Source organism: Lysobacter sp. HA18, assembly GCF_054057595.1.
Genome location: NZ_JBSRZL010000001.1, coordinates 2,109,085 through 2,165,631, shown reverse-complemented (window position 1 = coordinate 2,165,631; position 56,547 = coordinate 2,109,085). Strand labels below are relative to the sequence as shown.

The window sequence follows — 56,547 nt, the reverse complement described above, 5'->3', positions numbered from 1 at the left end:
GCATCGGCCAGCCCGACGCGAAGGGTGATCGCATCTATAACGGCGCGGTCGACAACGCGACCGGCATCGCGTCGCTGCTCGAACTCGGCCGCGCGTTCGCGAAGGCGCCGCCTACCGACCGTTCGGTCGTATTCCTCGCCGTCACCGCGGAAGAGAAGGGCCTGCTCGGTTCGGAGTACTACGCGTCGAAGCCGCTGTACCCGCTGTCGAAGACGGTCGGCGTCATCAACATGGACGCGCTCGATCCGAACGGCCTTTCGAAGAACTTCACGACGTCCGGCAGTGCGAAGGTCGACCTGCTCGACGAACTCACGGCGACGGCGAAGACGTGGGGCCTGAGCTACAGCGCCGATCCACATCCGGAAGCCGGCCACTTCTTCCGCTCCGATCACTTCCCGTTCGCCAAGCGCGGCGTGCCGGCGATCTCGTACGGCTCGGGTAACGACTGGGTGCAGGGCGGTGTTGCAGCGGCTGAAGCCGATCAGGCGAAGTACACGGCCGAGCGTTATCACCAGCCGGCCGACCAGTGGGAAGCCAGCTGGACGTTCGCCGGCATGGCGCACGACCTGCAGATGCTTTACACGCTGGGTCACGACCTCGCCAATTCCGACCGCTGGCCGAACTGGAGCCAGGATTCGGAGTTCCGCGCGGCACGTGATGCGACGGCGAACGATCGTCACTGATCGGTTCGAACGTTGCGTATGAAACGGGGCCTTCGGGCCCCGTTTTTGTTTTGGCGCTGACCGGCGGAGCTCGGTGGTGCAGCGTACGGCCGCTCGAACTGAGCGTACGGGCACGCCCTGTAGCCGAACAACGCCGCTGTGATCGACAATCGCCTGCCAATCCTCCGCTCCCGTACGGACCCCAACGATGCATGTCTTCAAGCTCTCGATGATTGCGGGCCCCACCTGCACTGCGGTGCCGAACGGTTCGGTCGTCAACGGCGCATGCCTGGTCGCAAACGATGACGCATCGCGCGCGAGAGATGCCGCTCTGCTCGCTCTTAACGCGCTGGGGTTCCAGTCGTGCACGTTCCTCGACGTCGTGCAGCTGCCGTCGTCGCCCGACCTGTCCCGATACAGTGGTCCGATGCGGGCTGCCTTCGATGAGGCGCAGCGCGATGGCGTGTCGGTGATGTTGTACCCGTCGGGCAGCGTCAGCTGATTCATGCACTGCGGTGCTGCGCATGCGGCGATTGATTGCGTGTCGTCTGCGACAATTGATGGGTGCAAGCACTGGTTGGATCTAAACGCTGCCTATGGAGTCGTCGATGCTTAAAAGAAGCATGAAGTCGCTAGCAACGGGGATGATGTGTCTTGCGGTGTTCAGCGCGTTTGCCGCCGATCCGATTCGGATCGATGGAAGCACGGACGTAAGAGCCAAGGCGAGTTTCAACCACATGGTCGACGCCGCAAGCCCTGAAAGGGCGCGCGAGTTGCAGGTCGCCGTGCTGTTGACCGTCATGGATGGCGTCGGCAGTGCACGAGAAATGTTGTCACGACCGGAATTGCGCAGCCCCTCGATTGCATTGATCAAGGATCGCGTAAATGGCATGACAGCCGATGAACTCATCGCACTGTCCAAGACGAGTACAATGAAGGCAGCGCCAAGTCGCCCATGAGGGCGAGCAATCCATCCAAGCCGACACCGCTCCGTCATTTCGCTTGGCTCAGCCATTCGTATGAAGTCGCACGGCTGCACAGGGATGCCAGCGAAGGGAAGTGTGGGTCAATAGAGTCGCCGCCCCAGAGGCGGCGACGCTCCTTACTGGTCGTGTTACGTACGGCCGGCCTGACCAGTCTGTCGGAACCAATACCCTTTGCCTGGTGCCTCGACACGCTAGCGCCGTTGACACATCGGGTACGCGTTCTTCGGAAGGATCGGCACGCCGCTCGCGCGTCGGGCACTGCCGCTGCGGACTCGCGCTGCGTCCATCCATGCTCATGCAGATCCTCGAGTTCCTCCTCGGCCTGGCGCTCGTCATCGCGACGTTCCGCGATCTTGTCGAAACTGTCGTCGTACCCGGCGGTGCGCATAACTCCTTACGCGTATCGCGACGGCTCGTGTCGATCACGCTGCCGCTGTGGACACGGGGAGCACGTCGGCAGATCGGTGTCAGCTTCGCGCCGGCGATCCTGATTGCATCGTTCGCCGTGTGGATCCTGCTGCTGATCGTGGGATTCGCGCTGATGGCGCACGGCGCGCGCTCGCAGTTCACGCCGCCGCTGGAGGGATTCGACGCGGCGTTGTTCATGGCGGGCAGCGCGTTGACCACGATCGGAACCGGCCCGTCGCATCCGCATGGACTTGCTGCCGTCGTCGCGGTGGCCTGCGGGCTGACCGGCCTGGCCAGCATGACGATGGCGGTCACCTACGTGCTCGAGGTGCAGGCCACCGTGCACGAGCGCGACCGCGGCGTGCTGAAGATCTCGACGTCGGCGGGCGAGCCGCCATGTGCACTGACGTTGCTCGAGCGCTACGCGGAACTCGGCTGCCGCAGCGAGCTGGCGGTCATCCTGCGCAACGCGCGCGAATGGTGCGCGGCGGTGCTACAGAGCCATGCCTCGCATCCGTGGCTGATCTATTTCCGCAGCCCGAGCGTCGCGACCGCATGGCCGACGTCACTCGGCGCGGTGATGGACCTCGGGCTCATCTTCGAGCGGCTGCTGGACGAGCAGGAGCATTGCGGCCTCGGTGCGCTCGTGCGGCAGCAGGCCGAGTGCTTGTCCACGCAGCTCGTCGAACTGGTGCGTCTCGAGCCGGAAGCCACCGATGCGTCGACAGACGACGTTGGAACATTGATGACGCGACTCGAAGCGGCGGGCTATCGGCTGCGATCGGGCATCGATGCTGCGGCGTTCGCACGCGAGCGTGCCGACTGCACATCGCGGATCGAAGCGTTGTGTCGGCACCTTGGTGCGGGTGGGGCACCGTTGGTGGCGGAACAGCCTTCGCGGCGTTGACCGACGTTTTGGCGCGTCGACGATGATCAGGTCAGTCCGAGCCGTCGTGGTTGATCACATCGCCCGACCAGAGCGTCGATCAACGCCGACGCGCGCACTAGCCGGACGTCTTACCCGCATCGCCTTCCGCAAATACCTTGCGGGCGACTTCCACCGCCGTATTCGCAGTCGGCCATCCCGCGTAGAAGGCGAGATGCGTGATGAGTTCGATGAGTTCGTCGCGCGTCACGCCGTTCTGCTGCGCGAACTTGAGGTGGAACGGCAGCTCGTTCATGCGGTAACCGGCGACTAGAGCGGCGACGGTGATGAGGCTGCGGTCGCGCTTGCTGAGCTCGGTGCGCTCCCAGACATCACCGAACAGCACGCTGCGCGTGTAGTGATCGAGCGGCGGTGCGATATCGGCGTACGGCGTAGGCTTCGAATTGTTGGTGTCGGACATGGACGTTCCTCCGGTGGTGATGCGTTGCGCCGGTCGGCGAGGGCGCGCAAACAAGCTCAGACGCCGATGCGTTCGCCGGCGAGATATTCCTCGTCGGTGACCTTCTCCATCCATTCGACCGCCTTGCCATCCAGCGACTCCTGCACGGCGATGTGCGTCATCGCGGTCGTCGACGTCGCGCCATGCCAATGCCGATGTCCTGGCGGGCATACGATCACGTCGCCCGCGCGGATCACTTCGATCGAGCCGCCGTCGCATTGCGTCCAGCCGCAACCGGCGGTGACGATCAGGATCTGGCCGAGCGGATGCGTATGCCATGCGCTGCGTGCCCCGGGCTCGAACGTCACAGATGCGCAGGACACGCGAGCGGGCTCGGAGGGCGACACCATCTGGTCGAGACGCACGCGCCCGGTGAATGTTTCGGCCGGCCCTTCTTTCGACGGCTGCGCGCCGATGCGATGAATCTTCATGTGCGGCTCCTTGGTGCTTATTGAGAGTGCGATCAATCGACCACGACGGGACGTCGCGTTGAATTGCCTGCGGCGGCGATCGTCGGCGTGACGCCGGCAGTCGACACGGCGCGGCCCGCGAGTACCGCGAGCCCTGCAGCGACCAGCAGGATCGCGGCGCTCGCGCCGAACGTCGCCTGATAGCCGACGGCGTCGAACAGAACACCGCCCACGCCTGCGCCCAGCCCGATCGCAAGCTGCACGACTGCCACCATCAGCCCGCCACCGGCTTCTGCATCGCGCGGGAGCGTGCGCGCGAGCCACGTCCACCAACCGACCGGCGCCGCGGTGCCGACAAGGCCCCACACCGCGAGCAGCAGCGCCGTCGCGATTACCGAACCGCCGAGGATAGGCAGCGCGACCGCGATCACAGCCATCAACAACGGAATCACCGTCAGCGTGCGGTAGATACGCGTGTCGAGAAACCTACCAATCAACGTGGTGCCGACGAAGCCGGCGACGCCAATGACGAGCAGCAGCAGCGACAGCGTCGACGCCTGCAAACGCGTGACGGCTTCGAGGAACGGACGCAGGTAGGTGAACAGTGCGAACTGGCCCATGAAGAACAGGCTGACCGCAGCCATGCCGAGCACGACGGGCCGGCGCTTCAGCAGTCCGAAAACACTGGCCTGCCTGGCGTGTTGTTCCGGTTGCATGCGCGGAAGCGTCAGCAGCTTCCAGCACAGCGCGATGGCAGCGACCGGCACCACGCTGAAGAACGCCCATCGCCAACCGACTAGTGCCGCAACGTAGCTGCCGGCGGGCGCCGCAATGACCGTCGCCAACGCATTGCCGCCGTTGACGATCGCGAGTGCGCGCGGCACCTGCGCGTCGGGTACGAGACGCATCGCTGTAGCGGCCGACATCGACCAGAAGCCGCCGATCGCCACGCCGATCAGCGCGCGTCCGATCATGAAGATCGTGTAGTTCGGTGCGAACGCGGCGATCGACCCGGATGCGATCATCAAAAGCGTCAGACCGGCCAGCAGTAGTTTGCGATCGAGCTTTCCGGCGGCCTTGGCGATGACCAGGCTTGTGACCAGTGCGAACGCACCGGACACCGAAATCGCCTGACCGGCCTGTCCTTCGCTGACGTGCAGGTCGTGCGCGATCGGCGTCAACAGGCTGACCGGCATGAACTCGGACGCCACGAGTGCGAACGCGCCCAGTGCCAGCGCGAAAACACCGCCCCAGGCCGCACGCTCCGGGTGCATGGTTACGGTCGATATGGAAGTTGCAGTCATGGTGTTCCTTCTTGGAGACTTTGTTGCGCAGCGTCTCGCCTCAAGGAGAGCGAGCTACCGTCGCTCAGCGCTTATTTGAGGTTCGCGCGGAAGAACGTCGTCAGCTGCTCGAATGGGATCAGGTCAGTGCGGTCGTAGAGATCGACGTGCCCAGCGCCCGGGATCACAACGAGCTGCTTGGGCTGGCCTGCCAGGCGATAGGCGTCTTCGCTGAATTCGCGCGAGTGCGCTTCCGAGCCGGTGATGAAGAGCATCGGACGCGGCGAGATCGTGTCGATGTCGTTGAACGGATAGAAGTTCATGAACTTCACGTTGCTGGTCAGCGTCGGGTGCGTCGTCAGCAACGGTGACGAGCTGGGCGGCGTGTATTCGCCGCGCGGCGTGCGATAGAAGTCGTAGAACTCGCGCTGGACGGGATCCGTATTGGCATCGAGCCGGTGCACGCTGCCGCTGGTGTACTTCGTCTCGCCGCCGCTGAATTCGACATAGCGTTGCTCGGCCGCCGCGGCGATCGACTGCTTGCGCTGTTCCAGCGTCTGCGAATGTCGCAGGCCGTTGCGATTGGCCGCGCCCATGTCGTACATGCTGACCGTCGCGATCGCCTTGATACGGGGGTCGATCTTCGCAGCGCTTATGACGAAGCTGCCGCTTCCGCAGACACCGATCACGCCGATGCGTTCGCGGTCGACGAACGCCTGCGTCCCGAGGAAATCGACGGCCGCGCTGAAGTCTTCGGCGTAGACGTCAGGCGACACCGCGTTGCGCGGCTCGCCTTCGCTCTCGCCCCAGAACGACAGGTCAAGCGACAGCGTCACGAAGCCCTGTTCCGCCATCTTCGTCGCGTAGAGGTTCGCGCTCTGTTCCTTCACCGCGCCCATCGGATGCCCGACGATGATCGCCGCGCTCCTGCGGCTGCGGTCCAGGTTCTTCGGCGTGAACAGATTGGCCGATACCGTCATGCGGTACTGGTTCTTGAACGTGATCTTCTGCACGACCACCTGGTCGCTCGTATAGAAGTTGTTGGCTCCGTGCGACATGTCGGCTCCGATAGCGATGGGCGAGCTGAGCAGCAGTGCGGCTGCGAGCATCAGTGGGCGCAGCAAGCGGCTTGGTGTCATGCGGCGGGCGGCCGAACTCACTTCGCGGCCTGGACGGTGGTCAGCGTCGTGCGGGCCGGGTGCGTCGGCGGCGTGCTCGCCGAAGGCATTCACAGGCATGGGTGTCGGCCTCTCCAGTGTTCCGCGCTGCTGTCGTTGGTTCCATCGCAGCGCGGGAGTGGCGGCCAGTCTGGCGCGCGTGCATCCTTTTGATTAGCCACTTGGTGCTTAAATGCCCTAGTAGCTCTGCTAATCAATCGGTGTGGGAGGCTGGGCCATGGCACGACGCAACCTCGACGACCTGCTGGCCTTCATCACCGTCGCTCGCGAAGGCAGCTTTACGCGCGCGGCGAAGGTGCTCGGCGTAACCCAGTCGGCGCTGAGCCAGACCGTGCGCGCACTCGAGGATCGGCTCGACATCCGCCTGCTGACGCGTACCACGCGCAGCGTTTCGAAGACTGCAGCCGGCGAACGGCTGCTCAATGCCATCGCGCATCGCTTCGACGAGATCGAAGCCGAACTGGACGCGCTAACCGCGCTGCGCGACAAGCCTGCAGGGACGGTGCGTATCACCTGCGCGGACCACGTCTTGCGCGCAACGATCTGGCCGAAGCTCGCGCCGTTGCTCGTCGAATATCCCGACATCAACATCGAGTTCGACGTGAGTTATGGCCTGCGCGACATCGTCGCCGACCGCTTCGACGCAGGCGTGCGGCTGGGCGAAGCGGTGCAGAAGGACATGATTGCCGTGCCGATCGGACCAAAGGTGCGCATGGCGGCCGCGGCGTCACCCGAATACTTCGCGAAGCGCCCGCCGCCGAAGACGCCGGACGACCTCACGCATCATCGCTGCATCAACCAGCGCCAGGGCAGCGGTGGACTGTATGCATGGGAGTTCGAACGTCGCGGACGCGAACTCGAAGTGCGCGTCGAAGGGCAGCTCATCTTCAACACGTCGCCGCACATCGTCGCGGCTGCGCTCGATGGACTTGGCATCGCCTATCTGCCCGAGGACGAGTTCACGCCGCACATCGGGGAAGGGCGGCTCGTTCGCGTGCTCGAAGACTGGTGCCCGCCGTTTCCCGGCTTCCATCTGTATTACCCGAGCCGACGTCACCCGTCGCCCGCGTTTTCTCTGGTGCTGGATGCGTTGCGGTACCGGCCGAATGCGTGATGTACGCCGCCTTCGGTGATTTTCGCGACAGGCATCGACGCTGAGCGCAGCCGACGTCGACCAGGTTGTGCCTCGAACAGCCACAACCCGTCGTATCGATTGCGTGCGCTGAGCGCGTCTAGCCGACGCTACTTCGGCGTCATCGCGACATCGATGTGGTCGATGTGCCAGTGGCGTTGCGCCTCGGTGGAGCCGGGGACGTCGTTCACGCGACGCAGCACGACTTCGCCGTTGCGCGGGCGCGAGTTGGCGGGCGCGGACGTCGGCTGGAAGCGCACGGGAACGGTGACGTAGCTGGAGCCCGCTGCGCCTTGCATACCGCCCGGTGCGTCGACTTCGACATGCGGCGTGCCGAGGCTCGCGAGCTTCGCGCGGAATTCGGCGGCGTGGCCGGCATCGGTCCACAGCGCATCGGCGTCCTGCGTGCGCTTTTCGTCGACGAGTGCGAAGTAGGTTTCGACGACGGTTGCCGCGGCTTGCGGACTTGCCGCGTCAGGCGGTGTGCTCGGTTCGGGGAGTGATGCGTTCGATGCGTCGGGCGTGGCCGTCGACGTGGCCGCAGGCGGTGCGGTCGGCGTCGCGTCTGCAGGGGGCGTCGTGTCGTTAGTCGCTGAAGGAGACGTGCTCGCGCTCGTGTCGGTTGCGGTCGACGCATCGGTCGCGGTAGATGCGGAGCTTGCCGCGGGTTCCGTTGTCGACGTGGATGCCGGTGCAGCGGGATGACACGCGGATGCGGCCCACAGTGTCACAGCCAGCGCGAGCACGTTGCGTGCGAGGCGAACATCGGTACGCGAGCGTTGCAGTGTCATGGCGTGTCTCCGTGGCGTCCGGCGAAGGCTGCACCAGCCGGTGATGGCGTCGGGTGATGGTGTCGTCGGTTCGTGATCTTTCGCGTTTACGGTGCGTTTCCCGAAGCGCGAATTCGCGTATGTTGGCCGCGCCCAAAGATCTACCAACCACGCAAAAAAAAACCGCCCGGATTTCGCCGGGCGGTTTCATTACTCATCTTGCCGACGATTACTTCTTCGTCGGCGCCGCGCTCGCAGGCGTCGAAGCCGACGGCGCCTTGCTGTCATCGGTCGAGCTGTCGAGGCCACGACGCTTCAGCAGCGGCTCGATCCACGGGTCGCGACCCGTGTAGTTGCGGAACAGCACCATCGCGTCTTCCGAACCGCCGTGCGAGAGCAGGGTGTCGCGGAAATGCTGGCCGTTCTTGCGGCTCAGGCCACCGTTCTGCTTGAACCATTCCACGCTGTCGGCGTCGAGCACTTCCGACCAGATGTACGCGTAGTAGCCGGCTGCGTAGCCGCCCATGATGTGGCTGAAGTACGGCGTGCGGTAGCGCGGCGGCACGGCGTAGAAGTCGACGCCGTCGTCGTGCAGGGCCTTGGCTTCGAAATCCATTACGCCGGACGCGGCGGGGATCTTGTCGGCCGGCAGCTGGTGCCAGTTCTGGTCGAGCATCGCAGCGCCGAGGTATTCGGTCGTGGTGAAGCCCTGGTTGAACTTGCTGCTGGCGAGCACCTTGTCGAGCAGCGCCTTCGGCATCGGCGCGCCGGTCTGGTAGTGCTTGGCGTAGTTCGACAGGATCTCCGGCCAGTCGGCCCACATCTCGTTGACCTGCGACGGGTATTCCACGAAGTCGCGCGGCACGCTGGTGCCCGAGAAGTACGGGTACTTCACGTCCGAGAACATGCCGTGCAGCGCATGGCCGAACTCGTGGAACATCGTGGTCACTTCATCCCACGTCAGCAGCGTCGGCTGGCCGGCCGTCGGCTTCGGGATGTTCAGGTGGTTCGCGACGACGGGCAGGTAACCCGTCAGCGCCGACTGGTCGACGTACGAGTTCATCCACGCGCCGCCGTTCTTCGACGGACGCGCGTACATGTCGGAGATGAAGATCGCGAGCTGCTTGCCGTCCTTGTCGAACACGTCGAACACGCGCACGTCGGGCTCGTAGACGGGCAGATCCTTGCGCTCCTTGAACGTCAGGCCATAGAGCTGGTTGGCCGCGTAGAAGACGCCGTTCTGCTGGACGTTGTTGAGCTCGAGGTAGGGCTTGAGCTGCGACTCGTCGAAGTTGTACTTCGCCTGGCGCACCTTCTCGGCGTAGTACGCCCAGTCCCACGGCTCGAGCTTGAACGTCGGCTGGCCCTTGGACTTCTGCTCGCGATCGATCATTGCCTGCAGGTCGGCGGCTTCGCGCTTGGCGTTGGCCACGGCCGGAGGTGCGAGCTTGGACAGCATCGCGTTGACGGCTTCGGGCGTCTTCGCGGTCTGGTCTTCCAGCGCGTAGGCGGCGTAGGTCGGGTAGCCGAGCAGCGCGGCCTTCTCGGCGCGCAGCTTGGCGACCTGCGACACGATGCCGGTGTTGTCGAACTTGCCACCGCGGCTGCCGCGCGCGATCGACGCCTTGTAGATCTTCTCGCGCAGCGCGCGGTTGTCGAGGAAGGTCAGCGGCGGCTGGATCGTGGTGTTCACCAGCTCGATGACGTACTTGCCCGGCATCTTGTGATCGGTCGCGGCCTTGGACGCGGCGCCGATCTGCTCGTCGGACAGGCCTGCGAGGTCGGCCTTGTTGTCGACGATGATCGCCATGTCGTTACGCTCGGCCAGCACGTTCTGGCTGAACTGCGTGCCGAGCTTCGCCATCTGGCCGTTGATCGACTTCAGGTGCGCCTTCTGCGCGTCGTTGAGCTTGGCGCCCGAACGCACGAAGTCCTGGTAGTACTTCTCGACCAGGCGCTTGCTCTCCGCGTCGAGGCCCAGCGAATCGCGCTGGTTGTACAGCGTCTCGATGCGCGCGAAGAGCTTCGGGTTGAGGTTGATCGCGTCCGAATGCGCGGCGAACTTCGGCGAGTAGGTGCTGTCGAGCTTGTCGCGCGCCGGGTTGGTGTCCGCGCCGACAAGGTTGTAGAAGACGGTGGTGGCGCGGCGCAGGGTCTGGCCGCTCTTTTCCATCGCGACGATGGTGTTGTCGAAGGTCGGCGCGGCCTTGTTGTTGGCGATCGCGTCGACTTCCTTCAGCTGCTCGGCCATGCCGCGATCGAAGGCCGGCGCGAAGTCCGTATCCTTGATCTTGTCGAACTGCGGGTAGTGCAGCGGCAGGGTGCTTACGGAGAAGAAGGGATTCACGGCGGACTTCTGCGTCGACTTGGACGTGGCGGGCTTGGCGGTCGCAGCATGCGAAACGGCCGGGACGGTCGTCGCCGCGAGGGCCATTGCCAGCGCGAGGGCGAGAGGATGCTTCATGGGGGAGCCTCGACGGGTGAATGCCCCAGCGTACCCGACCGCCGCTTCACGGGCGTATGACGAAAGGCATATCGCCTGAACCCGTCGGTTTCACGCACACCCGACCCGCGTTCCCGCAGCGTTCCCGCTTTCCACGAACCGAGGAGGATCCATGGACATCCGCAGCGTCATGACGCCCGATCCCGCCACCTGCCAGGCCGAAGCGCCGGTGCGCGACGTCGCCCGCCTGATGCTCGAGAACGACATCGGCCTGGTGCCGGTGATCGACGCCTCGGGCCGCGCCGTCGGCACGGTGACCGATCGCGACATCGCGCTCCGCGTCGTCGCCGAAGGCCGCGACCCGCAGCAGTGCACCGCGCAGGACTGCATGACCAGCCCGGTCACCAGCGTCACCATCGACAGCAGCCTGACCGACGCGATGGAGCTGATGGAGTCGCGCCAGATCCGCCGCCTGCTGGTGGTCGATGGCGATGGCCGCCTTTGCGGCGTGATCGCGCAGGCCGACATCGCGCTCAGCGGCCGCGATCGCAAGACCGCCGAACTGCTTCGCGGGGTTTCCGAACCCAAGCACTGATCGACGCCCGCATCGCTTCGAGACATGCCGCCTCCGGGCGGCATGTTTTTTTGCGGCGCGTCATGACCATCGGTGGGCGTATGCGAGCGACGGTCGCGCTAGGCTCGGCGGGCGCCACTGCCGGCGCGACGCGAGGTTCCTCCGATGAAGCCGCTGGCCCGAAGCCTTCTGATCGCGATGTGCATGCTGCCCGCCGTCCCCGCATGGAGCGCCACGACACAGCGCTGGGTGGTGCTCGTCGACAACGGAAAGAAGGCCGGCGAGCAGGTGGTGACCACCGGCGACGACGGCGTCGTGCGTACGTCGTTCGTGTTCAAGGACAACGGCCGCGGGCCGGAGATGCAGGAGGAATACCAGCTCGCGCCCGACGGCACGTTCAGCCGATTCCACGTGACCGGCACCTCGACCTTCGGCGCGAAGCTCGACGAGACCTACAGCCGTACCGGCGATCGCGCGCAGTGGAAGACGACCGCCGACCACGGCGATCGCAGCGTTACGGGCACCGCCGAATACGCGCCGCTGGCAGGTACGCCGCAGTCCGCCGCCGCAACCGTCGCAGCGCTCGCCAAGCGCGCGGACGGCAAGTTGCCGCTGGTGCCGGGCGGCACGCTGACGATGCGCGAGCTCGCGCGCGAACAGGTGTCGAGCGGGAAAGAGACGAAGACCGTTCGCCTGCTCGCGCTCACCGGCCAGGGCCTGACGCCCAACTTCGGCTGGTTCACCGACGACGCGACGCCACAGATGTTCGGCTTCATCGCACCGGGCTTCATGCAGATGGTGCCGGTGGGTTGGGAAAGCGTGGGCAAGCAACTCGAGGAACGCCAGAAGAAGGCCGAAGGCGAACTGCTGGTCGCGATGCAGAAGCAACTCGCGCAACCGCTGCCGGGCAGCACGCTGATCCGCAACGTGCGCGTGTTCGACAGCGTGCACGCCAAGCTCGGCGCCGCGAGCGACGTGCTGATCAGCGACGGCAAGATCGTCTCGGTGAAGCCGACCGGGAAGGCCGCGAAGGCCGATCGCACCATCGACGGCGGCGGACGCGTGATGATTCCCGGCCTGTGGGACATGCATGCGCACGTCGGCCGTTGGGACGGCGGGCTGAACATCGCGTCGGGCGTCACCAGCGTGCGCGACATGGGCAACGACAACGACACGCTGCAGCAGATCATCGCCGAGGAAAAAGCCGGCACGCTGCTGATGCCGCATATCACGCCGGCCGGTTTCATCGAAGGCGAAAGCCCGATGTCCGCGCGCAACGGCTTCGTGATCAAGAACCTCGACGAAGCGAAGAAGGCGGTCGACTGGTACCACGCGCACGACTACCCGCAGATCAAGATCTACAACTCGTTTCCGAAGGCGATCCTGAAGGACACCGTCGCGTATGCGCACAGCAAGGGCATGCGGGTGAGCGGCCACGTGCCGGCGTTCCTGCGCGCGCAGGACGTCATCGACGACGGCTTCGACGAGATCCAGCACATCAACCAGTTGATGCTGAACTTCCTTGTCGACGACAAGACCGATACGCGCACGCTGGAGCGTTTCTACCTGCCGGCGCGCAAGGTCGCCGACCTCGACTTCGACAGCAAGCCGGTGCAGGACTTCATCCACGAGATGGCGGCGAAGAAGATCGCGAGCGATCCGACGCTGGCGACGTTCGAGTTCGTGCACCAGCGCGACGGCACGATGTCGCCGATCGTCGCGTCCGTCGCCGATCACCTGCCGCCGGATGTCACGCGCGGTCGCATGGCCGCGGAGATGGATATCCCGGATGACGCGACGTACCAGCAGTTCGACAAGTCGTACAAGAAGATGGTCGAGTTCGTGGGCCGCATGTACAAGGCGGGCGTGCCGATCCTCGCCGGCACCGACGAGATGCCAGGCTTCACGCTGCAGCGCGAACTCGAGCTCTACGTGGAGGCCGGGTTGACGCCCGCGCAGGTGCTGCAGGTGGCGACACTCAATGGGGCGACCGTCGCGCGCGCGACCGATCGTGGCGTGATCGCACCGGGCAAGGTGTCCGACCTCGTGCTGCTCGACGGCTACCCGCTCAACAACATTTCCGACGTCCGCAAGGTCGCGCTGGTGATCAAGGGTGCGACGGCGTATTCGCCGGCCGACATCGACCAGGCGCTGGGCATCGCGCCGTTCACCACGCCGGTGCGCGTCGCGACGTCGAAGTAAACGACGGGCGCCCGGTCGATGCCGGGCGCCCGTTTCCTTCGTGGGACTCAGGCGACGTCATTCGCCGGTTCGATCGAGCGCAGCGCCCGCGACGTCTCGACGGCACGCGGCCGCAGCTTCATCCCGAACAGCGGTCGCAGCAGCGGCACGCGCCGGACGATCGCGAAGCCCATCCAGCATCCGCCGACGGTGCCGACCAGCACGGCCGGTGCCTCGATCCACGCCGATAGGTGCAGTGGCACCAGCCAGTACGCGATCAGCACGATGAAGCTCTGGTGCAGCACGTACCAAGGGAAGACCGCTTCGTTCGCCCAGCCAAGCCAGGGGAACGGGCGGTCCAGGAACGCCTTCGACCAGCCCAGTACCGCGGCGATCGCGAGCCAGATGTAGAGGCTGCGCAGCGCCCAGATCAGTGCCTGCGCGCCGGCCATGGTGTCGGGCAGCGTCTTGCCGAGCCACAGGTAGGGAACGAACAGCAGCAGGGCGCAGGTGAGCGAGCGGCGACGCAGGCGGGCGAGTTCGTCCCAGACGCCGTCGGCACGGGCCAGCCAGAAGCCGTAGAGGAACATCGTGAAGTAGAGGACGTCGCGGTAGCCGTCGTGCACCAGGTCGCCGGTGTCCTCGAAATGGCCCTGCAGCGCGATGGTCTCGATCGCGATCGGAATCGCCGGGATCAGCAGCAATGCCCAGCCTCGAAGTCCGGTGACCGCGTCACGCAGGCGCAGTCCGGCGCGCGAGTCCAGCAGCGGTCGCACCAGCACCAGCGCGACGGTGAACGCCCACAGGTAGGCGAGGTACCAGAGGTGGTTCCAGGTGATGCCGTTGGTGTCGCCGTCGAACGCGCCCTCCGGCCACGGTTTGAACTCGTAGTAGCGCAGCAGGAAGTCGACGAAGCCCGGCTTCACGAAGCCGGTCTGGATGCCCTGCACGTAGGGCTGCACCGGCACGATCACCAGCATGCCGAACACCAGCGGCAGCAGCAGACGCCAGGTGCGCTGGCCGAGGAAGGACAGACTGCCGTTGCGTCCCAGCAGGAAGGCCGACGACACGCCGGAGATCACGAAGATCAGCGACATGCGCCAGCGGTTGACCAGCAGCATGGGCAGCTGCAGCCACTCGCTGGTGTGGGTGCTCTTGATGTGCCAGCCCCAGTCGCCGACGTAGAGCATCCCCCAGTGGTAGAGGGATGAGCAGGGCGAAGGCGAGGGCGCGCAGGGCATCGATGTGGTGGCGTCGCGTCATGTCGGCGGTCCGGTTGGAGTGGGGCCGACCCTGGCGACATGACAGTGCTTGGCGAGGCGCTTGGGGACGCAACGGCGCCGCGCAGGGACGAGCGGTGGACCGTTGGGACGGACGCATCGCGCCCCGGCGGGCCGAACGGTGACAATGCGCGAATGAACGAAGCCGCCCGACCCGCCGCCGACTCCGACTGGGCCCGTTTCCAACCCTGGCGGCCGTGGCTGGAGTACGGCTTCTGGATCGGCCTGTTCGTGATCAATGCGGTCGCCAACAGCATCACGTCCAACCTCGACCTGCACCGGGCGCATGTCGACGTCCGCGACTGGGAGCCCGTGATCTGGGAGCTCAGCAGCAACTTCATGATCCTGCTGCTGGTCCCGACCATCGTCGCCTTCACCCGCTGGCGGCCGATGGAGTTCGCCAGCTGGCGTCGCCGGCTCGGCGAGTATTTCGTCGCAAGCCTCGTCTGGTCCGCGCTGCACATCGTCGGCATGGTCGCGCTGCGCAAGGTCGCCTACGCCGCGCTCGGTGGCCACTACGACTTCGGCAACTGGCTGGTCGAAAGCGGCTACGAGTACCTGAAGGACGTGCGCGGCTTCGCCACCATCGTGCTGACGATCGAGGCCTACCGGCTTTTCCTGCGCCGCCTGCAGGGCGAGGCCAGCCTGCTGGGCACGCCCGATGACGCGACCCCCGCGGAGACCGTCGCCCGTCCCGAACGCTTCCTGGTGCGCAAGCTCGGCAAGGAGTTCCTGGTGCCGGCCGCCGACATCGAATGGCTGCAGGCCTCCGGCAACTACGTGAACCTCCGCGTCCGCGGCCGCGACTACCCGCTGCGCAGCACGATGGCGCAGATCGAAGAGTGCCTCGACCCCGCGACCTTCCGCCGCGTGCACCGCAGCTACATGGTCAACCTCGACCGCATCGAACGCATCGAGCCGGTGGACTCCGGCGACGCGCGCATCGTGATGCAGGACGGCGCGTCGGTACCGTGCAGTCGTCGCTATCGCGCGGCGTTGCGTGGGGATGGGGTGGTGTCGGCGGCGGCGTGAGTTAGCCGCCTCCCATTGCAGCGGTACCAGCGAGCGCTACGTCGCGGGCTCGCTTACGGACCACACGCGGCAACGTCGATCGCCCTGTTCAGCCGGCTGCTGACGGCCGCGTCGCTCAAGCGCGTGGCTATCCCGGCCGATAGCGACGACATGCGATTCCCGGTCGTCCCTCTACTGCTGCTCGCCCTCGTCCCGTCCGTGGCGTTCGCCACGGGCCGGGTCGACGACATCCTGCGCGAGCAGCACCGCCACGGCTTCCGGTCGGCGGCTGCTGCGATCGAGCAACTGCAGGCCGCGGACGATCGCCCGACGCCGACGTCCGCGCAGGCGTCGCGCATGCGCTACTACGCGGCGGTGATGCATCTCGCGGTCACATCGCGTCGTCCGCGGATGGTCGCCGCGGCGCGCGAAGCGATGGCCGAACTGGAACGCATGAGCGCCGAGGGCTGCACGCGTTGCGCGGACGAACTGCGAATCGCGCGCGCCTCCGATGCATTGACGCGTCGCGACACCGACGGTGCCGAACGCTACCTGCGCGGCCTCGACGCACGCGTGCCGGACGAAAGCGACCTCGCGTATCGCCTGCACTACGCACGCGCACGGCTCTACAACCTGCGCGGCAATTACGTCGGGGGCGTCGCCGAAGCTTTGCGTGCGTCGGAGCTCGCGGAGCGCGCGGGCGACACCGCCGCCGCGTTGATGAGCCAGGCATTGATGGTGTCGATGAGCACCGCGCTCGCCGACTACCCGCGCGCGGAAGCGATCGGTCGCCATGCGTATGCGCAGGCGCGCGAGATCGGCTTCGGCTTCGCGATGGCGTCGCTGCGACTCAACATGGCGTACACGTATGGCCGCAGCGGTCGTACCGACGACCAGCTGCGCGCGCTCGAAGAAGCGATCGCGCTGTCGCACGACCAGGAAGGCATGGAGGAGTTCGAGGCGATCAGCCTGTCGAACCTCGCCGATCACTGGCTGATCGTGAAGGACTACGGCAAGGCGCTCGACGCCGCGCGCAAGGGCGATGCGCTCGCGCGACACACGGACGACCCGCGCAGCCTGTCGTATGCATTGACGAACGAAGGCGTCGCTATGGCGCATCTCGGCGACCCCGAGGGCGGCCTGCGTCGCGTGCACGAAGCGGTCGCGATCGCCGAGCGCACCGGAGCGCGTGGCGACGTCATCGGCATCAATGGAGAGCTGGTCGGCATCCTCAAGATGCAGGGCCGTTATCGCGAAGCTCTGGAAGCGATGGAGCAGGTGGCGTCGCTGCAGGCGGACCTCACGCGCCAGGAACGTGACAAGACACTGCTGGAAATGCAGGAGCGCTACGCCGCGCAGAGCCGACAGCGCGACATCGATCGCCTCGCCGCTGCGAACCAGATCAAGCAGGCGGAACTCGCCGCGCGCACGTGGCAGCAACGGCTCTGGGCGGCGCTCGCGCTGGTGCTGGCGCTCGCTGCGGTGCCTCTGGTGCGGCTGACCAAGCGCGTGCGCAACGACAACCAGCGCCTGTCGGGTGACGTCGCCATCCTGTCGGAGCAATCGCTGCACGATCCGCTCACCGGCGTCGCCAACCGTCGCCAGTGCCATGCGCTGATGACGCGCTACGCCGCCGCCGACGCGATGATGCCCGTCGGCCTGCTGCTGCTCGACGTCGACTTCTTCAAGAAGGTCAACGATGCGCTGGGCCATGCAGCCGGCGATCGTGTGCTCATCGAGATCGCCATGCGCCTGCGCACACTGGTACGCCAGGACGACGCCGTGGTGCGCTGGGGCGGCGAAGAGTTCGCACTGCTTCTGCCGGGCATCGGCGATGACGCGCTCGCCGCGCTCGCATCGCGCGTGTTGCAGGCGATCGCGTCGGCACCGTTCGACCTCGGCGGCCACCGCGTCGATGTCACCGTGTCGATCGGTGCGGTCGTGCATCCGATCGGGCCGCGCGGTGAATGGGAAGAGGCGATGCACGTCGCCGATCTCGCGCTCTATCTGTCGAAGTCGGGCGGACGCAATCGCGCGACGATGGTGCTCGACGTCGCCGCGGATGCCGACATGGCGTCGCTCGCCAGCGATCTCGCCTCCGCGCAGGCACGCGGCGATGTGCGCCTCGATTCCGTGACCGGCCCGGCGACATCGTCATCGAGCGTGACCGCCGTCGCGAGCGCGATGCCGGCGTAGTCACAACGCGCGACCCGATTGCTGACTCGCTCAGCAATCCCATCGCCGTGTTCATCAAGCGCTGGCCGTGCAGGGCCGATAAACGGGCGAATGACCCGGATCCGACTCGCACTCGCGCTTCTACTGGTGTCCGCCGTTGCACGCGCGGAGACCGTCGACGCGATTCTTCAGGACGTGCACGTCCACGGATTCGTGCGTCCGCAGAACGTGCTGCAACGCCTCTACACCGCGGACGACAAGCCGGGCGACAAGGCGCCGCTCGCGGCTCGCGCGACCTACCTGATCGCGGTCGAGGGCCTGGAACGACAACAGGACGCGTTCGATCGCGCGGACCCGCTACTGGCGCGCATCGACGCCATGGCCGCGAACGAACATTGCGTGCCCTGTGATCTCGCGGCGCGGCTTTCGCGCGCGCAACGTGCGATCGGGGTCGGGCATACGTCGGAAGCGCAGGCGATCATCGCGAGTGCGGAGCCGCTGTCGCTGCAGTCCGGCGATGTGATGCGGTTGGAATACCTGCTGACGCGTACGCGAGTAAGTGACCTGCGCACCGAGATGGCTTCAGGCATTGCGGATGCGGTGCAGGCACGGTCGCTGGCGGCGCGTCACGGTTGGCCGGCGGACGAGGTGCGCGCAATGAGCCCGATGATCGGCATGAATGCCGACCTTGGCGATTTCGCGCGTGCCGATGCATTGGGCCGAGAGGCGTACCTGCTCGCCGACCGCATCGGCTTCGTCTACATGGAGCCCTACCTGCGCGCGCAGCAGGCGTACACCTACAGCATGCGGGGCGAGGGCGAGGCGCAACACCAGGCGCTGCTCGATGTTCTGCGGCTCGCCGGCGACGACCCGTCGATGCGCGAGCTCGTCGCGATCAGCCTCGGGAATCTCTCCGACTACTACCTGCAATCCAACGAGCCGGCGAAGGCGCTGGTCGTCGCCGAACGTGCGCGTGCGATATCGGCGTCGGAGCACGACGACAACGGTGTCGCCGTCGCGGGCGCGAATCGCGGCATCGCGCTGGTGCGGCTCGGTCGTTTCGACGAAGGCATCCACGAACTGCGTGATGCGAAGACGCTCGCCGAACGCATCGGCGCACGCACCTACCTGATGCCCATCCTCGACGAGCTGGTGACCGCGTACGAAAAAGCCGGCCGCCTGATCGAAGCGGTGGCGACGATGCGCGAGCAGCTGCACCTCAGCCAGGAAATGGTGAAGCAGGAACGCGACAAGGCGGTGCTCGAGCTGCAGGAGAAATACGCATCGGAGCGTCGCGGTCGCGAGATCGAACGCCTGTCGATCGCCAATCGCGCGCAGGCCGCGGAGATGGACGCGCATCGCTGGCAGCAGCGGCTGTGGTCGACCGTCGCGGTGCTGGCGCTGCTCGCACTCGCTGCGTTGCTGACGTATCTCTCGCGCGCACGCAACGACAACCGCAAGCTGTCGGGCGACGTCGCGGTGCTGTCGGAGCAGTCGATGATCGATGCGCTCACCGGCGTCGCGAATCGCCGCTGGTGCGAGGCGGAAATGCGGCGTCGCGATGGTGCGCCTGTCGGCCTGATGTTGCTCGACGTCGACTTCTTCAAGCGCGTCAACGACACCTGGGGCCATGCCGCCGGCGATCGCGTGCTGGTCGAGATCGCGCGTCGCCTGCGCACCCTGGTGCGACAGAACGACGCCGTGGTGCGTTGGGGCGGCGAGGAGTTCGTGTTGGTATTGCCAGATGCCGCAGGCGAACGACTCGCACAACTCGCAGAACGCGTGATGCAGAACGTCGCCGGCGAGCCTATCGACATCGGTGGCCAGTCGGTGACGGTGACCGTCTCGATCGGCGCGGTGATGTCGCCGCTGCAAGAAGGCGTGGACTGGCAGCACGCGATGCACGTGGCCGACCTTGCGCTCTACATGTCGAAGGCGGGCGGCCGCAATTGCGCGACCTGCGTCGCCGAGGTCGCGCCCGATGCAGACGTGAGTCAGATTGCCGGCGATCTCGCCGGCGCGGCCGCACGTGGCGATGTCACCTTGCAGATGGTGGACGGCCCGTCACCTGCGCGACCGCAGGCCGTGCGCACCGTCTGATCACTTCTCGACGAATGCGCGCTCGAAGACGTATTGGCCGGGCGTGCCGATGCGCGGCGCGGCGGTGAAGCCGCGCGAATCCAGCAGCGAACGGAAATCGGCCAGCATCTGCGGGCTGCCGCAGATCATCGCCCGATCGTGTTCCGCGTCGAGCGGCTCGATGCCGAGCTGATCCATCATCGCGCCGCTGGCCATGAGGTCGGTGAGACGGCCGCGATGGTCGTTGCCGTTGAATTCGAACGGTTCGCGCGACACGGCGGGGTAGTAGAGCAACTTCCGCGCGATCTGCTCGCCGAGGAATTCATGGCGCGGCAGCTCGTTGACGATGTAGTCGCGATACGCGAGGTCCGCCGCCGAGCGCACGCCGTGGCAGAGGATCACGCGTTCGAAGCGCTCGTACGTCTCGGGGTCCTTGACGATCGACAGCCACGGCGCGAAGCCGGTGCCGGTGCCCAGCAGGTAGAGATTGCGTCCGGCATGCAGGTCGCTGATGAGCAGCGTGCCGGTGGGCTTGCGACCGATGAGCACACTGTCGCCCGGCTTGATGTGCTGAAGGCGCGAGGTCAGCGGGCCGTTCTGCACCTTGATGCTGAAGAACTCGAGCTGCTCTTCCCAGTTGGCGCTGGCGATGGAGTACGCGCGCATCAACGGACGCCCGTCCACCTCCAGCCCGATCATTACGAACTGGCCGTTGTCGAAACGGAAGCCGTCATCGCGCGTGGTGGTGAAGCTGAAGTAGGCGTCGGTCCAGTGGCGGACGTCGAGCACGGTTTCGGTGCCGAAAGGCGAGGACATCGGCGGGCAGGCTGCGGTGGGGCGCGAATTTTAGCCGACCGGCGCGCCCGGGCCGTCGTCGCCCTGCGTTCCCTCGATCGCGGCGGTGGCCGCCGCTTCGCCCAGCGTGGGGCGAGCGGCGTCGCGCGCGACCTCGCAGGCGATGGGATCGAGCGTTTCCGGGCGGATCAGCCCGATCGACGCCGCGTGCTCGGCGATTGCCCGGCTGTCGCGTGCGCGGATCATCGGGACGCGCGTGCCGGCGACGCGGCCGATGTGCGCATCGACGGCGATGTCGCGCGGCGATTCGAGGTCCGGGTCCACATCGCGAATGTAGATCGCGGCGATGCGGTCGCCGAATTCCTGCGCCGCCTCGGCGTACAGGCCGGCGTCGGCCTGGCCCGAATCGCCGAGCAGCACCCAGCGCAGCCGCGGAAAGCGCGCGACGAGTTCGCGCACGCGGTCGAGCTTGTGGCCGTGGCCGGCGGACTTCAGCAGCTTGGTCGGATCGAGCCCGAAATCGCGCAGGAACATCGGCCCAGAGGGCAACGCGTTGAGCCGCATGAATTCGTCGAGCAGGTCGTAGAGATTCCACGGCGAGCTCGAGACGTAGAACAGCGGCACGCGACCGCGGCCGTCGATGCCGGACTGCAGCGCCTGGTAGAGCAGCGCCGCGCCCTTCAGCGGCTTTCGCGTGCGCGCGTTGTGCAGGAAGGTGAGCTGCGCGGCGGTCGTCCAGTCGGTGATCGAACTGTCGAGCACGGTGTCGTCGATGTCGGAAATGACGCCGACCTGCACGTCGTCATGCACGTAGAGCACCGGCTGCGACGTGGGGATGCGGCCGTCGGCGAGGCTCGCGGTCGCTTCGGACCATAGGCCGACAGGCGCGTCCGGTGCGGGCACGGTCGCCGCGTAGTAGCCCTCGTCATCGGTCACCGCATCGACGCTGTAGGGCCCTGCGCGCAGCACCAATGGCACGCCCGGCACTTCGGAGGTGAGAAAGCGGCCGACCGAATGCTGCAGGTTGCGCCAGCGCGACTCGTTCTCGGTGGGGCCACCTTCCGGTGCGTCGGCTAAGACGCGGCCGCGCAGCTCGATGCCATTGGCGTCGCCCCAGCCGCGATACGCGGCGATATGAGCGGGCACGCGCGGCGCGATGCGGCGTCGCAGACCGTCAACGGCATCCTCCATTGCCGAAAGCGCGGCGAGGACGGGATTCGGGGCAGGGCGGTCGGGTGTCGTCATGACCGCAAAAGATAACGGCCGGACCCGTGAGGATCCGGCCGCCATGTTTTCAACCGACTGCGATCAGCGCGTGGCGACGATCGTGCGGGTCGGACGGTTCGGGCACGCCAGGTAGCGTGATTCGTGCAGCCACTTGCTGTCCGGGTAGTACGAGAACACGAACTGGCCGCCCTTGAGCGTGTCGATGATCTCGTGCGCGACCTGCGCGCGCACCGCAGGGCAACCCTGCGAGCGGCCGAGCCGGCCTACCTTCTGCACCATCGACGGATCCACGTACCACGCGCCGTGCATCACGATCGCGCGCGAGCGCGCGTTGTCGTTGAAGCCGCGGTCGAGCCCGTCCATGCGCAGCGAATAACCGTTGTGGCCTTCGTACGTTTCCGCGGTGCGGAACAGGCCGAGGCTGGTCTGGTGCGTGCCGTCGAGGTTGGAGAACGAACGCGCATAGTTCTCGCCACTGCCGGCACCGTGCGCCACGTACTCGTTGTAGAGAACGCGCGTGTTGTGCAGGTCGAACACCCAGAGGCGCTTCTGCGACGACGGCATCGAGTAGTCGATGACCGCGAGCTTCTCGCCGGAACCCGTGGCTTCGCCGGTGCTCATCGCGCATTCGCGCGCTTCGAGCGCCATCTCGATGACCTTCGGGTTCGCACCGGGCGCCAGCGATGCCAGGCGCGAGGCCAACGACATCGACGGCGCGGTCTGCACGGGCGCGGTCATCGGCGCGAGCGGCGCCGACGGCTGCAGTGCAGGCGTGGTGGTCGGGTTCGGTTCCGCCGGAGACAGGGCCGGCAGAAGGCAGCAGGCGATGGCCGAAGCCAAGGCGAGGGAGGTACGCATTCACAGACCCCTTCAACAGACGCTTCAGGGAGGTGCATTCCCGGTGAAGCTTTCCGCCTAGGTTAGGCCCGTGAGCGCTGCGTGCAAGCGGCCGGATTCAGGCTGGTTCAGCCTGCCTGTTCAGTGAAGGCCGCGCTCCTCTTTCGGACGTGCGCGATGATCGGTGAGCAACACACTGACCACCACGAAAAGCCCGAGGAATGCTGCGATCAGGAACAGGATGATCGCGATGGCGGGATAGCCGAAGAGCCGCGACCCGTTGTCGACCCGCATCATCAGCGCGGACGAAACGAGCAGCGCCGCGATGATCAACCCGACGGTGATCCTGTTCGCGATCTTCTGCATGTTCTCCATGAGCTTCGAATCGTCGAGCCCGTCCAGCCGCACCTGCAGCCGGTTGTCCGACAGCAGCGTCAGCAGGTTGTTCAGCTTGCGCGGCGCCTCACGCACGAGGCCTTCGACTTCGATCAGTTCACCCGCGAGCCCGGCCGGCGACAACGAGCGACGCAGGCGCTTTCGCATCACGTCCTCGAGGTGGTCGCGCACCACGTCCTTCGCGTCGAAGTCGGGATCGAGCGCGTCGCAGATCGATTCGAGGTTGAGCAGCGTCTTGCCCAGCAGGCTCAGCTCGGGCGGCGTGCGAAGGCCGCATGCGGTCGCGATGCGCGTGAGGTCGAGCACGAGCCGGCCTTCCGACACCGTGCGTCCACCGGAACGCGCGGCGTAAGACGCGACGAGCTGGCCGACCTCGCGCATGTAGCGCTCCTCGTCGAAATCCTCGAGGCGCGTGGAGATCGAGATGCCTTCAATCGCGACGTCCTCGCCGCGTCCATCCACCGATGCGAACAGCAGCTTCAGCAGGCGGTCGCGACGCTTCGGCGGCACGTGCGCGATCATTCCGAGGTCGAAGATGGCGAGGCGTCCGTCCTCCATCAGCAACAGGTTGCCCGGATGCGGATCGGCGTGGATTTCACCGTAGACGAACGCCTGGTCGAGGTAGGCGCGCAGCAGAGCGCCAGCGAGGTCGCCGAGCCGCTCCTCGGTGCGACGCAGGCCGCTGATGTCGGTGACCTTCTGGCCACGCACCAGGTCCATCGTGAGCACGCGCTTGCCCGAAAGGCTCCACACGGGCGTCGGCACGACGAGCTGCGGATACTGCTCTAGCCGTTCACCGAAGCGCTGCAGGTTCTCGGCTTCGAGGCGATAGTCGAGCTCGGCGAGCAGTGCGCGGCCGAACTCGTTGACCCAGTCGCCGAACTTCAGGCGGCGGCCCATGTCGGTGCCGCGGTCGATCTTGCCGGCGATCGAGCGCAGCGCTTCGAGGTCGTTGCGCACGCTGGTGATGGCATCCGGGCGCTGCACCTTCACCGCGACTTCGCGGCCGTCGCGCAGCACCGCGCGGTGTACCTGCGCCAGCGATGCGCTGCCGAGCGGCTCGTCGTCGAACTCCGCGAACAGCTTGTTCGGCCGCACGCCAAGTTCTTCCTCGATCACCTGCCGCACCACGTCGGCGGGCAACGGATCGACGTTGTCCTGCATGCGCTCCAGCGCGGCGAGGTAATCGGGCGGCACCATGTCCGGGCGCGTCGACAGCGCTTGGCCGAGCTTGATGAAGGTCGGGCCCAGGGCTTCGAGATCGTCGACGAACTGCTCGGGCTTGCCCGGTTCGCCTGCCGACTCGTCGACGCTGGCCTCGACGTCCTGCAGCACGGCGTCCTGGTCCAGCCCGCTGAAGATTCCGGCGCTGCGGTACTTGAGCAGGAACTTCAGGATCTGGGCCGTACGCGCAATGCCGGTGGTCTGCTCGGACATGAAAGGTCTCCGTGGGTCACGCAGCCTAAGCGGCGCGCCGTCAACGCTGTTTCATGTCGGCCGCGCGAACCTGTACGGATGGAAACGTCAGGCACGCTCTGGACCATCGGCCATTCCACGCATCCGTGGGAGGCGTTCGTCGACATCCTGCAAAAAGCGGAGATCGAGGCGGTGGCGGACGTGCGCCGCTTCGCGGGGTCGCGACGGCATCCGCAGTTCGGTAGCGACGCGATGGCGGCCGCGCTGCCAAAAGCGGGTATCGAGTACGTGCCGTTTCCGGACCTCGGCGGACGCCGTGCGGCGCGGCCGGATTCGCCGAACACCGCGTGGCGCAATGCCGCGTTTCGCGGTTATGCGGATTACATGGAGACGCCGGCCTACGAGCGTGCGCGCGAGCGGTTGGCTGCGCTTGCGACATCGAAGCGGACGGCGGTGATGTGCGCTGAAGCGGTGTGGTGGCAGTGCCACCGATCGCTGATCTCCGACGACTTCAAGTCACGCGGGTGGACCGTGCTGCATCTGCAGGCCGGTGGGCGGGTGCAGGAGCATCCGTATACGGGCGCGGCGAGGGTGGTGGAGGGGAGGTTGGATTATTCGGGGGATGAGGGAATTCAGCAGGGTTTGTTTTGAGCTCGCTGGGACACGTCATGTAGGAGCCGAAGCGTTTCGTCCGCTCACGCGGCCGAGTCACTTTTCTTTGGTCGTGCAAATAAAAGTAACCAAAAGAAAGCACTTTTCCCCGACGGATCTACAGCTCGCGATCGGGTCGGTATGTCGCGATCGCCACACTCGGCATCCTGCCTCGGGTGGCGACGGCCGACGTCCTGTCGGCCGCCCCTTCGGGGTCTTTACGATTTGAGCGGCTGTTGCGGTGATAACTGAGGAGCTGCGTCTTCGACGGCATGCTTGCTCGGGACGCGCGAAGTCAAAGCAGCAAAGCTGCACACAACGCGAGAAGTCGAGAACGATCAGGCATAGGGCTGCAGAGGCATCAGGGCAGGCGTCAGCGGGCGCAACAGCGACTTCGAGCCGCAAACCCAACCGTGGGACCCGAAGGGCGGCGGCCATGGATGGCCGCCGTCCGCACCCGAGCCAGGATGGCGAGTGTGCGGATCGTGGAAAACTCACACGATCGCGCGCTGTAGATCTGATCGGGGAAGGTGCTTTCTTTTGGTTACCTTTTCTTTGCACCAGCAAAGAAAAGTAACTCGGGCGCGCCAGCGCACGAAACGCTTTTGCAGTTTGCGGATAACGAAGCACCGCGCCGCGTTACTTCCCCTTAGCCTTAGCAAACGCATCCGCCAACGCACTATTCACCACCGCCGCCTGCGGCTTGCCCTGCGGTTTAGGCGCCGGCCCACGCCCACGTTCCTGTGTCCCTCGCGTTGCGCCCGGCTGCGGCCGCCCCGCATCACGATCATTCCGCGGCGCACGCGGTGCCGCATCGTCCAAACGACACGTCAACGCAATCCGCTTGCGCGCGACATCCACCTCCTGCACGCGCACCTTGACGATGTCGCCGACCTTCACCACGTCGCGCGGATCTTTCACATACGTGTCCGACAGCGCGGAAATGTGCACGAGCCCGTCCTGGTGCACGCCGATGTCGACGAACGCACCGAACGCCGCGACATTCGTGACAACGCCTTCAAGAACCATTCCCGGTTTCAGATCCTTCAGCTCTTCGACGCCATCAGCAAAACGCGCGGCCTTGAACTCAGGGCGCGGGTCGCGGCCCGGCTTCTCTAGTTCTTTGAGGATGTCGCGCACCGTCGGCACGCCGAAACGGTCGTCGACGAACTGTTCGGCGCGCAGGCCGCGCAGGAACGCGGCATCGCCGATCAGGCCACGGATCGGCTTGCCAGTGGACGACACGATGCGTTCGACGACGGGATACGCCTCGGGATGCACTGAACTCGAATCCAGCGGCTCGTCACCGTCGGCGATGCGCAGGAAGCCAGCGCACTGCTCGAACGTCTTGTCGCCCAGGCGCGGCACCTTCAGCAGCTCCTTGCGCGACTTGAACGGGCCGTTCGAGTCGCGGTGACGCACGATGTTGTCCGCCACCGTCGAACTCAGGCCGGACACTCGCGCGAGCAACGCAGCGGACGCCGTGTTCACATGCACGCCGACCGCATTCACGCAGTCCTCGACGCGCGCATCGAGCGCGCGCGCCAGCTTGTACTGGTCGACATCGTGCTGGTACTGGCCGACGCCGATCGCTTTCGGTTCGATCTTCACCAGCTCGGCGAGTGGATCCTGCAGCCGACGTGCGATCGACACCGCGCCGCGCAACGAAACGTCCACGTCAGGGAATTCGCGCGACGCGAGTTCCGACGCCGAATACACCGACGCACCGGCTTCACTCACGACGATCTTGGTGAGCTTGAGTTCCGGCGCGAGCTTGATGAGATCCGCCGCGAGTTTGTCGGTCTCGCGCGATGCGGTGCCATTGCCGATCGCGATCAACTCGACGTTGTGCTGCGTGCAGAGCCGCCGCAACGAAGCGAGCGACTGGTCCCACTGGCGCTTGGGTTCGTGCGGATAGATCGTGTCGGTCGCGACCAGCTTGCCGGTGCGGTCGACCACGGCGACTTTGACGCCAGTACGCAGACCCGGATCGAGACCCAGCACCGTGCGTGCGCCGGCGGGCGCTGCGAGCAGCAGATCCTTGAGGTTGTCGCCGAACACGTTGATCGCTTCCAGCTCGGCGCGTTCGCGTGCCTGCGCGGTCAGGTCGAGCATCAGGTGCAGGTGCAGCTTGGCCTTCCACGTCAGCCGTGCGCAGTCCATCAGCCATTGATCTGCGGGGCGGCCGTCGTTGCGGATGCCGGCGTGCTTCGCAACGCGACCGGTCGCGAGCAGATGGCCCGCGTCCGCATCGACGCCCGGATCGAGATCGAACTGCAGGAACTCCTCGCGACGGCCGCGCAACAGCGCGAGCATGCGGTGCGACGGAATCTTCGAGATCGGTTCGGCGTGATCGAAGTAGTCGCGGTATTTCGCGCCTTCGTTCTCCTTGCCTTCGATCACCTTCGAACGCACGACGCCGACCTGCGACAGCCATTCGCGCAATTCACCAACGAGTGCCGCGTCTTCGCCCCAGCGTTCCATCAGGATCGCGCGCGCGCCATCGAGGGCGGCCTTCGCATCGGCGATGCCTTTGTCAGCGTCGACATATGTCGTGGCAACTGCTTCGGGTGATTGCGTCGGATCGCCGAGCAGCGTGTCGGCCAGCGGTTCCAACCCGGCTTCGCGCGCGATCTGCGCACGCGTGCGGCGTTTCGTTTTGTACGGCAGGTAGAGATCTTCGAGGCGCGCCTTGCTGTCGGCGGCGAGCAGGTCGTTGCGCAGCTCGTTGGTGAGCTTGCCCTGTTCGTCGATGCTCGCGATGACCAGCACGCGGCGGTCTTCGAGCTCGCGCAGGTAGCCCAGGCGCGTTTCGAGTTCGCGCAGCTGGATGTCGTCGAGGCCGCCGGTCACTTCCTTTCGATAGCGCGCGATGAAGGGCACGGTCGCGCCTTCGTCGAGCAGCGCGACGGCCGCTTCCACCTGTCGGGCCTGCGCGCCGATTTCCTCGGCGATACGGCGGGCGATGTGCTGGGCGGTGCTGCGGTCCTGCATGAGTGCGTCGACATCCGGATGGGCCGGCGATTGTGGGCGCGCGCGCAGGGGCCGTCGACGTTGACAGCACTGCGGTCGTGTGGGACCGAAGCGCCACTCGCCGTGTTCAGGCAGGCGGATCGATGCGCAGCAGCTCGCCGTTTTCGTCGTCGGTCAGCACATAGACGGCACCATCGGCGGCGACGCGCACGTCGCGGATGCGCGCTTTGCGATCCTCGAGCAGTCGTTCCTCGCGGACGATGCGATCGCCGTCGAGCTGGAGCCGGATCAGGCAGCGGTCGGCGAGCGCACCGAGAACCACGCTGTCGTTCCATGGCGAACCCGGGTGGCCGGTGTAGAACGCCATGCCGGACAGCCCCGGGGATTTCAGCCACACGTGGTATGGCGATTCCATGCCCGGCACGTCGGTGCCCTTGGTTTCCGGATACGGGAACGGCGTGGCGTAATCCTTGCCGTGGCTGGCGATCGGCCAGCCGTAATTCTTGCCGGCCTGCGGCAGGTTGATCTCGTCGCCCCCGCGCGGGCCGTGCTCGGCTTCCCACAGGCGGCCCGTGCGTGGATCGACCGCGAGCGACTGCACGTTGCGATGCCCGTAACTCCAGATCTGCGGGCGTGCATCGCTGCGGCCTACGAACGGGTTGTCCGGCGGCACCGCGCCGTCGAGCGTCAATCGCACGAGCTTGCCCTGCAGCACGCCGAGATCCTGCGCGCGCATGCGCTGGAAGCGCTCGCCCTGGCTGATGAAGACGTGGCTGTCGCGATCGAACGCGATGCGCGAACCGAAGTGGTTCGGGCCTTGGAGCTTGGGTTCCTGTCGATAGATGACGCGGAAGCCGGTCAGCGCCATACCGTCGAGCACGCCGTAGCCGGCGGCGGTTCCGGCCGTGCCATCGGGGCCGGGTTCGGCGTACGCAAGGTAGACGCGGTGGCTGCTCGTGAAATCCGTCGCCAGCTCGACGTCGAGCAGCCCGCCCTGGCCCTGTGCCCATACCGTCGGCACGCCGGTGATCGGTGCAGACACGCGACCGTCGCGCTCGACGTAGCGCAGGCGGCCCGGGCGTTCGGTCACGAGGAAGCGGCCGTCGGGAAGGAACGCCAGCGCCCAGGGGTTTGCCAGCCCGCCGGCGATTCGGGTGACGCGAATTTGGTCCGGCCGCGCGGCGGTCTCCGCGGGCGCGGACGGCCGTGCAGAAGGCCCATCGCCGGCGCGACAGCCGCTTGCGGCGGCTGGAAGCAGGAGGACTGCGACAAGGGCTGCGTAGCGCATGACGGCACCGTCGAACCGTGAAGGCTGTGACCGTATCGCCACTCCATGCGATGACGGCGTCGCGGCAGGTGGCGAGCTGTAATCCGCTGCACAGTTTCTTGCTGCGGTCCGTTCGCAGAATGCCGTTATCGACAGAGAAGTGACGTTTTTCGTCTCACCGGCCGGAACTTGATGGATTCCCAGAGCGCGTCCCGCGAACGATCGGCTCCCGTGGCGGAGGCCCGGCGACGGGCGCTCGCGTCCGCGCGGCTGCTGCGTGCGCCGGTTGCGTTCGCCGCCGTTGCCGGACTGCTGTGCGCCGCCGCCGCGCGCGTGTTGTCGCCGGCGCTCGCTGCAGGTGCGATCGGCGCGGTGGTCGGCGCGTGGACCGGGCTCTGGCTTGCGCGACCGCTGGCGGGGCGCGCCGACGCGCGATGGTTGATGCCCGTACTCGGCATCGCAGCCGGGTTGTTCGCTGCGCATGTCGTGCCGGTCACTGTCATCGTTATCACCGCGGTGATGACTGCCGCGGTCGTCGCGACACGCGCACTGGTTCGACAACTGCATCCCCAAGTCGAGTGGGACGACCCGGCGCCGGCCGCAATCGCGATCGCATCGCTCGGCGCCGTCACGCTCGCACTCGCGTGGGTGAGCGCGCAGGCTGTTCCGTTCCTGCATGGCGCGTGGTTTGCGGCATGGCCCGCGCTCGCCGCTGCGGCCGTCGCCGGATTCGCTGCATCGGTGACGCTCGCCGCGATCGATCCGCCGGATCCGTTCGCCGAGGATCCGCGTCGCGTCACGCTCGTTCTTTCACTTGCGTTGGTCATAGGCGCGGCCGTGTTGTCCGCGATCTCGCCGCGCCTCGTTCCGTTGCTCGCGATCGGCCTGCTCGCACTCGCGGCATCGGGCCGGCCGCGCACGCTGGGTGCGTTGTCGCTGGTGCTGGCGATCGCAGCGCTCATCGCGGCCGACCACGCATCCGCGACGCTGTCGCGCATCGCCGGCGGCTGGTCGACCGCGGCCGCACTCGGCCTCGTCGCGACGATGCTCGCCATCGCGCTGCTCGGCAGCCTGCTCGCGCACCAGCGTGATCGCGTGCGTGCACGGCTGCGCGCCGCGAGCGGACATCTGCTCACGCTCGCCGAAAAAAGCCCGGGCCTCGTCGCGACATTCGATCGCGACATGCGCCACCGCCACGTCAACGATGCCTACGTGCGGTGGACTGCCCTGACGCGTGAGCGTGTCGAAGGCGCCACGCTGGGCGACGTGCTCGGCATGGAGTTCGCGGGCAAGCTGCAGACCAGCGCCGCACGCGCGATGGCCGGTGCATCGCAACAGCTGCAGGCCGACCGCGGCGATCGCGCGCTCGACATCCGGCTCGAACCGTACTTCGGCCTCGACGGTGCGATTGCCGGTTTCCATCTGCTCGCCGAGGATGTCACGTGGCGCAAGCAGAGCGAGCGCGACCTGCGCACGCTGGTCAATGCATCGCCCGAGCCGACGCTGGTGCTCGACGAGGACGGCCGCATCCAGCTTCATAACGATGCCGCCGCGACGTTGTTCGACGCCGCGAACGCCGATCTCGTCGGCACGCTTCTGCCGACCTGGCTCACCGCGTCGGACGGGACTACTCCGGTCGCGAGCACCGATGCCGGTCTGCGCGCGCGTCGTCGCGACGGCACGACATTCCCCGTCGACCTCAAGCTTGGCTCGATGCCGGGCGAGCACGGCGGACGTTCGGTGGTCACGTTGCGCGATCTGAGTCGCGATCTCGCGCTTGAACACGCGGCACGTGCCGCACGCGAGCAGGCGCAGGCGACGCTCGATTCGATCAGCGATGCGATGGTCGTCGTGGATCCGAGCGGCACCGTGATCGCATTCAATCCGGCCGCGACCGAACTCACCGGCTGGGCGCGCGAAGACGCGCTTGGGCACGTCGTGGAAGAAGTCATCAAGCTCGTCGAGCCCATCCGCGGCGTGCCGCAGGTGTCGGTGCTTCGCGAGGCGTTGAAGACCGGCAAGGCGGCGCGACTGGAGGGTGAGCGCGAACTCGTGCGTCGCGACGGTGCGCAGCGCGTGGTCGAGGAATCCGCGTCGCCATTGCGCGATGCGCAGGGCAGGGCGATCGGCGGCGTGCTGCTGCTGCGCGATGTCAGCCATGCGCGCGAACAGGCGCAGGTGCTCGCGCATATGGCGCAGCACGATTCGCTCACCGGCCTGCCGAATCGCGTTCTGTTCCAGGACCGTCTGGGCCAGGCACTCGCGCAGCTCGGCCGTGGCAATCGAGGTGCGGTGCTCTACATCGATCTCGACAAGTTCAAGCCGATCAACGACACGCTCGGCCATCCGGTCGGCGACAAGGTGCTGCAGGAAGTCGCGCAGCGCCTGCGCGAGTGCGTGCGCGAGGACGACACCGTCAGCCGACAGGGCGGTGACGAATTCGTGCTGCTGCTGCAGCGCCTCGCCGACCCGCGCGATGCCGCGCGCGTCGCGGAAAAACTCATCCGCTCTGTCGAACAGCCGATCATCGTCGACGGCCACGAGCTGCGCGTCGGCGCGAGCGTCGGTATCTCGCTGTTCCCGCAGGATGCGCGCGACGCCCGCTCGCTGATGAAGCAGGCGGACACCGCGCTGTATCACGTCAAGGACACGGGTCGCGGTCGCTACAGCTACTTCACCGACCTTATGGGCGAACGTGCGGAAGCGCGCATGCGCACCGAGAACGACCTGCGCCTCGCACTCGCGGCGGAAGACTTCGTGCTGGACTACCAGCCGGTGGTCAACACGCGCACCGGCAAGTTCACGTCGGTCGAAGCGCTGCTGCGCTGGCGTCGCGCCGACGGCACCGTGTTGCTGCCGGAAACGTTCCTGTCGGTGGCCGAAGAAACCGGGCTGATCATCCAGATCGACGAATGGGTGCTCGGCAAGGCCTGCCTGCAGAACGCCGCCTGGCAGCAGGCCGGGCTGCCGCCGTTGCCGCTGTCGGTGAACGTGTCGTTGGCGCGCTTCGATCCCGATCGCTTGCTCGCGCAGATCGATGCCGCGCTGGCTGCGGCGACGCTCGATCCGCAATGGTTGGAAGTCGAGTTCCGCGGCGAGCAGCTGTTCGCGCTCGGCGAGCCGGGGCGTAGCCTCGTCGCCGACCTGCGCGCGATGGGCGTCAAGGTCGCGGTGGACGACATCGCGACCAGCCAAGCCAGCGTGTCGCAGCTGGTCGACGTCGGTTTCGACGCGCTGAAGCTGGATGTCGCGGTGGTGGACGCACTGATCGACCACGAGCGTGCGCGTCGAGTCGCCGAGGCGATCTGCCGCACCGGTCTCGCGCTGCAATGCGAGGTGGTCGCCAAGGGCGTCGAGAGCGAGGCGCATCGCGACCTTCTGGCGCGTTGGGGCTGCGGCAGCCTGCAGGGCACGCTGTTCAGCCCGCCGCTGTCGTCCACCGCGCTCGCGCGCCTGCTGCAACGCTCGGATCCGCCGACCATCGCGCGCACTGCCTGAGCGCCGGGTGCGCAGCGGGCGGTAAAATGGCGGCTTCCCTCCCGTCGTGCCCGCCGTGTCCTCCCAGACCGCTCCTTTCGCTCCGTCCGCGCCCGTCGTCATCCGCCAGGACGACCTGATCCAGTCCGTCGCCGACGCGCTGCAGTACATCAGCTACTACCACCCGGTCGATTACATCAAGGCGCTGACCGCCGCGTACGAGCGGGAGCAGTCGCCCGCCGCGCGCGACGCGATGGCTCAGATCCTCATCAACTCGCGCATGTGCGCCGAGGGCCGCCGGCCGATCTGCCAGGACACCGGCATCGTCACGGTGTTCCTCGATGTCGGCATGGACGTGCGCTGGGACGGCGCGACGATGTCGGTCGAGGACATGGTCAACGAAGGCGTGCGTCGCGCGTATCTCGATCCGGACAACGTGCTGCGCGCAAGCGTGCTCGCCGATCCTGCGGGCAAGCGCACGAACACGCGCGACAACACACCGGCGGTGATCCACACCAAGCTCGTACCGGGCAACACCGTGCACGTCACCGTTGCGGCCAAGGGCGGTGGTTCGGAAGCGAAGTCGAAGTTCGCGATGCTCAACCCGTCCGACTCCATCGTCGACTGGGTGCTCAAGACCGTGCCGACCATGGGCGCGGGCTGGTGCCCGCCGGGCATGCTCGGCATCGGCATCGGCGGCACCGCCGAGAAGGCGATGCAGCTGGCGAAGGAAGTGCTGATGGAGCCGGTGGACATCCAGGATCTCGTCGCGCGCGGCCCGAGCAACCGCATCGAAGAACTGCGCCTGGAGCTCTACGACAAGGTCAACGCGCTCGGCATCGGTGCGCAGGGCCTCGGCGGTCTGACAACGGTGCTCGACGTCAAGATCAAGGATTACCCGACGCATGCAGCGAACCTGCCGGTCGCGATCATTCCGAACTGCGCGGCCACCCGGCACGCGCATTTGGTGCTCGACGGCAGCGGCGCGGTGCAGCTCGATCCGCCGTCGCTCGAGGATTGGCCGAAGCTCACGTACGACGCGAGCGCCGGGCGTCGCGTGAACCTCGACACCATCACGCGGGACGAAGTCGCGAGCTGGAATCCGGGAGAAGTGCTGCTGCTCAACGGCAAGCTGCTCACCGGCCGCGATGCCGCGCATAAGCGCATGGTCGACATGCTCAATCGCGGCGAGACGTTGCCGGTCGATCTGTCGGGCCGTTTCATCTATTACGTCGGCCCGGTCGATCCGGTGCGCGATGAAGTTGTCGGCCCCGCAGGCCCGACCACCGCGACGCGCATGGACAAGTTCACCGACCAGGTGCTCGAACAGACCGGCCTGCTCGGCATGGTCGGCAAGGCCGAGCGCGGCCCGATCGCGATCGATGCCATCCGCAAGCACAAGTCGGCCTACCTGATGGCGGTCGGCGGCGCGGCGTATCTGGTGTCGAAGGCGATCAAGGCCTCGCGCGTTGTCGCGTTCGAAGATCTCGGCATGGAAGCGATCTACGAGTTCACCGTGCAGGACATGCCGGTGACCGTCGCGGTCGATTCGAACGGCACGTCGGTGCACCAGACCGGCCCGCGCGAATGGCAGGCGCGTATCGGAAAGATTCCGGTGGTGGTCGAACCGGCCTGATGCGAACTTCGATGCCCGGCCTGTCCGGGCATCGTCGTATTGGCGTGACGCGATGCCTCAGAGGCGATGGGCGAGGGCGGTCAGCGTCTGCTGTGTCGTGGGCTGCGCGAGATAACCCTTCGCCAGCACTTCCAGCGCGTTGATGTTGGTATCGCTCACGTCGTCGAGATCGTCGAGCCCGATCGTCAGCGGCGTCTGCAGTCGGTAGTACGCGTCGCCGACGATGTGCTGCGCGATGTAGTCGACCGACTCGGCGTTGCCGTCGAACAGCACGTCGATAATCGGGATCGCCCATTCCAGCGCGCCCCATTCGCGTGCCGAGCGCAGGTCGATGGTGCGTGTTCGTTCGCCGGTGCCGACCGATACGACGATGAGGTCGCGGCAGTTGTCGACCGTGTCGTCCTTGCGCAGCGCTTCGGCGATGGCGCAGGCGGTGGGATTGTTGGCGACGATGCCGCCGTCGATCAGTGCGCAGTCGCGCCCTTCGACACGCAACGGATGCGCGGGGAAATACGTCGGCGCGGCGGTGGTGGCGCGGCAGACGTCGCGAACGCGCAGGTCCGCGTGCTCGGGCTTGAAGCTTTTGAAGATCACCGGCTTGCGGTTGATGGTGTCGTAGCTGGTCACCATCGTCTTGACGCTGCAGTCGCCCAGGCGCGCATCGCCGAACACGTCGGCCAGCACCTTCTCCATGCCGCGACCGTCGTAGCGCGGCGCGGACGGGCCGTCCACCAGCAGACGCGATGCACGCGACCACAAGCGGCTCGCGATGCCCGGAAAGATTTCATGCCGACGCCCGCGATACAGCTCCGCGAGCATGTCGGGCGAGCGTCCGAGTGCGAGCCCGCAGGCGATCAGGCCGCCTGTCGAGCTGCCTGCAAGAAGATCGAAGCTGCCGGGAATATGCGGCTTGCCTGCGGCCGCGAGCGCGGCGTCGACGCCGGCCAGCCATCGGCAACTGACGAGACCGCGGATGCCGCCACCGTCGAGCGAAAGGATGCGTCGCAGCTGCATGGAGTCCTCCTTGACGCCAGTGTCGATCCCACCTGTCGCACAGACTGCACTTGGCGCCGACGCCGCGCGTGAAAACGCAACGTGCGCCGACGCGCGGTCAGATCAGGTTTTCGTCGTCGTGGGCGGCGCGCTGGGCGTCCACCTGCGCATCGATGTCGTGGTTCACCGAGGTGTCCCCGCAGCCTTCCGGTTCCGTCTGCGGCGTCGCCACCACTTCCATGCCGATACGGTGCGCGACCGCCGGTGGCAGCGGCGCGGTGAACATGTACTGCACTGGGCGCGGCCCATCGATCTGGGCCTTCTCGAAGGCCGACTTCACCGCGCGGACCGCCTCGCTGCGCACCTTGCCCAGGTCGCTCTCGCGCTGGTTCACCCAGCCCTGGAACTTGAGCTGGATGCCGCCGTTGAGATAGCCGTCGACGGCCCATGAAGGCGACGGATCGTCGAGCACGCCGGCGACCTTTTTGATCTCGCCGATTGCCGTTTCCTGCGCTTCGCGGATGGATTCGGCGGTGTCGATCACCATCAGGAATTCGAAACGGCGCTTCGGGTTCTGCGTGAAGTTGGTGACGACCGACTTGAAGACGATGCCGTTCGGCACAGCGACCTGCACGCCGTCGAACGTCATCAGCAACGTCGAGCGCGACGTCAGCGCGACCACCTTGCCTTCGTATTTGTCGACGAGGATGTGGTCCCCGGGCGAAAAGCCGCGACGCAGGCTGAGCAGGATGCCGGCGACATAGTTCTCGGCGATGTCCCGGAACGCGAAGCCGATCGCGATGCCGACCACGCCGGCCGAACCCAGCAACGCGCCGACGATAGCGGTCGCTTCCAGCAGGTCGAGCGCGATCAGTAGGCCGACCAGCAGGATCACCCAGTTCACCAGCCGCGCGACGAGCGAATCGATGTACGGGTTCTTCGCGCTGAAACGCGAGAGGTGGATGCGGCGGCTCACCGATCGCCCGATCCACCATGCGATCAGCACGATCAATGCAGCGACCAGGAGCAGCGGCAGTCGCGCGACCAGCCCGATCAGCTTGCCGCCGACCTGCTGCAGCGCGAGCTTCAGGCGGGTGACGATGCTTCCGGCGATCTGCAACCGGTTGTCGACGCTCGCGACGCCCGGCTGCTGCCCCGCGATCTGCTCGGCGTGCGCGCGTTCCTCGTCGCCCGAAACCGAGCCGTCGAGACGTACCACGCCGCCCGCAGCCGTCACCGTGATGTTCGAATAGCCCGGCACGGCACGCAGGCGCGCGGCGACCGTGCGCGACAGTTGCTCGTCGGCCGATGTCGGCGTCGCGGACGCGACCTTGACGCCAGCCGCCTGCGCGATCCACGCCTCGGACTGCGCACCGGATACCGCGGGGACAAAGATCAGACAGACCGCCAGCAACAGGCCGGCGAAACGGCGCATCGACACCCGGAAACCTCGATCGTTAGAGCTGTGACTTGATCGGGACGATGAAGCGCTCGGACATCTTTTCCTTCCAGGGCCGCGTCTGCCACATCTGGTACGTGTACGGCTTGGTCAGTTTGAGGTCGCGCTCGAAGACCTGCGTCATCGTCTCGGCGAAGCCCGCATCGTAGACGTTCAGGCTGGCCTCGTCGTTCAATTGGAATGAACGCTGGTCGAGGTTCGTCGAGCCGACCGACACCATGTAGTGGTCGATGATCATCAGCTTCACGTGCAGCATCGTGGGCTGGTAGAGGTGGATCTCCGCACCGGCGGCCAGCAGCGGGCCCCATTCCTTCTTGGTCGCGATGCGCACCGTTTCCGAGTCGATGTACGGGCCCGGCAGCAGCAGCCGCACGCGAACGCCGCGCTTTCGGGCAGCCATCAGCGCGTCGCGAAGCAGCGGGTCCGGAATGAAATACGCCGCCTCGACGTCGATGCTCTTTTCCGCCGCAGCAATCGCCATCAGGAACATCAGGTGCATGCTCTCCGCGCCGCCTGCAGGCGAGGCGATGAACATGTGCGCCGGCATGTCGCCCGCCGGCTGCACGGCCGGGAAGTACTTGGCGCCGTTGAGGACGTGGCCGGTCGTCTTGATCCAGTTGTCGTTGAAGGCGGCCTGCACCTGCGACACCACCGGGCCTTCGATGCGGAAGTGCAGGTCGTGCCAGTGATCGGGGTCCTGCGCGTGGCCCAGCCACGGGTCGCCGATGCCGACGCCGCCGGTGAACGCAACGCTGCCATCGACCACGAGCAGCTTTCGATGCGTGCGGTTGTTGAGGCGGCCGAGGTTGTACCAGTGCAGCGGGCGATACCGCTCGATGCGCACGCCGCAGTCCTGCATGTTCTTCAGCATCGAGCTGTCCATCTTGATGCTGCCGGCCCAGTCGACCGTCACGTTCACTTCGATGCCGGCCTTCGCGCGCTCGCACAGCGCCTGGCTGAAGTCGGCGGCGATCCTGCCCTCCCACCAGATGTAGGTCTCGAACGTGATCGTGGTCTTCGCGCCGCGAATCGCATCGAGCATCGCGGGGAAGATCTCGTCGCCGTTCTGCAGCACCGTGATCTTGTTGCCGGGCACGATCGACGGCCCGAGCAGCACGCCCATTTCGCGGATGAACTGCGGGTCGGTGCTCGCGTACTGGTGGATGACGCGGTTCTCGAGCTTCTTCTCGGGCGTCGCGAAGTTCATCGCGATGACCACGATCAGCACGGTCACAAGAGCCGTCAGGGCGATCGTCCAGAACATGCGGCGGCGGCTCCAGTTCAGTCGGAATTTCATGGTGCCGACTCTGAACGGCCGCTTCGCAAGCGGGTGTGAAACTGCCGCTAGTTGTGGGCGAGCCAGACCACCGCAAACAGGCCGAGCATCCCGAACGCGATGACCAGCTTGAGGATCGTCCCCAGCAGGAGCCCGACCCAGGTGCCGACGCCGACCTTCGCCGCGTGGCCCATGTCCTGCAATTTGCGACGGTGGATCAGCTCACCCGCGACGGCGCCCACGAACGGCCCGATGAAGATCCCGATGAAGCCGAGGAACAGGCCGGCGAAGGTGCCGATGGTGGCGCCCAGCAAGGCGAGACGACTCGCGCCGACACGCTTCGCGCCCATCGCCGTCGCAAGCAGGTCGACCGCGAACGACGCGAGCGTCAGTACCACCAGCACACCCAGCGTCCAACCGCCGACGCGATGAAAGCCGTCGGCCCAAGCCGCGAGCAGGAGCCCGCCGAAGACCAATGGAATGCCGGGAAGCGCGGGCAACACCGTGCCGGCGATGCCGACGATGACCAGCACGACGGCGATAACGAACCACAGCGTGGACAGGTCGGACACGGGCATCTCCATCGGCAGTCGCGGCATTCTGCGGCACGCGTCGTCATTGCCGCTGCACGAGGGGCGTCCAGCGCCGTCGACAAAAAGAAAGCCCGGCCGAAGCCGGGCTTTCCGCGTCCCTCTTGGGGGAGGTGACTTACTTCTGCGACGGGTTGTTCTCGGCGAAGTACTCGTGGTTGTCGGCGTTGTCGAGCGCCTGGTCCGGGTTCGAGGCCGCGAGGTTCTTCGCACCGCTCTGGCCATAGACGTGGTCGTCGGTGGCCGCGGTGACGTTGAAGTGGCTCATCTCGTGGATCAGCGTGCCGCCCTTCGAATCGGTGCCGGTCAGCGGCGCCGACCAGAACGCCTTGCACACGAAGATCTCGTACGGGCGGGTCGGGTAGACGTAGGCGTAGTAGCTCTGGTTGCAACCGCAGTTGATCGTGACCTGGCCACCGCTCTGGTCGATCGCGCTGTCGATGTTGACGAAGTGCTGGCGCGCCGTCGAATAACGCGACGACGTGTACGAGCCGAACCACGTGGTGTAGCGCGCACCGACGGTGCCGCCGTTGAGGTAGCCCTTCGCGTTCTCCGAATAGGTGCGCGCCGCGTTGACCGCACTGCCCGCGGTGCTGATCTGCGTGGTCGAGCAGCTCTTGTACGACACGCCGTTGACGACGGTCGCGCCCGCGCTCGGCTTCGCCTGCGCCTTGAGCGTGCGGCTACCGCCCAGCTGGTCGGTGCCGTCGACCCACAGCTTCAGCGACGCGCTCTGCGCGACCATCGGCAGGCCATTCGACGCGATCAGCATCTGCCCGCCCGACAGCGACGCGTGCTGAAGCGGCGACTTGTACGTCACCGTGTATTCGCCGGTGTTCGACAGGTCGTAGAACGCCGAAAGGTCGACGCTGGTGCGGATCGTCTCGCCCGGGCGCAGCACGGTGAAGTCGCTCGCCTGCGGCAGGCCGCGCTTGATCATCGGGCCTTCGTACGGAACCTCGCGGCCGTCGTGGGTCACGCTGAACACGTCGGACTGCAGGTACTGCGACGGCAGCTGCCAGCCCGGCATGCGCACGGCGCGATTGCTGGTGTTGGTCACCTCTACGTCCACCGCGCCCAGGAACGACGACTGGCCCGTCGACGCGACCACGGCGATCCGCAGCGGGTTGAACGTGGCGGTCTGCACCGAGGCGTCGGCGGCGTTCAGGGCGAAACCGGCGAGCAGGACGCTACCGGCGGCGGCAAGCAGGGGCAGGCGATTCATTCGACACCTCGGGGGAAGGGAGTCCGTCATGGACGCCCCGACGTTAACCCCGCGATCAGCCCCATGCATGCCGCGCCGCAACAAACGCAATCCGCAATCAGGACCGGACACGAAAACGGCCCGGGGTTACCGGGCCGTTTTTGAAACTGAGACGAGCGTCGCTTAGCGTGCCCAGACGCGACCGTTGTAAACGCGAACCGCCGAACCTTCGCCGATGCCGCCGAGGTCGTTCTGGCTGACCATCGTGGTGCGGCCATCGTTCATGCGGACATAGACGTTGTAGCTCGTGCCCGACGTCGACATGTTGCGATCGACCGCCGCGCCCGCGGCTGCGCCGGCGACTGCGCCTGCGACCGTCGCGACGTTCTGCTTGCCGTTGCTCGAGTCCTTGGTGAGTTCATGACCCGCGGCGGCGCCGATGACGCCACCGATCACGCCGCCCGCAACACCGGAGCGCGGCGCGGTGCCGTTACCGACCGCTTCGATGCGCGTCACCACGCCGCAATCGGAGCAGACGCCATAGCTGTTGGCCGGCGGCGGCGAACCCGCGTAGCCCGAGGAATAGGGAGTGGACGCGCAGCCGGCCAGGGCGATCAGCGAGGCGGCCGCGACGGCGGTGAGACGAAGTTGCACATTCATGGGACGCTCCAGGATTCGTGGTCAGGACGATGGCCATTGCCATGCGCGACAGATCGTGGGAGCGCGTCGGTGAACGCGTTATCAAACTGCGAACACGCGTTCAGCCGACAGTTCTTCGCGCAACGATCACTCGTTCGCGTAGTGGTGACAGTTCTCGCAGGCCTCGCCGATCTTCGCTGCAGCAGCCTGCACGCCGGGGCAATTCAGTGGCGGCGTTGCCAGCGATGCATCGACGCGCGCACGCAGGTCGCTCGCGTATTTCGCGAACTTCTCGTCGCCCTGCATGCCCTTGAACGCGGGCTCGATGTCGTTCGCCATCGTGCGAAGCGCCTGCAGGTGCGGGATGACGTCCGTCGCCGCGCAACGGTTCTGCGTGACGTTATCTTTCAGCGCGCGCGAGTGGGCCGCCATCACGTGCATCACGGCGAGCGGGTAGGGATCTTTCCGCTGATCGATCGCACGCATGATCATCACACTGGCGACCGCGCCGATCACCAGGCCGAGCAGCGCCATGAAGAGATAACGGGAGCCGTTGCCGCGGCGGGCAGGGCTGGGCGACGGAGCATTGACGTCGGACATCGGCCTGTTTCCTCGTGTCTGCGCGGAGTGCGCGGGACCATAGCACGCACCCCCGTGGCGCCGATCGTCACGCACGCACCGCCTAGAATGCGTGCATGCAAACGCACGACCTCGACCCGGCCTGGACCGAACGCTTCGCCGGCATCGACCGCCTTTACGGCGCAGGAAGCCTGTCCAAACTCGTGACATGCCGCGTCGCCGTCGTCGGACTCGGCGGCGTGGGTTCGTGGGTCGCGGAGGCGCTCACGCGCTCGGGTGTCGGCCATCTGCGGCTGATCGACGCCGACGATATCTGCGTGTCGAACACCAACCGCCAGCTGCCGGCGCTCGACGGCACCTTCGGACACGCGAAGGTCGCCGCGATGGCCGCGCGTTGCCAGCGAATCAGTCCTTTGATGGACGTCGAGCCGGTGCCGGCTTTCATCACCGCGTCGAACCTCGACCACCAGCTCAACGTCGATCTCGATCTTGTCGTCGATGCCTGCGACAGCTTTCGCAGCAAGGTCGAGATGATCGCCTGGTGCCGTCGACGCAAGCTTCCGATCGTTGTGAGCGGTTCGGCGGGCGGACGCATCGATCCGACGCTGATCCGCGTACGCGATCTCTCGCGCACCGAGCACGACGCGATGCTCGCGCTGGTGCGCAAGAAGCTGCGCGCGGATTTCAACTTCCCGCGCAATAAGGATCGTTACTTCGGCGTGCCCGCCGTCTACTCGTTGGAGAACGTGCGCTATCCGCAGGCCGATGGCAGCGTCTGCGGCCTGCGCCCGAGCGCGACCGATGCGGACGGAAGCCTGAAGCTCGATTGCAGCGGCGGGCTCGGTGCCGCCACGCACATCACCGGCGCGTTCGCATTCGCGATGGTCGGCAAGGCCATCGAGCTGCTGCTCAAGGCGAAGTCGACACCTCAGGCGTAAGCCGGAAGAGGCGTTCCGCGTTCAACGTGGTTGCGGCGGCAAGCTGCTGCGGCGACTGAGCACGTAGCGACGCGATCGTCCCCAATACATCGACAAGCCGCGCGGGTTCGTTGCGTTCACCACGGCTCGCGGCGCCCGGTTGATCAGGCGAGTCCGTCTCCAGCAGCAGATATTCGATCGGCATCGTCGCCGCCAACGTACGCAGGCGATTCGCGCGCTCGTACGTCACCGGCCCGCCAAGACCGATGAGAAACCCGCTCGCCCACAGCATCTCGGCCTGCTGGCGGCTGCCCGAGAAGCTGTGCACGACGCCGCGCACGCCGCCGATGCGACGCACCGCGGCGATCACATCGTCCACGGCATGCCGCGCGTGCACGATCAGCGGCAGGTCGAAGTCGCGTGCAAGCTGTAGGTGCGCGTCGAACAGCACGCGTTGACGCTCGCGATCGAGCCCATCGATGAAGTAGTCCAGCCCGCATTCACCGATCGCGACCGGGCGTTCGCTTTCGATCCAACTGCGCAGCGCGTCGACGTGCGCGTCCGTGTGGCGGTCGAGATACACGGGATGCAGTCCGTACGCCGGGAACAGGCCGTCGAAATGCCCGCAGACGTCACGCAGCGTCGGCCACGTCGCCGCTTCGATCGCGGGAACGATCTGGCGCGTGACGCCGGCGGCGCGCGCGCGACCAATCACCTCCGCACGATCGGCATCGAATTCGTCGACGTCGATGTGCGAGTGGCTGTCGACGAGGATCATCGAGGCGGCAGGACGTCCTTGGCGCGCGACTTCCAGTTCGCGAGCAGCATCGTGCCGAGGCCGAGAAGTATCTCGTCCACGAAGGGAATGAAGTCGGGAATCAGCAGGTCGAAGAAGAACAGCACCGCGACGATCCAGAACAACGTCGGGTGGCGCAGCTTTTCAGCCCAGCGCATGAAGGGTTTGAGCAGGAAACGGGCCATGTGCACCTCGCGATAAGCCGACGCTACCACGCTGCCGCGACGCATCTGAACGGGCCGTGTGAACCCCCGGTCATGCTCCGACGTTGTTCAGGTTCCCGGTGCTGCAATCGACTCACGCCAGGACGAACTGGCTCGGAGGCTCTATGGACAAGAACATCCTCGCGGTCGCTCTCGGTTCGATGCTGCTCGGCGGCGTCGCGGTTGCGGCCTACAGCTCGATGAATCATCGCGACGACGCGGTCGTTGCGCAGCCCGGTCAGCCGGCCGCCGTCGGCGCGACGCAGTTCGACGCTTCTGCCGACGCACAGGGCCGCATCGCGCCGACCGCGCCGCAGCTCGCTGTCGCGGAAGCGCCGCGCGCCGAATACGCGGATGTCGTGGACGTCGATCCGGTCCGCACCTCGTCGCCGCGCTATGCGTCGGTGATCGGCGTTGATCCGGTCAAGGAGACCAGCACCACGAGCACGCCGCGCCAGGTCTGTAACGACGTGGTCGTGCAGGACCGCCTGCCGGAGCGTGACGGCAACGTCGGCGGCACGGTGGCCGGCGCGCTGATCGGTGGCCTCGTCGGTAACCAGGTCGGCGGCGGCAACGGTCGCAAGCTGGCGACGGTGGCCGGTGCAGTCGGCGGTGGTTTCGTCGGCAATCGCGTCGACCGCAACCATGTCGGTGGTCGCGTCGTCGAGCGCACCGAACAGCAGTGCCACACCGTCAGCGACACCTCGAGCAGCTCGCGCACCGTCGCGTACACCGTCACCTATCGCAATCCGGACGGCACCGTCGGTACGCAGCGCATGACCAGCCGCCCGGGTACGCGCATCCGCGTGGGCTCGGACACGCAGGTCGCTGGGTACGACGTGACCTACCGCTACCAGGGCGCGCAGCACACCGTGCGAATGAACGAGCGCCCGGGCTCGCAGCTGCCGGTGATCGACGGCCGCGTCGTGACCTCGACGGCCGTCGCCACGCGCTGATCGATGCGTCGGGAGTAGGGACAAGGGGCCGGGCAACCGGCCCTTTTTCATGTGCGGAGCCGCCGGCGGTCGGGCCGGGGGTGTCGATGGACTGTGACGGCGGCCTACAATATCGGGCTCCCACGCCCCAAGGTCCGACCGCTCGCATGGCACTGAATCCGTACGACCTCTTCGACGTCCGTTCGCTGCTGTCCGAGGAAGAGCGGGCCGTGCAGGACACCGTCGCCCGTTTCACCGACGAGCGCGTGATCCCGATCATCGGCGAGGCCTTCGACCAGGGCCGCTTCCCGCGCGAGCTGGTGCCGGAAATCGCGGAGATGGGCCTGCTGGGTTCGTCGCTGCCGGAAAAGTACGGCTGCGCCGAACTCAACGCGGTCAGCTACGGCCTGATCTGCCAGGAACTCGAGCGCGGCGACAGCGGCATCCGCAGCTTCGTCTCGGTGCAGAGCTCGCTCTGCATGTACCCGATCTACGCCTATGGCTCCGAAGAGCAGCGCATGCGCTGGCTGCCGGACATGGCGGCGGGCAAGGTCATCGGCTGCTTTGGCCTGACCGAACCGCACGGCGGCTCCGACCCGGCGAACATGAAGACGAACGCCAAGCGCGACGGCGCCGACTGGATCCTCAACGGCTCCAAGATGTGGATCACGAACGGCAACCTGGCCGACATCGCGATCGTCTGGGCACAGACCGACGACGGCATCCAGGGCTTCGTGGTCGAGAAGGGCATGCCCGGTTTCGCGGCGCAGGAGATCAAGCACAAGATGTCGCTGCGCGCGTCGGTCACCAGCGCGCTCTACTTCGACAACGTGCGCGTGCCGGAGGCGAACCGCCTGCCGAACGTGAAGGGCCTCAAGGGTCCGCTGGGCTGCCTGACGCAGGCGCGCTACGGCATCACCTGGGGCCCGATCGGTGCCGCGATCGCCTGCCTCGACGAGGTGGTGAACTACACGAAGGAGCGAATCCTGTTCGGCCGCCCGGTCGCCGCGACGCAGAGCGCGCAGATCAAGATGGCCGAGATGGCACGGCGCATCACGCTGGCGCAGATGCTGGTCGTGCAGCTGGGTCGCCTGAAGGATGCCGGCACCATGCAGCCGACGCAGGTGTCGCTGGCGAAGTGGAACAACTGCCGCATGGCCATCGACATCGCGCGCGAATGCCGCGACCTGCTCGGCGGCGCGGGCATCACCACCGAGCACGGCGCGATCCGCCATGCGTTGAACCTCGAGTCGGTCATCACCTACGAAGGCACGGAAACCGTGCACCAGCTGGTGGTCGGTCGCGAGCTCACCGGTATCAACGCGTTCTGATCGGCGCAACCGGCCTTCGGGCCGGTTTTCGCATCGGCGCCCGGCGTGGCGCCACCGCATCGTTTCGCGGCGCATCGCGTCGCCCAGCAGAGGAAGCGAGGATGTCGGAGCAGGGCCCGCGTCTCGAAACCGAGCGCTTGATCCTTCGCCAATGGCGCATCGAGGATTTCGATCGCTACGCGGAGATGTTCGCCGCGCCGGAAACGCATCACATCGGCGGTCCGCTCGTGCTTGGCGATGCATGGCGACGCTTCCTGCAGATGCCGGGTGCTTGGGCGCTGCAGGGCTTCGCGATGTTCGCGATCGAAGAGAAGTCCAGCGGCTTGTGGATGGGCCAGGCAGGGCCGTGGCAGCCTGCCGGCTGGCCCGGAACGGAAGTCGGCTATGCGATGCATCCGCAGGCTTGGGGCAAGGGTTACGCGACGGAAGCCTGCACTGCCGCGATGGACTGGGCGTTCGACACGCTCGGCTGGACCGACATCATCCATACGATCGACGTGGCGAACACCGCGTCGCAGAACGTGGCTAAGCGCTTGGGCGCAAGCAATCGCGGCCGCCGCGAATTCCAGCCCCCGTATGATCGTTTCGATCTTGAGATATGGGGCCAGACGCGCGACGAGTGGCGCACACGCCGGAGCGCCGGGGCGTGACCACGGTCTACGGCTTCTCGCCTTCCGGCAATTGCCACAAGGTGCGCCTGCTGCTCGAGCAACTCGGCCGTCCGTACACGTGGATCGAGACCGACAGCAGCACCGGCGCGACGCGAACGCCCGAGTACCTCGCCAAGAACGCAAACGGCAAGGTGCCGATGCTCGAACTCGACGACGGCCGCATCCTCGTCGAATCGAACGCGATCCTGTGCTGGCTCGCCGAAGGCACGCCATATCTGCCGACCGATGCGTGGGCCCGCGCGCAGGCGCTGAGCTGGATGTTCTTCGAGCAGTACAGCCACGAGCCCTACGTCGCCGTCGCGCGCTTCATCTGCGGATGGACGCCTGCGGACTCGCCGCGTCGCGCCGACCTGCTGCGCCTGCGTGAGCGCTCGCACGACGCACTACGCGTGATGGAACGCCATCTCGCGTCGCACGACTGGTTCACCGGGGATGCCTACGGCGTCGCCGATATCGCACTGTTCGCCTACACCGACGTCGCACCGCATGGCGGCGTGTCGCTCGACGCCTATCCCGCGATTCGCGCGTGGCTTGCCCGCGTTCGCGCGACGCCCGGCTTCGTCGCGATGGTCGAACCCGACGACCGCGCCGCTGCGCTGATCGCGCAATCCACCTGATCTTTCACGACGCACGGCGGGCTCCGGCCCGCCTGGATGACCGCATGGCTGCCACGCTTCCGAATCCGATCCCCGCCCGAATGAAGGGCCTCAACCGCGCCGAGATCTGCGACGTCAACTTCACGGAATTCGTCACTGCGTGGAACGGTCGCGTCGATGCGCGCCCTGCGCCGCACGAAGCGATCCTCGACGGCAGCGCGCTCGACGCGCAGGGTTTCCGCGAGCTGTTCGAGTCGCAGTTGATCAGCCGCCATCTCGACCTGATGGCGCGCGTGCTGCGCGTGCAGAACAAGGTCTTCTACACGATCGGCAGCAGCGGCCACGAAGGTAATGCGATGGTGGCGCGTGCTTCGCGTCATACCGATCCCGCGTTCCTGCATTACCGCTCCGGCGGCTTCATGGCCGAGCGCTTCCGCAAGCTGCCGGGCATGGATCCGATCATGGATTCCGCGCTGAGCTTCGCCGCGAGCAAGGACGATCCCGCAAGCGGTGGGCGCCACAAGGTGTGGGGCAGCAAGCCGTTGTGGGTGCTGCCGCAGACGTCGACGATCGCGTCGCATCTGCCGAAGGCGCTCGGCACGGCCGTCGCAATCGAAACCGGTCGACGCATCGGTCATTCGCTCCCGATTCCCGACGACTCCATCGCCATCTGCTCGTTCGGCGACGCATCGGCCAACCACGCCACCGCGCAGACCGCATTCAACGCCGCCGCATGGACTGCGTACCAGAAGCTGCCGGCGCCAGTTCTGTTCGTCTGCGAGGACAACGGCATCGGTATTTCGGTGAAGACGCCGACGGGCTGGATCGCGAACCGCTTCCAGCAGATGCCTGGGCTGGATTACTTCTTCGCCGACGGCCTCGATCTCGCGTCGGGTTATGCCGACGTGCAGCGCGCCGTCGAGCATTGCCGGCGCACGCGTCGCCCCACGTTCCTGCATCTCAAGACGACTCGCATCATGGGTCACGCGGGTACGGACTTCGAGATCGAATGGCGTTCGATCGAGGAGCTGTGTGCGGTCGAGGCAACGGATCCGCTGCTGCGCTCCGCCGCCATCGCGCTCGAATCCGGCCTGATGTCGAAGGACGAGGTGATCGCGCTCTACGAAGCGACGCGCAAGAGGTGTTTCGCAGCTGCAGAGGAAGCAGATCGCAGACCGAAGATCGAGCGCCTCGAGGACGTGATCGCGCCGCTGGCGCCGTACACGCCGGATGTGGTCAAGGCCGAAGCCGAACGCGCGCCTGATGCGCAGCGTCGTATCGACGTGTTCGGAGGCAAGCCGAAGCTGCCCGAGAACCAGCCGCCGCGGCATCTCGCGATCCAGATCAACAACGCGCTGCACGACCAGTTCGCGAAGTATCCGGAAACGCTGCTGTTCGGCGAAGACGTCGCGCAGAAGGGCGGCGTCTACACGGTGACCAAGGGCCTGTACAAGGCGTTCGGCCCGCGACGCGTGTTCAACACGCTGCTCGACGAGACGATGATCTTCGGCCTCGCGCAGGGCTTCGCGAACATGGGCATGCTGCCGGTGCCCGAGATCCAGTACCTCGCGTATTTCCATAACGCCGGCGACCAGATCCGCGGTGAAGCGTCGAGCCTCCAGTTCTTCAGCAACGACCAGTACCGCAACCCGATGGTCGTGCGCATGGCGGGGCTCGGCTACCAGCGCGGCTTCGGCGGGCATTTCCACAACGACAACTCGATCACCGCGCTGCGCGATATCCCGGGTCTCGTCGTCGGTTGTCCGTCGCGTGGCGACGATGCCGCGACCATGCTGCGCACGCTGATGGCTCTGGCGAAGGTCGACGGCCGTGTCAGCATCTTCCTCGAGCCGATCGCGCTGTACATGACGAAGGATCTGTACGAGCCCGGCGACGGCCTGTGGCTCACGCAGTACCCGGCGCCGGGCGAGGCGATGACGCTGGGCGAAGGCCGCGTCTACGGCGAGGGCGACGACCTCGTGATCATCAGTTACGGCAACGGCGTGCCGATGAGCCTGCGCGCCGCACGACGCATCGAGCAGCAGCACGGCTGGAAAGTGCGCGTCGTCGACCTTCGCTGGCTGGTGCCGCTCAACGATAAGTACATCGTCGAGCAAGCGAGGAACGCGAAGCGGATCATCGTGGTCGACGAGGGCCGTCGCAGCGCGGGCGTGGGCGAGGGCGTGATCACCGCGCTGTCGGAAGGCGGCTTGGGTGCGACACCGATGCATCGCGTCGTCGGCACCGACACCTACACGCCGCTGGCGGGTGCCGCGTTCCTGGTCATCCCGGGCGACGACGACATCGTTGCGGCGGCGGACACGCTCGCCAAGCGCTGAGTTACGCGGCCTGCGGCGTCAGCGCTGCAAGCCGTCGGCGAGGGGCAATCGCTCGACGATCTGCCCGTGCAGGCGAAGTTCGGCGTCGGCGGGCTCGAGCGGAACCACGGCCAGCGCTTCGCCGTTGCGAACGACGACGAGCTGGCCCACGTCACGACCGTCGACATCGGTAAGCGCGTCACCCGCGTGCGCTTCAGCGTCTGCGATGCGCAACCGCGCTAGCCCACGCTTTGCACGCCCGAGGAAGTGGGTGCGCGCGACGATTTCCTGTCCCGGATAGCAACCCTTCTTCACGCTGAAGGCGTCGAGGCGCTGCAGCGACAACTGCTGCGGCGTCCAGTGGTCGAGCGCGATGCCCGGCAGTGACGGCCAGCCGTGCGCGATGTCGAGCTGCCACCAGGCGGACTCTTCCTCCGGTGTCGCAGCGTCGGCAGGCGAGGGCACGAGCACCAGCGTTCGCGCGCCGGCGTCGCCCGAGAGGTCGAGTTCGATCGCATCATCGAGACGGCCGGACGTATTTCCAGACGCCGTGACGGGCCGGTCCAGCCGACCAAGCGCATGGATCGGCGCCAGGTCGATCTTCACCTTGCTACGGAAAACGAATCGACGCAGCGAGTCGGCAAAGGCGTCCACATCGGTCGCCGTGACGAGCCACACCGTCTCCGGGTCGACCCGAATCAGCGCAAACAGCGCCTGCACGCGCCCTTTCGGGTCGAGCCAGCCGTTCCATTGCCATTGCCCGTCGGCGAGCGCGATCACGTCGTTCATGAACTGCGCGTGCGCAAATGCAAGCGCATCGCGGCCTACAAGCCGCAAAACCCGCAGGCCGCGCAGCTCGAAAAGACGTGATGGACCGTACTGCGGGTTGTCAGACATGGGGTCCGGACATAAGATTTCCGGCTGGAATGATAGGCCACACGACCTCCGAGACCCCGCAGGACACGCCGGAGAGCGCAGACTCCTCGCCGTTGCCTGAGACGCCTGCGCCTGAGCGTCCGCGCGAGGTGGGCGGTCGACCCGGACCCGAGCCGACACGCTACGGGGACTGGGAAAAGGACGGCCGCTGCATCGATTTCTAGCGTCGCCCGCTCGACCCCGCGGCCGCGCCGCATCAGAACGAGACCTCCCGCATGGCGTACCGCGAACGTCCGTTGTCCCCGCACCTGCAGGTCTATCGCTGGCAGGTCCAGATGGTCAGCTCGATCCTGCATCGCGCGACGGGCGTCATCCTGTCGCTCGGTAGCCTGCTCGTCGCATGGGGCCTCGTCGCCCTCGCATCGGGCGCCGATCGCTGGACCACCTTCACCCACGCCACGCGTTCGCCGCTGGGCTTCCTGGTCATGTTCGGCTGGACGTGGGCGCTGTCGTTCCACCTGCTCAGCGGCCTGCGCCATCTCTCGCAGGACATGGGCGTCGGCACGTCGGTGCCGGCGTTCGTCAAGAGCGCCTGGGTCGCGATCATCGGCAGCCTCGTGCTCACCGCGATCATCTGGCTGCTCGCCATGCAGAAGTGGGGTGGCGCATGAGCACGAATGCTGGACGCCGCCCGCCGACGCTGCGTCATCCGCTGAAGGTCGCGCGCGGCCTCGGCTCGGCGAAGGACGGCACGCATCATTTCCTCGTGCAGCGCGTCACCGCGCTCGCGCTGGTGTTCCTAGGCATCTATGCCGTGGGCCTCGTCATCTCGCTGGTCGGCGCGGACTTCGCGACGGTGCGTGCGCGCGTCGGCCATCCGTTCAATGCGACGCTGCTGATCGCCTTCCTCGTCGCCAATTTCTGGCACATGCGCCTTGGTCTGCAGGTCGTCGTCGAAGACTACGTGCACACCGCGGTCCGTTATTCGCTGCTGCAACTGCTCATCGTGTTCGCGTGCTGGATCGCGGGCCTTGCGAGCGTCCTCGCCGTCGTGCGCGTCATGCTCGGCGCCTGACCCGGAATCCTTCGATGCCTGCCGCATATCCCATCCAGGAACACAAGTTCGACATGGTCGTCGTCGGCGCCGGTGGCGCCGGCCTGCGCGCCACGTTCGGCCTCGCCCAGAAGGGCCTGAAGACCGCCTGCATCACCAAGGTCTTCCCGACGCGCTCGCATACGGTCGCGGCACAGGGCGGCGTCGCCGCAGCGCTCGCGAACATGGGCGAAGACGACTGGCGCTATCACTTCTTCGACACCGTCAAGGGCAGCGACTGGCTGGGCGACCAGGACGCGATCGAATACATGTGCCGCGAGGCGATCCCTGCGATCGTCGAGCTCGAGCACTACGGCGTTCCGTTCTCGCGCACCGAAGACGGCCGCATCTACCAGCGCCCGTTCGGCGGCATGACCACGCGCTTCGGTGAAGGCCCGCCCGCGCAGCGCACCTGCGCCGCCGCCGACCGTACCGGCCACGCGATCCTGCACACGCTCTACCAGCAGTCGCTGGCGCACGACGCGCAGTTCTTCATCGAGTACTTCGCGCTCGACCTGATCATGGATGCCGACGGCACCTGCCGCGGCGTGCTCGCGCTGGACATGGCGTCCGGCACGCTGCACCTGTTCCGCGCGCACGGCACGGTCCTCGCCACGGGCGGCTACGGCCGCGCGTACTTCTCGGCGACCTCCGCGCACACCTGCACCGGTGACGGCGGCGGCATGGTGCTGCGCGCCGGCCTCGGCATGCAGGATATGGAGTTCGTGCAGTTCCACCCGACCGGCATCTACGGTGCCGGCTGCCTCATCACCGAAGGCGTGCGAGGCGAGGGCGGCATTCTGCGCAACAGCAATGGCGAGCGCTTCATGGAGCGCTACGCGCCGAGCGTGAAGGATCTTGCGCCGCGCGACATGGTCAGCCGCGCGATGACGATGGAAATCCGCGAAGGCCGCGGCGTCGGCGAGCACAAGGACCACATCCTGCTCGACCTCACGCATCTTGGGCCGGAAGTCATCCACGAGAAGCTTCCCGGCATCGCCGAGTCCGCGCGCATCTTCGCGGGCGTCGACGTCGAGAAGCAGCCGATCCCTGTCATTCCGACCGTCCACTACAACATGGGCGGCATCCCGACCAACTTCCACGGCGAAGTCGTGCAGCTGCGCGGTGGCGATCCGGATGCCGTGGTGCCGGGCCTATACGCCATAGGCGAAGCGGCCTGCGTGTCGGTGCACGGCGCCAACCGCCTTGGTTCGAACTCGCTTCTCGATCTCGTGGTGTTCGGTCGCGCCGTCGCGAATCGCTGCGCCGAGACGATCAAGCCAGACGCGTCGCACGCACCGCTTCCTGCCGATTCCTGCGACAAGGCGCTCGGTCGCCTCGACGCGCTGCGCCATGCGAGCGGCGGCACGCCGACGTCGGTCATCCGCGACAAGATGCAGCGCACGATGCAGGCCGACGCCGCGGTGTTCCGCACTGGCGAAACGCTCTCGGACGGCGTGCGCAAGATGCGCGAGATCCACGCATCGTTCGCGGACGTGCGCGTCACCGATCGCTCGCTGGTCTGGAACTCCGATCTCATCGAAACGTTCGAACTCGCCAACCTGCTCGACCAGGCGCTGGTGACGATCGTTTCGGCCGAGAACCGGCAGGAGTCGCGCGGCGCGCATGCGCGCGAAGACTTCCCGGACCGCGACGATCACAACTGGATGAAGCACACGCTGTGCTGGATCGACGAAGCGGGCAATACCCGCATCGACTATCGACCGGTGCATTCGTACACGCTGACGCAGGACGTCGCTCCGGTGCCGCCGAAGAAGCGCGTCTACTGACCTCGCGTCTGCCGGCAACGGCGGACGAAACGGACCCGACCATGGCCGAATTCACCCTCCCGAAGAACTCGAAGATCCAGAAGGGCCGCCACTTCGCTGCCGCCGGCGCGAAGAATGCCCGGGTCTTCAAGGTCTACCGCTGGAATCCTGACGACGGGCGCAACCCGACGGTCGACACCTACGAGGTCGACCTCGCGAGTTGCGGCCCGATGGTTCTGGACGCGCTGATCAAGATCAAGAACGAGATCGATCCGACGCTGACGTTCCGTCGCTCGTGCCGTGAGGGCATCTGCGGCTCGTGTGCGATGAACATCGACGGCACGAACACGCTCGCCTGCACGAAGGCGATCGACGACTGCCGTGCCGGCGAGGTGGCGATCTATCCGCTGCCGCACATGCCGGTGGTCAAGGATCTCGTTCCGGACCTGACGCACTTCTACGCGCAGTACGCCTCGATCAAGCCGTGGCTGCGCACGCAGAGCCCGACGCCGTCCGACCGCGAGCGCCTGCAGTCGCCGGACGACCGCAAAAAGCTCGACGGCCTGTACGAATGCATCCTCTGCGCCTGCTGCTCGACGAGCTGTCCGAGCTACTGGTGGAACGGCGACCGCTACCTCGGCCCGGCGATCCTGCTGCAGGCCTATCGGTGGATCGTGGACTCGCGCGACGAGGACACGGGCGGGCGCCTCGACGATCTCGAGGATCCGTTCAAGCTCTACCGCTGCCACACGATCATGAATTGCGCGCGCACCTGCCCGAAGGGCCTGAACCCGGCGCGTGCGATCGGTGAGATCAAGAAACTGATGCTGGCGCGCCGCGCCTGATCGCGGCCGCGCACGCGCCCATGGACGTTCGCGCGATCTACCTGCCGGGCCTGGCGATGGTCGTTCTCACGGCCGTCGTCTGGTTCCGCATGTACACGATGCGCATCGGGCAGATGAAGCGCGAGCGCATCCATCCGCAGAAGGTTGCGACGTCCGCGCAGGCGTCGGCGCTGCTCACCGACAGTCGCGCTGCGGACAACTTCCGCAATCTGTTCGAGCTGCCGGTGCTGTTCTATTTCGCGCTGGTCGTCGCGGATCGTATCGGTCGCGTCGACATGCTGAGTGTCGGGCTGGCGTGGCTGTTCGTCGCACTTCGCATCGCGCACAGCGGCATCCACGTGACCTACAACAAGGTCATGCACCGCTTCATGACCTACGTCGCCGGTGGTGTCGTGCTTTGGCTGCTCTGGGCGTATCTCGCGATCGGCCTGTTTTCGCGATGAGCGACGACGTCGAACTGAAGGCGCTGCGCTGGCGATGCCGGCGCGGTATGCGCGAACTCGACCAGTTGCTCGAGCGTTGGCTCGACCGTCGCTGGGCGACATCGTCCGACGCGGAACGGGAAACTTTCCGACGGCTGCTGACCGTCGAGGACGATAAGCTCTGGCGCGCCTTCCTCGGATACGACCGCCTCGACGATGACGAACTCCAGACACTCGTCGAACGCATCACCGCCGTTGCGCCTTGAATTGCGCGCGTCGCGTGCGCTTTCGATTGCGGTCGTGATGCTCGGCTTCATCGGTGGTGCAGGGCTGTTGCTGTCCGATCTTCCGCGATCGGCGGCTCTGGCTGCGGCGCCGGTCTGCCTCGTCTGGGGCGTCGTGCTTGCGCTGCGCGAACGTCGCCGCGCGACGTTTCACTTGGTGCTGCGTGGCGACGGCACGGCGAAGCTCGACGACAGCACGATCGACGCGCTCAAGGTCGACTGGCAAGGCCCGATCGGCGCACTCACCTGGATGCGCGACGGCCGACGCGAGCGTTTCGTGGCGTGGCCCGACGTTTTCGACGCCGCGACCCGGCGTGAACTGCGCCTGTGGCTCCTCACGCGGCCTTCCCGCGCGGGGACAGCGGCAGTGGCACCATAGTCGCCCCTCGGAACAGGCTCAGCATGTTCACGCCCATTCCCGTCGCCATCGGCCTGCGCTACCTGCGCGCCAAACGCCGAAACGGCTTCATTTCCTTCATCTCGCTGGCGTCGATCCTGGGCATCGCGCTCGGCGTCGCCGCGCTGATCACGACGCTTGCGGTGATGAGCGGCTTCCAGCGCGAGATCCGCGACCGCATGCTTCAGATGGTCGCCCACGCCACGGTGAGCGGCTACGGCGAACCGATCGAGGACTGGCAGCGCGCCGTCAACAAGGCGCTGGCCGACAAGCGCGTCGCGGGTGCGGCGCCTTACGTCGAAGCGCAGACGCTGCTGTCCGGCCCGCGCAACCAGCCGGCGATCGTGCGCGGCATCCTGCCCGACCAGGAGCGCCACGTATCGGTGCTCGCATCGAAGATGGTGCAGGGCCGGCTCGACGATCTGAAGCCCGGCACGTTCAACGTCGTGCTGGGCCGCGAGCTTGCGCTGTGGCTGGGCGTTGGCGTGGGGGACGACGTCGTCATGATCACGTCGGAAGCGCTGACCACGCCGATCGGCGCGGTGCCGCAGATGAAGCGCTTCCACGTGAGCGGCATCTTCGAAGCCGGCTACAACGAATACGACCGTGGCATGGCGTTCACGTCGATGCAGGACCTGCAGCGCGTGCAACGCATGGGCGCGGGCGTGACCGGCGTGCGACTGCGACTGCACGACATGGACCAAGCGGCGAATGTCGGTCGCGATCTCGCGCTTTCGCTCGGGGGCCCGTACCGCGTCAGCAACTGGGCCGACGAGAACGCGAACATGTTCCGCGCGCTGAAGATGGAGAAGACCATCATGGCGATCCTGCTGTCGCTGATCATCGCGATGGGCGCGTTTAACCTGGTGTCGTCGCAGGTGATGCTCGTCACCGACAAACAGGCGGACATCGCGATCATGCGCACGCTCGGCCTGACACCGCGCGGCGTCATGCAGGTATTCATGGTGCAAGGCACGCTGATCGGCGTGATCGGCACGCTGGCCGGCGTCATCTTCGGCGTGACGTTGACGCTCAATCTCGAGCACATCCTCCACGGCATCGAACGCCTGCTCGGCGTCCAGTTGCTGCCGGAAGACGTCTACTACATCACCGGACTGCCGACCGACATGCAGCCCAGCGACGTGATCACGATCGCGTCGGTCGCGCTGGTCATGGCGTTCCTAGCGACGGTTTATCCGGCCTGGCGTGCATCGCGCACGCCGCCGGCGGAGGCGCTGCGCTATGAATGACGTGCGCTCCGATGTAGTGATCCGCGCACAGGGGCTCGGCAAGACGTACGCCGAGGGCAAGCTGCGCACGCCCGTGTTCGATGGGCTCGATCTGAAAGTCAGTCGCGGTGAAACCGTCGCGATCTTGGGTGCGTCCGGCGCGGGCAAGAGCACGCTACTGCACCTGTTGGGCGGGCTCGATACGCCGACGGCGGGCGAGGTCTTCGTCGACGGCAAGAAGATGAGCGCGCTGTCGGACGCCGAGCGCGGCCGCCTGCGCAATGGCGCGCTCGGCTTCATCTATCAGTTCCACCACTTGCTGCCCGAGTTCACCGCGCTGGAGAACGTGATGCTGCCGGTGATGCTCGGCGGCAACGCGACTGCCGATGCGCGGCAGCGTGCGACGGCGTTGCTCGAATCGGTCGGACTCGGCCATCGACTGGCCCACAAGCCGGGCGAGTTGTCGGGCGGCGAGCGCCAGCGTGCAGCGGTC

The 56,547-nt window shown here is 66.5% G+C and carries 52 protein-coding genes (2 of these 52 cut by a window edge); 29 read left to right on the top strand and 23 right to left on the bottom strand.

Features of this window, described 5'->3' with window-relative positions; genetic code table 11:
* The 4 genes from ACVWWW_RS10735 to ACVWWW_RS10720 all read left to right on the top strand — a co-directional run.
* A protein-coding gene (locus ACVWWW_RS10735) for a M28 family metallopeptidase (RefSeq protein WP_155914425.1) crosses the window boundary here: on the top strand, positions 1-683 show its 3' portion. The gene continues 919 nt to the left of window position 1, outside the view; 683 of the gene's 1,602 nt are visible here — the last part of the coding sequence; its start codon lies beyond the left edge, outside the window; it ends in the stop codon at positions 681-683.
* A 187-nt stretch (positions 684-870) separates the two neighbouring features.
* The gene (locus tag ACVWWW_RS10730; RefSeq protein WP_027083555.1) at positions 871-1,164 is read left to right on the top strand and encodes a hypothetical protein; all 294 of its coding nucleotides are present in this window, start codon (positions 871-873) and stop codon (positions 1,162-1,164) included.
* A gap of 106 nt (positions 1,165-1,270) precedes the next feature.
* A complete protein-coding gene (locus tag ACVWWW_RS10725) occupies positions 1,271-1,621 on the top strand; it encodes a hypothetical protein (RefSeq protein ID WP_155914372.1) in 351 nt (116 codons plus the stop codon).
* Positions 1,622-1,937: 316 nt separating this feature from the next.
* Complete coding sequence (locus ACVWWW_RS10720) at positions 1,938-2,963, top strand: ion channel (RefSeq protein WP_027083557.1); 1,026 nt, start codon at positions 1,938-1,940, stop codon at positions 2,961-2,963.
* A gap of 97 nt (positions 2,964-3,060) precedes the next feature.
* On the opposite strand, the gene ACVWWW_RS10715 is transcribed toward ACVWWW_RS10720, so the two are convergent.
* The 4 genes from ACVWWW_RS10715 to ACVWWW_RS10700 form a co-directional block, all read right to left on the bottom strand.
* On the bottom strand, positions 3,061-3,402 hold the full coding sequence (locus tag ACVWWW_RS10715) for a carboxymuconolactone decarboxylase family protein (protein WP_027083558.1): 342 nt from the start codon (positions 3,400-3,402) through the stop codon (positions 3,061-3,063).
* Between the two features lie 56 nt (positions 3,403-3,458).
* A complete protein-coding gene (locus ACVWWW_RS10710) occupies positions 3,459-3,872 on the bottom strand; it encodes a (R)-mandelonitrile lyase (protein ID WP_027083559.1) in 414 nt (137 codons plus the stop codon).
* Positions 3,873-3,904: 32 nt separating this feature from the next.
* Positions 3,905-5,155 (bottom strand): MFS transporter, encoded by a 1,251-nt coding sequence (locus ACVWWW_RS10705; protein ID WP_051235322.1) that lies wholly within the window; start codon positions 5,153-5,155, stop codon positions 3,905-3,907.
* Positions 5,156-5,226: 71 nt separating this feature from the next.
* A complete protein-coding gene (locus tag ACVWWW_RS10700) occupies positions 5,227-6,192 on the bottom strand; it encodes an alpha/beta hydrolase (RefSeq protein WP_456998693.1) in 966 nt (321 codons plus the stop codon).
* 337 nt (positions 6,193-6,529) lie between these two features.
* Here ACVWWW_RS10700 and ACVWWW_RS10695 point away from each other — a divergent pair, with 337 nt between their 5' ends.
* A complete protein-coding gene (locus tag ACVWWW_RS10695) occupies positions 6,530-7,426 on the top strand; it encodes a LysR family transcriptional regulator (RefSeq protein ID WP_027083561.1) in 897 nt (298 codons plus the stop codon).
* A 128-nt stretch (positions 7,427-7,554) separates the two neighbouring features.
* Here ACVWWW_RS10695 and ACVWWW_RS10690 read toward each other — a convergent pair whose 3' ends face one another.
* The gene (locus ACVWWW_RS10690; protein WP_051235324.1) at positions 7,555-8,235 is read right to left on the bottom strand and encodes a hypothetical protein; all 681 of its coding nucleotides are present in this window, start codon (positions 8,233-8,235) and stop codon (positions 7,555-7,557) included.
* A 208-nt stretch (positions 8,236-8,443) separates the two neighbouring features.
* Positions 8,444-10,648 carry a M3 family metallopeptidase gene (locus ACVWWW_RS10685; RefSeq protein ID WP_456998749.1) on the bottom strand — a complete coding sequence of 735 codons (2,205 nt, stop codon included), beginning with the start codon at positions 10,646-10,648 and terminating at the stop codon, positions 8,444-8,446.
* Between the two features lie 181 nt (positions 10,649-10,829).
* On the opposite strand from ACVWWW_RS10685, the gene ACVWWW_RS10680 reads away from it, so the two are divergent.
* On the top strand, positions 10,830-11,252 hold the full coding sequence (locus tag ACVWWW_RS10680; protein ID WP_027083562.1) for a CBS domain-containing protein: 423 nt from the start codon (positions 10,830-10,832) through the stop codon (positions 11,250-11,252).
* A gap of 144 nt (positions 11,253-11,396) precedes the next feature.
* The gene (locus ACVWWW_RS10675; RefSeq protein ID WP_036142134.1) at positions 11,397-13,433 is read left to right on the top strand and encodes an amidohydrolase family protein; all 2,037 of its coding nucleotides are present in this window, start codon (positions 11,397-11,399) and stop codon (positions 13,431-13,433) included.
* Positions 13,434-13,480: 47 nt separating this feature from the next.
* Here the strand turns inward: ACVWWW_RS10675 and ACVWWW_RS10670 are convergent, their stop codons facing one another.
* A complete protein-coding gene (locus ACVWWW_RS10670) occupies positions 13,481-14,602 on the bottom strand; it encodes an acyltransferase family protein (RefSeq protein ID WP_456998692.1) in 1,122 nt (373 codons plus the stop codon).
* 225 nt (positions 14,603-14,827) lie between these two features.
* Between ACVWWW_RS10670 and ACVWWW_RS10665 the strand changes: the two genes are divergently transcribed.
* From ACVWWW_RS10665 to ACVWWW_RS10655, 3 genes are all read left to right on the top strand, one after another.
* Positions 14,828-15,724: a LytTR family DNA-binding domain-containing protein gene (locus tag ACVWWW_RS10665; protein ID WP_027083564.1), complete on the top strand. Its 897-nt coding sequence runs from the start codon at positions 14,828-14,830 to the stop codon at positions 15,722-15,724.
* Positions 15,725-15,874: 150 nt separating this feature from the next.
* Positions 15,875-17,899, top strand: coding sequence for a diguanylate cyclase domain-containing protein (locus ACVWWW_RS10660; RefSeq protein ID WP_027083565.1), 2,025 nt, complete (start codon positions 15,875-15,877; stop codon positions 17,897-17,899).
* 90 nt (positions 17,900-17,989) lie between these two features.
* Positions 17,990-19,978 carry a diguanylate cyclase domain-containing protein gene (locus ACVWWW_RS10655; RefSeq protein ID WP_027083566.1) on the top strand — a complete coding sequence of 663 codons (1,989 nt, stop codon included), beginning with the start codon at positions 17,990-17,992 and terminating at the stop codon, positions 19,976-19,978.
* On the opposite strand, the gene ACVWWW_RS10650 is transcribed toward ACVWWW_RS10655, so the two are convergent.
* From ACVWWW_RS10650 to ACVWWW_RS10635, 4 genes are all read right to left on the bottom strand, one after another.
* The gene (locus ACVWWW_RS10650; protein ID WP_027083567.1) at positions 19,979-20,773 is read right to left on the bottom strand and encodes a ferredoxin--NADP reductase; all 795 of its coding nucleotides are present in this window, start codon (positions 20,771-20,773) and stop codon (positions 19,979-19,981) included.
* 30 nt (positions 20,774-20,803) lie between these two features.
* On the bottom strand, positions 20,804-21,898 hold the full coding sequence (locus tag ACVWWW_RS10645) for a phosphatase domain-containing protein (RefSeq protein ID WP_196804386.1): 1,095 nt from the start codon (positions 21,896-21,898) through the stop codon (positions 20,804-20,806).
* 162 nt (positions 21,899-22,060) lie between these two features.
* Positions 22,061-22,837, bottom strand: a complete 777-nt coding sequence (locus ACVWWW_RS10640; RefSeq protein ID WP_081672184.1) for a murein L,D-transpeptidase catalytic domain family protein — start codon at positions 22,835-22,837, stop codon at positions 22,061-22,063.
* A 120-nt stretch (positions 22,838-22,957) separates the two neighbouring features.
* Entirely contained in the window at positions 22,958-24,649 is a 1,692-nt protein-coding gene (locus ACVWWW_RS10635; RefSeq protein WP_027083569.1) for an AarF/UbiB family protein, read from the bottom strand.
* A gap of 78 nt (positions 24,650-24,727) precedes the next feature.
* Between ACVWWW_RS10635 and ACVWWW_RS10630 the strand changes: the two genes are divergently transcribed.
* Positions 24,728-25,279, top strand: a complete 552-nt coding sequence (locus tag ACVWWW_RS10630; RefSeq protein WP_027083570.1) for a DUF488 domain-containing protein — start codon at positions 24,728-24,730, stop codon at positions 25,277-25,279.
* 639 nt (positions 25,280-25,918) lie between these two features.
* On the opposite strand, the gene ACVWWW_RS10625 is transcribed toward ACVWWW_RS10630, so the two are convergent.
* Positions 25,919-28,273 (bottom strand): Tex family protein, encoded by a 2,355-nt coding sequence (locus ACVWWW_RS10625; protein WP_027082066.1) that lies wholly within the window; start codon positions 28,271-28,273, stop codon positions 25,919-25,921.
* Between the two features lie 106 nt (positions 28,274-28,379).
* Positions 28,380-29,540: a PQQ-dependent sugar dehydrogenase gene (locus ACVWWW_RS10620; protein WP_027082067.1), complete on the bottom strand. Its 1,161-nt coding sequence runs from the start codon at positions 29,538-29,540 to the stop codon at positions 28,380-28,382.
* A 210-nt stretch (positions 29,541-29,750) separates the two neighbouring features.
* Here ACVWWW_RS10620 and ACVWWW_RS10615 point away from each other — a divergent pair, with 210 nt between their 5' ends.
* Both ACVWWW_RS10615 and ACVWWW_RS10610 read left to right on the top strand, forming a co-directional pair.
* Positions 29,751-33,017 carry an EAL domain-containing protein gene (locus ACVWWW_RS10615; RefSeq protein WP_051234769.1) on the top strand — a complete coding sequence of 1,089 codons (3,267 nt, stop codon included), beginning with the start codon at positions 29,751-29,753 and terminating at the stop codon, positions 33,015-33,017.
* 100 nt (positions 33,018-33,117) lie between these two features.
* A complete protein-coding gene (locus ACVWWW_RS10610; protein ID WP_027082068.1) occupies positions 33,118-34,632 on the top strand; it encodes a fumarate hydratase in 1,515 nt (504 codons plus the stop codon).
* 57 nt (positions 34,633-34,689) lie between these two features.
* On the opposite strand, the gene ACVWWW_RS10605 is transcribed toward ACVWWW_RS10610, so the two are convergent.
* The 7 genes from ACVWWW_RS10605 to ACVWWW_RS10575 all read right to left on the bottom strand — a co-directional run bounded on the left by ACVWWW_RS10605 (position 34,690) and on the right by ACVWWW_RS10575 (position 41,393).
* Positions 34,690-35,646, bottom strand: coding sequence for a patatin-like phospholipase family protein (locus ACVWWW_RS10605; RefSeq protein WP_051234771.1), 957 nt, complete (start codon positions 35,644-35,646; stop codon positions 34,690-34,692).
* A 97-nt stretch (positions 35,647-35,743) separates the two neighbouring features.
* Positions 35,744-37,060, bottom strand: coding sequence for a mechanosensitive ion channel domain-containing protein (locus ACVWWW_RS10600; RefSeq protein ID WP_051234773.1), 1,317 nt, complete (start codon positions 37,058-37,060; stop codon positions 35,744-35,746).
* Between the two features lie 22 nt (positions 37,061-37,082).
* The gene (locus ACVWWW_RS10595; protein ID WP_027082070.1) at positions 37,083-38,348 is read right to left on the bottom strand and encodes a cardiolipin synthase B; all 1,266 of its coding nucleotides are present in this window, start codon (positions 38,346-38,348) and stop codon (positions 37,083-37,085) included.
* An 80-nt stretch (positions 38,349-38,428) separates the two neighbouring features.
* Complete coding sequence (locus ACVWWW_RS10590) at positions 38,429-38,932, bottom strand: DUF456 domain-containing protein (RefSeq protein WP_456998691.1); 504 nt, start codon at positions 38,930-38,932, stop codon at positions 38,429-38,431.
* 136 nt (positions 38,933-39,068) lie between these two features.
* Positions 39,069-40,175, bottom strand: coding sequence for a M35 family metallo-endopeptidase (locus ACVWWW_RS10585; RefSeq protein ID WP_027082072.1), 1,107 nt, complete (start codon positions 40,173-40,175; stop codon positions 39,069-39,071).
* 162 nt (positions 40,176-40,337) lie between these two features.
* The gene (locus tag ACVWWW_RS10580; protein WP_051234775.1) at positions 40,338-40,814 is read right to left on the bottom strand and encodes a glycine zipper 2TM domain-containing protein; all 477 of its coding nucleotides are present in this window, start codon (positions 40,812-40,814) and stop codon (positions 40,338-40,340) included.
* Positions 40,815-40,940: 126 nt separating this feature from the next.
* Positions 40,941-41,393, bottom strand: coding sequence for a hypothetical protein (locus ACVWWW_RS10575; RefSeq protein WP_036141352.1), 453 nt, complete (start codon positions 41,391-41,393; stop codon positions 40,941-40,943).
* Between the two features lie 95 nt (positions 41,394-41,488).
* Here ACVWWW_RS10575 and ACVWWW_RS10570 point away from each other — a divergent pair, with 95 nt between their 5' ends.
* A complete protein-coding gene (locus ACVWWW_RS10570; protein WP_027082075.1) occupies positions 41,489-42,310 on the top strand; it encodes a tRNA threonylcarbamoyladenosine dehydratase in 822 nt (273 codons plus the stop codon).
* Here ACVWWW_RS10570 and ACVWWW_RS10565 read toward each other — a convergent pair.
* Complete coding sequence (locus tag ACVWWW_RS10565) at positions 42,282-43,067, bottom strand: TatD family hydrolase (protein WP_027082076.1); 786 nt, start codon at positions 43,065-43,067, stop codon at positions 42,282-42,284. The two genes, ACVWWW_RS10570 and ACVWWW_RS10565, sit on opposite strands and share 29 nt — an antisense overlap.
* Positions 43,064-43,270 (bottom strand): DUF6116 family protein, encoded by a 207-nt coding sequence (locus ACVWWW_RS10560; RefSeq protein WP_027082077.1) that lies wholly within the window; start codon positions 43,268-43,270, stop codon positions 43,064-43,066. The genes ACVWWW_RS10565 and ACVWWW_RS10560 overlap by 4 nt, the downstream gene beginning before the upstream one ends.
* 143 nt (positions 43,271-43,413) lie before the next feature.
* Here ACVWWW_RS10560 and ACVWWW_RS10555 point away from each other — a divergent pair, with 143 nt between their 5' ends.
* The 5 genes from ACVWWW_RS10555 (at position 43,414) to ACVWWW_RS10535 (ending at position 49,160) form a co-directional block, all read left to right on the top strand.
* A complete protein-coding gene (locus ACVWWW_RS10555) occupies positions 43,414-44,244 on the top strand; it encodes a glycine zipper 2TM domain-containing protein (protein ID WP_027082078.1) in 831 nt (276 codons plus the stop codon).
* A gap of 146 nt (positions 44,245-44,390) precedes the next feature.
* Positions 44,391-45,554 (top strand): acyl-CoA dehydrogenase family protein, encoded by a 1,164-nt coding sequence (locus ACVWWW_RS10550; RefSeq protein WP_027082079.1) that lies wholly within the window; start codon positions 44,391-44,393, stop codon positions 45,552-45,554.
* Between the two features lie 101 nt (positions 45,555-45,655).
* Entirely contained in the window at positions 45,656-46,204 is a 549-nt protein-coding gene (locus tag ACVWWW_RS10545) for a GNAT family N-acetyltransferase (protein ID WP_027082080.1), read from the top strand.
* A complete protein-coding gene (locus ACVWWW_RS10540) occupies positions 46,153-46,842 on the top strand; it encodes a glutathione S-transferase family protein (protein ID WP_051234777.1) in 690 nt (229 codons plus the stop codon). Before ACVWWW_RS10545 ends, ACVWWW_RS10540 begins: the two co-directional genes overlap by 52 nt.
* Before the next feature lie 44 nt (positions 46,843-46,886).
* Entirely contained in the window at positions 46,887-49,160 is a 2,274-nt protein-coding gene (locus tag ACVWWW_RS10535; protein WP_027082082.1) for a thiamine pyrophosphate-dependent enzyme, read from the top strand.
* 18 nt (positions 49,161-49,178) lie between these two features.
* Here ACVWWW_RS10535 and ygfZ read toward each other — a convergent pair whose 3' ends face one another.
* Positions 49,179-50,036 (bottom strand): CAF17-like 4Fe-4S cluster assembly/insertion protein YgfZ, encoded by an 858-nt coding sequence (gene ygfZ / locus ACVWWW_RS10530; RefSeq protein WP_027082083.1) that lies wholly within the window; start codon positions 50,034-50,036, stop codon positions 49,179-49,181.
* Between ygfZ and ACVWWW_RS10525 the strand changes: the two genes are divergently transcribed.
* The 10 genes in view from ACVWWW_RS10525 to lolD are tightly spaced (at most 51 nt apart) and all read left to right on the top strand, a layout consistent with a single transcriptional unit that may run on beyond the window.
* Positions 49,946-50,239, top strand: coding sequence for a DUF1674 domain-containing protein (locus ACVWWW_RS10525; RefSeq protein WP_456998690.1), 294 nt, complete (start codon positions 49,946-49,948; stop codon positions 50,237-50,239). The genes ygfZ and ACVWWW_RS10525 overlap by 91 nt on opposite strands.
* Before the next feature lie 51 nt (positions 50,240-50,290).
* On the top strand, positions 50,291-50,686 hold the full coding sequence (sdhC, locus tag ACVWWW_RS10520; RefSeq protein ID WP_027082084.1) for a succinate dehydrogenase, cytochrome b556 subunit: 396 nt from the start codon (positions 50,291-50,293) through the stop codon (positions 50,684-50,686).
* A complete protein-coding gene (sdhD, locus tag ACVWWW_RS10515; protein ID WP_051234779.1) occupies positions 50,683-51,090 on the top strand; it encodes a succinate dehydrogenase, hydrophobic membrane anchor protein in 408 nt (135 codons plus the stop codon). Before sdhC ends, sdhD begins: the two co-directional genes overlap by 4 nt.
* Before the next feature lie 14 nt (positions 51,091-51,104).
* Complete coding sequence (gene sdhA, locus ACVWWW_RS10510) at positions 51,105-52,898, top strand: succinate dehydrogenase flavoprotein subunit (RefSeq protein WP_027082086.1); 1,794 nt, start codon at positions 51,105-51,107, stop codon at positions 52,896-52,898.
* Between the two features lie 41 nt (positions 52,899-52,939).
* Complete coding sequence (locus tag ACVWWW_RS10505) at positions 52,940-53,722, top strand: succinate dehydrogenase iron-sulfur subunit (RefSeq protein ID WP_027082087.1); 783 nt, start codon at positions 52,940-52,942, stop codon at positions 53,720-53,722.
* 20 nt (positions 53,723-53,742) lie between these two features.
* Positions 53,743-54,165 carry an MAPEG family protein gene (locus ACVWWW_RS10500; protein ID WP_036141357.1) on the top strand — a complete coding sequence of 141 codons (423 nt, stop codon included), beginning with the start codon at positions 53,743-53,745 and terminating at the stop codon, positions 54,163-54,165.
* Positions 54,162-54,410, top strand: coding sequence for a succinate dehydrogenase assembly factor 2 (locus tag ACVWWW_RS10495; protein WP_027082089.1), 249 nt, complete (start codon positions 54,162-54,164; stop codon positions 54,408-54,410). The genes ACVWWW_RS10500 and ACVWWW_RS10495 overlap by 4 nt, the downstream gene beginning before the upstream one ends.
* Positions 54,361-54,807 (top strand): hypothetical protein, encoded by a 447-nt coding sequence (locus ACVWWW_RS10490; RefSeq protein WP_155914149.1) that lies wholly within the window; start codon positions 54,361-54,363, stop codon positions 54,805-54,807. The genes ACVWWW_RS10495 and ACVWWW_RS10490 overlap by 50 nt, the downstream gene beginning before the upstream one ends.
* 23 nt (positions 54,808-54,830) lie before the next feature.
* The gene (locus ACVWWW_RS10485) at positions 54,831-56,075 is read left to right on the top strand and encodes a lipoprotein-releasing ABC transporter permease subunit (RefSeq protein WP_027082090.1); all 1,245 of its coding nucleotides are present in this window, start codon (positions 54,831-54,833) and stop codon (positions 56,073-56,075) included.
* Positions 56,068-56,547, top strand: partial view of a lipoprotein-releasing ABC transporter ATP-binding protein LolD gene (gene lolD / locus ACVWWW_RS10480; RefSeq protein WP_027082091.1) — the 5' portion only. 228 nt of this gene lie beyond the right edge of the window; only the first 480 of its 708 coding nucleotides appear in the window; it begins with the start codon at positions 56,068-56,070; its stop codon lies beyond the right edge, outside the window. Before ACVWWW_RS10485 ends, lolD begins: the two co-directional genes overlap by 8 nt.

Coding starts and splice junctions, on each gene's coding strand:
- ygfZ (WP_027082083.1), bottom strand. CDS start 50,036: ATGTCTGACAACCCGCAGTACGGTCCATCACGTCTTTTCGAGCTGCGC.
- sdhC (WP_027082084.1), top strand. CDS start 50,291: ATGGCGTACCGCGAACGTCCGTTGTCCCCGCACCTGCAGGTCTATCGC.
- ACVWWW_RS10620 (WP_027082067.1), bottom strand. CDS start 29,540: ATGCGCTACGCAGCCCTTGTCGCAGTCCTCCTGCTTCCAGCCGCCGCA.
- ACVWWW_RS10560 (WP_027082077.1), bottom strand. CDS start 43,270: ATGGCCCGTTTCCTGCTCAAACCCTTCATGCGCTGGGCTGAAAAGCTG.
- ACVWWW_RS10545 (WP_027082080.1), top strand. CDS start 45,656: ATGTCGGAGCAGGGCCCGCGTCTCGAAACCGAGCGCTTGATCCTTCGC.
- ACVWWW_RS10575 (WP_036141352.1), bottom strand. CDS start 41,393: ATGTCCGACGTCAATGCTCCGTCGCCCAGCCCTGCCCGCCGCGGCAAC.
- ACVWWW_RS10555 (WP_027082078.1), top strand. CDS start 43,414: ATGGACAAGAACATCCTCGCGGTCGCTCTCGGTTCGATGCTGCTCGGC.
- ACVWWW_RS10730 (WP_027083555.1), top strand. CDS start 871: ATGCATGTCTTCAAGCTCTCGATGATTGCGGGCCCCACCTGCACTGCG.
- ACVWWW_RS10635 (WP_027083569.1), bottom strand. CDS start 24,649: ATGTCCGAGCAGACCACCGGCATTGCGCGTACGGCCCAGATCCTGAAG.
- ACVWWW_RS10505 (WP_027082087.1), top strand. CDS start 52,940: ATGGCCGAATTCACCCTCCCGAAGAACTCGAAGATCCAGAAGGGCCGC.
- ACVWWW_RS10570 (WP_027082075.1), top strand. CDS start 41,489: ATGCAAACGCACGACCTCGACCCGGCCTGGACCGAACGCTTCGCCGGC.
- sdhA (WP_027082086.1), top strand. CDS start 51,105: ATGCCTGCCGCATATCCCATCCAGGAACACAAGTTCGACATGGTCGTC.
- ACVWWW_RS10705 (WP_051235322.1), bottom strand. CDS start 5,155: ATGACTGCAACTTCCATATCGACCGTAACCATGCACCCGGAGCGTGCG.
- ACVWWW_RS10540 (WP_051234777.1), top strand. CDS start 46,153: ATGGGGCCAGACGCGCGACGAGTGGCGCACACGCCGGAGCGCCGGGGC.
- ACVWWW_RS10725 (WP_155914372.1), top strand. CDS start 1,271: ATGCTTAAAAGAAGCATGAAGTCGCTAGCAACGGGGATGATGTGTCTT.
- ACVWWW_RS10580 (WP_051234775.1), bottom strand. CDS start 40,814: ATGAATGTGCAACTTCGTCTCACCGCCGTCGCGGCCGCCTCGCTGATC.
- ACVWWW_RS10625 (WP_027082066.1), bottom strand. CDS start 28,273: ATGCAGGACCGCAGCACCGCCCAGCACATCGCCCGCCGTATCGCCGAG.
- ACVWWW_RS10500 (WP_036141357.1), top strand. CDS start 53,743: ATGGACGTTCGCGCGATCTACCTGCCGGGCCTGGCGATGGTCGTTCTC.
- ACVWWW_RS10550 (WP_027082079.1), top strand. CDS start 44,391: ATGGCACTGAATCCGTACGACCTCTTCGACGTCCGTTCGCTGCTGTCC.
- ACVWWW_RS10670 (WP_456998692.1), bottom strand. CDS start 14,602: ATGCTCTACGTCGGCGACTGGGGCTGGCACATCAAGAGCACCCACACC.
- ACVWWW_RS10685 (WP_456998749.1), bottom strand. CDS start 10,648: ATGGCCCTCGCGGCGACGACCGTCCCGGCCGTTTCGCATGCTGCGACC.
- ACVWWW_RS10690 (WP_051235324.1), bottom strand. CDS start 8,235: ATGACACTGCAACGCTCGCGTACCGATGTTCGCCTCGCACGCAACGTG.
- ACVWWW_RS10605 (WP_051234771.1), bottom strand. CDS start 35,646: ATGCAGCTGCGACGCATCCTTTCGCTCGACGGTGGCGGCATCCGCGGT.
- ACVWWW_RS10660 (WP_027083565.1), top strand. CDS start 15,875: ATGCGATTCCCGGTCGTCCCTCTACTGCTGCTCGCCCTCGTCCCGTCC.
- ACVWWW_RS10715 (WP_027083558.1), bottom strand. CDS start 3,402: ATGTCCGACACCAACAATTCGAAGCCTACGCCGTACGCCGATATCGCA.
- ACVWWW_RS10665 (WP_027083564.1), top strand. CDS start 14,828: ATGAACGAAGCCGCCCGACCCGCCGCCGACTCCGACTGGGCCCGTTTC.
- ACVWWW_RS10585 (WP_027082072.1), bottom strand. CDS start 40,175: ATGAATCGCCTGCCCCTGCTTGCCGCCGCCGGTAGCGTCCTGCTCGCC.
- ACVWWW_RS10600 (WP_051234773.1), bottom strand. CDS start 37,060: ATGCGCCGTTTCGCCGGCCTGTTGCTGGCGGTCTGTCTGATCTTTGTC.
- ACVWWW_RS10675 (WP_036142134.1), top strand. CDS start 11,397: ATGAAGCCGCTGGCCCGAAGCCTTCTGATCGCGATGTGCATGCTGCCC.
- ACVWWW_RS10490 (WP_155914149.1), top strand. CDS start 54,361: ATGACGAACTCCAGACACTCGTCGAACGCATCACCGCCGTTGCGCCTT.
- ACVWWW_RS10565 (WP_027082076.1), bottom strand. CDS start 43,067: ATGATCCTCGTCGACAGCCACTCGCACATCGACGTCGACGAATTCGAT.
- ACVWWW_RS10525 (WP_456998690.1), top strand. CDS start 49,946: ATGCAAGCGCATCGCGGCCTACAAGCCGCAAAACCCGCAGGCCGCGCA.
- ACVWWW_RS10535 (WP_027082082.1), top strand. CDS start 46,887: ATGGCTGCCACGCTTCCGAATCCGATCCCCGCCCGAATGAAGGGCCTC.
- ACVWWW_RS10680 (WP_027083562.1), top strand. CDS start 10,830: ATGGACATCCGCAGCGTCATGACGCCCGATCCCGCCACCTGCCAGGCC.
- ACVWWW_RS10595 (WP_027082070.1), bottom strand. CDS start 38,348: ATGTTCTGGACGATCGCCCTGACGGCTCTTGTGACCGTGCTGATCGTG.
- ACVWWW_RS10495 (WP_027082089.1), top strand. CDS start 54,162: ATGAGCGACGACGTCGAACTGAAGGCGCTGCGCTGGCGATGCCGGCGC.
- ACVWWW_RS10700 (WP_456998693.1), bottom strand. CDS start 6,192: ATGTCGCACGGAGCCAACAACTTCTATACGAGCGACCAGGTGGTCGTG.
- ACVWWW_RS10650 (WP_027083567.1), bottom strand. CDS start 20,773: ATGTCCTCGCCTTTCGGCACCGAAACCGTGCTCGACGTCCGCCACTGG.
- ACVWWW_RS10655 (WP_027083566.1), top strand. CDS start 17,990: ATGACCCGGATCCGACTCGCACTCGCGCTTCTACTGGTGTCCGCCGTT.
- ACVWWW_RS10485 (WP_027082090.1), top strand. CDS start 54,831: ATGTTCACGCCCATTCCCGTCGCCATCGGCCTGCGCTACCTGCGCGCC.
- sdhD (WP_051234779.1), top strand. CDS start 50,683: ATGAGCACGAATGCTGGACGCCGCCCGCCGACGCTGCGTCATCCGCTG.
- ACVWWW_RS10695 (WP_027083561.1), top strand. CDS start 6,530: ATGGCACGACGCAACCTCGACGACCTGCTGGCCTTCATCACCGTCGCT.
- ACVWWW_RS10630 (WP_027083570.1), top strand. CDS start 24,728: ATGGAAACGTCAGGCACGCTCTGGACCATCGGCCATTCCACGCATCCG.
- ACVWWW_RS10640 (WP_081672184.1), bottom strand. CDS start 22,837: ATGCGTACCTCCCTCGCCTTGGCTTCGGCCATCGCCTGCTGCCTTCTG.
- ACVWWW_RS10720 (WP_027083557.1), top strand. CDS start 1,938: ATGCTCATGCAGATCCTCGAGTTCCTCCTCGGCCTGGCGCTCGTCATC.
- ACVWWW_RS10710 (WP_027083559.1), bottom strand. CDS start 3,872: ATGAAGATTCATCGCATCGGCGCGCAGCCGTCGAAAGAAGGGCCGGCC.